We start from the raw sequence: 57,671 nt of genomic DNA on the forward strand, positions 1-57,671 counted from the left end.
CCACGGCTGCCTACTTGTGCAGCTGCAGTCAAAGGAGATTGGCATGACCAAACCCGCACCCGCCCGTGTCCACACCGCACAGGACACCACCGTGGACCTTCTGGTGATCGGCTCCGGCACCGGCATGGCCGCGGCCCTCGCCGCCGCCGAGCTGGGCTCCAGCGTCCTGATCGTTGAGAAGACCGCCTATGTGGGCGGCTCCACGGCGCGGTCCGGCGGAGCCTTCTGGATCCCCAACAACCCGGTGCTGCAGAAAGCCGGAGCACCCGACTCGCCCGCACGCGCAACCGCCTACGTGGACGCCGTCGTCGGCGGAACCTCCCCGCGGGCGCGCTGGGAAACCTTCCTGGCCCATGGCAGCGCCGCCGTGGAGATGCTGCTGCGGATGACACCCATGCGCTTCCTCTGGGACAGGGAGTACTCGGACTACCAGCCGGAACAGCCGGGCGGCTCGGCCATGGGACGCAGCTGCGAATGCGTTCCCTTCAATGCCAACCAGCTCGGCTCCGAACGCAGCCGCCTGCGGGGCGGAACCATGGAAGCCCCGTTGCCCATGCCGGTGACCGGCAAGGACTACCGGTGGCTGAACCTGATGGCGAAGGTGCCGGCGAAGGGTCTGTCGACGGCGGCCGCCCGGGCCGTCCAGGGCATCGGCGGGCTCGCGCTGCGCCGGAATTACGTGGCCGGCGGGCAGGCCCTGGCCGCCGGGCTCTACGCGGGTGTGCTCCGGGCCGGGATTCCGGTGTGGACCGAAACATCGCTGGTCCGGCTCATCACCGAGGAGGAACGGGTCACCGGAGCCGTGCTGGAGCAGGACGGCCGGAAGGTCACGGTGACGGCACGGCAGGGCGTGGTCCTGGCCGCCGGGGGTTTCGACCACGATATGGCGATGCGGCACAAGCACCAGTCGGCGTCGCTGGAGAACTGGAGCTTCGGCAGCGAGGGCAATACCGGAGACGCCATCAAGGCCGCGGCAGAGCTTGGCGCCGGCACTGCGCTGATGGACCAGTCCTGGTGGTTCCCGGCCGTCGCACCGCTGCCCGGCGGTGCACCCGCGGTAATGCTGGCCGAACGCTCCCTGCCGGGGTCCTTCATTGTCGACGACGCCGGGCGCCGGTTCACCAACGAGGCCCAGGACTACATGTCCTTCGGGCAGCGTGTGCTCGAGAGGGAACGGCAGGGCGATCCGGTCGGCACCATGTGGATGGTCTTCGACCAGGAGTACCGCAACAGCTACCTCCTCGCCGGCAGCCTGTATCCGCGCAGCCCCCTGCCCGCCGCCTGGTACGAGGCCGGCATTGCAGCCAAGGCGGGCAGCCTGCCTGAACTGGCCCGCAGCATCGGGGTGCCCGAAGAGGCCTTCACCGCCACCGCCGCCCGGTTTAACGAACTGTCCGCCGCCGGCGTGGACGAGGACTTCCACCGCGGGGCCAGCGCCTATGACCGCTACTACGGGGACCCCACGGTCCGCCCCAACCCGAACCTGCGTCCCCTCTCCGGCAAGACGTTCTACGCCGTCAAGCTGGTCCTGTCCGATCTGGGCACCTGCGGAGGCCTGACAGCCGACGAACGCGGCCGTGTGCGGTTCGAGGATGGAAGCCCGGTCGAGGGTCTCTACGCCATCGGCAACACTGCGGCCAACGTGTTCGGCAAGAGTTACCCCGGCGCCGGAGCAACCATCGGCCAGGGCCTGGTCTACGGCTACGTGGTGGCCCACGACGCCGCGGGACGGCTTACCGCAGCAGCTTAAGCGCCGCCGACAGATAGGGTGCCGTCCGGCTCGCAGCACAGCCGGCGACCTCGTCGGCGGTGCCGGCGCAGATGATCTTTCCGCCGTCCTCGCCGCCGGACGGCCCCATGTCGATCACCCAGTCGGCGGAGGCCACCACGTTCATGGAGTGCTCCACCACCACCACGGTGTTGCCGCTGTCCACCAGCCGGTTCAGCTGGCCCAGGAGCAGTTGAACATCCTGCGGGTGCAGGCCGGTGGTCGGCTCGTCCAGCAGGTAGAGGGTATGTCCGCGCCGGGCACGCTGCAGTTCCGTGGCCAGCTTAATCCGCTGCGCCTCGCCGCCGGAGAGTTCGGTGGCGGGCTGGCCCAGGCGCAGGTAGCCCAGGCCGACGTCGAGCAGGGTCTGCAGGCTGCGGGCAGCGGCAGGCACATCCGCCAGAAACTCCGCGGCGGTCTCCACGCGCATGTCCAGCACATCGGCGATCGACTTGCCCCGGTAGGTGACCTGCAGGGTCTCCTCGTTGTAGCGGGCGCCCTGGCAGACCGGGCACGGTCCGTAGGTGCCGGGCAGGAAGAGCAGTTCGACGGCAAGGAAGCCTTCGCCCTGGCAGGTCTCGCAGCGGCCGCCGGCCACATTGAAGGAGAACCGGCCAGCGGTGTACCCCCTGGCGCGTGCCTCGTCGGTGGAGGCGTAGAGCTTCCGGACGGCGTCGAACAGGCCGGTGTAGGTGGCCAGGTTCGAGCGCGGAGTCCGGCCGATGGGCCGCTGATCCACGCGGACGAGCCGGTCCAGGTGTTCCAGCCCGGCAATGGAGCGTACCTGCGCGGCCGGATCGTTGTCCTCGGCCTGCTCTTCCGTGCCGTCCGGTTCCGGGGCCGTTCCATTGACCTGGTGCCCCACGGTCTCGGCCAGGACCTGGCTGACCAAGGTGGACTTGCCGGAGCCGGAGACACCGGTGACTGCAGTGAGCACACCCAGCGGAATGTCGGCATCCAGGCCGGAGAGGTTGTGCCGGGTGATCCCCTTCAGGCGCAGCCAGCGGTCCGGCGTCCGGCGGGGCGGCCGGGCCGTTTCCGCCTCGCCGAAGAGGAACGGCCGGGTGGCGCTTTCCTCCACTTCGGCGAGTCCGTCCACGGGTCCGCTGTAGAGCACGGTGCCGCCGCCGTCGCCGGCCTGCGGACCGACGTCGACAATCCATTCCGCGCTGCGCACCACATCCATGTTGTGCTCGACGACGAACACCGAGTTTCCCGCGTCCTTCAGTTCCTGCAGCACGGTGAGCAGCGGCTCGGCGTCGGCGGGGTGCAGGCCGGCGGACGGCTCGTCCAGGACATAGATCACTCCGAAAAGGCCCGAGCGCAGCTGCGTGGCGATGCGCAGACGCTGCATCTCCCCCGGCGACAGGGTGGGGGTGGCGCGCGAGAGGCTGAGGTAGCCCAGGCCCAGGCCGATCAGCACTTCCAGCCGGCCCAGCAGGTCACGGGTGATGGTCACCGCTACTTCGGTGTCTTCATTGGAGGCCGCCGCGCGGGAGGCGGTGCCGGCGGACTTCAGCTCCGCCGTCGGACGGATGATTCCGGCCAGTTCGGCCAGCGTGGCGCCGTTCAGTTCGGCGATGTTCCGGCCGGCGAAGGTCACCGCCAGCGCCTCCGGGCGCAGGCCCGCGCCGCCGCAGACCGGGCAGGGCCCGGAGACCATGTAGGCCAGGACGCGCTCACGCATCTGGGCGCTGCCGGAATCGGCCAGGGTATGCATGACGTAGCTCTTGGCGCTCCAGAACCGTCCCTTATACGGTTTGGCAACGCGGTCCCGCTGCGGGGTAATCATCACCACCGGCTGTTCCTCGGTGAACAGGATCCAGTCGCGGTCCTTTTTCGGCAGCTTCTTCCAGGGCACGTCGACGTCGTAGCCGAGCTGGATGAGGATGTCGCGCAGGTTTTTGCCCTGCCAGGCGCCGGGCCAGGCGGCGATGGCTCCGTCACGGATACTCAGCGACGGATCCGGCACCAGCGAATCCTCCGTGACGGTGTGCGCGATGCCCAGGCCGGAGCATTCCCGGCAGGCACCGGCGGCAGTGTTGGGGGAAAAGGCATCCGAATCGAGGCTGCCCGGCTCCGCATTCTCCGGATAGGTGCCGCCGCGCGAGAAGAGCATGCGCATCGAATTTGAGAGTGTGGTCAGCGTGCCGACAGTGGACCGCGAGCTGGGGGCGCCGCGGCGCTGCTGCAGCGCGACGGCGGGCGGCAGCCCCGTGATTTCCTCCACCTTGGGATTGTGCCCCTGGGACAGCAGCCGCCGGGCATAGGGTGCCACGGACTCGAAGTACCGGCGCTGCGCCTCGGCGTAGATGGTGCCGAAGGCCAGGGATGACTTGCCGGAACCGGATACCCCGGTGAAGGCCACAATCGCATCGCGCGGGATGTCGACGTCCACGTTGCGCAGGTTGTTTTCCTGCGCGCCGCGCACGCGGACCATACCGGATGTGCTGGGCGTGGGGGCAGTGTTCGGGGAGATTTTCGCAGTACTCATCATTCCCAGATTAGCGAGGTGCCCCGCGCGAAACGAATTAGTAAGCATGCTTCCGCCCAGAGCATCAGTGATATGGTTCACAGGCGAATACTCACGAGACCTTGGGGGATCCATGAAGAAAACACTGGCAGCAACTGCCGTCCTGTTCCTGGCCGCTTCGCTGACCGGATGCGGCGGCGGGGACGAGCCGGCCGATGCCCAGGAGCCGGCCTCGGAGGAGGTCAAGACCCACACCATCGTTTACGAGGTGACCAGCGACGGCCCCACCTCCCCTTCCGTCATCGTCTCCGGCAAGGTCGGCGCGAATGAAGACGAGCAGCTCACCGACGTCGCGCTTCCGTTCACCAGGGAACTGACGGACAAGAACGAGACGGAATACGAGAGTTTCTACGATCTCTCCGCCACAAAGGACGAATCCGCCACGTCCATCACCTGCAAGATCACCATCGACGACGTCGTTGCGGACGAGCAGACGTCCACCGGTCCCGAGAGCGCCTATTGCTCCGCGACTCCGGATCTCTAAGGTAAAGGCAGTTCTGCCCGTGCCTGCGATGCAGGTACGGGCAGAACTTTTTCTTCGGCGCATCCAATAAACGCAAGCAAATGGGAATGACCGACTTCCGGCCCTAGACTCGGTTTCTCCCCAGCATTTTCCCGTACCGGCGGAGCAGGGTATCTCCGGCTGACCGCGCGGCCGGCGATACCGTATCCAGCGTCATGAATCCGTGGACCAGGCCGGGGTGCGGCAGATACTCGACCTCGGTTCCGCCGCGGGCCAGTTCGTCGGCCAGCTGTTTTCCTTCATCCCGCAGTGGATCATGTTCGGCGGTTGCCAGCAGCGTCGGCACCGGCAGGGGACGGCGGCGCGCGCTGTCCACGGGGCTGAAGCCCGACAGGTTCGCTGCTTCCGGGACCCACTGGGCTATGTAGAAGGCGAGATCCCGCACATCCAACCCCCACCCCTCCCCCTTATCCCTGACACTGGGCCCGCTGAGCGTGAGGTCGGCATTGGGGTAGGCAAGGAACAGCGCATCCGGCTGCGCGGATGTGCCGGCAAGCCGCTGAGCGGCAAGGAAGGCAATCAGCCCGCCGGCGCTGTCGCCGGCCAGTCCGACTCGTGGGTTCAGCGGCCCCAGCACCTGCGGGCGGCCCGCTGCCCAGCGCAGGACCCGGACGACGTCGTCCACCGCCGCGGGAGCCGGATGCTCCGGTGCCAGCCGGTAGTCCACTGCCAGGACGGCGGTGCCGGCCAGGAGCGCGAGTCGGCGGCACAGCCGGTCGTGGGACTCCAGGCCGCCGAACACGAAGCCCCCGCCGTGGACAAACACGGTCAGCGGCGGCGCCGGCCTTTCGGGACGGTACAGCCGGGCAGCGAGCGGTTCGGTACCCGGGATCCGAAGATCCCGCACGTCTTCCACCGCAGGCCCGGCCGGGCGGTGGCGCGGCGCCCGGAGCTGTCCGATCCGCTCCACCGAGGGTTGGGAACTGCCGCCGGAACGGACGTCATCCACCCACGCAGCCAGCTCGGGGTCAGCGACGGATTCCATCCCGACAAGGTACCAGCACGGGCCGCGTCATGGTTTCCGGGGACGGCGGTATGTCGGTAGGGTCGGTGCGGACCGGCCGTCACAACGGCAGGCATCCTTGCGGCCTATGTTACTCACGAGTAACATCGAGCCGGACGCAGTTCCGTTTCATATCTCAAAGAGGAGTAAGTACGTGAGCCCACAAAGCCGATCACGGCAGATCAGGGACGTAGTTTTCGTTGACGGAGTGCGGACCCCGTTCGGCAAAGCCGGCGAAAAGGGAATCTACGCCGGCATGCGGGCCGATGACCTGGTGGTCAAGTGCATCCGCGAGCTGATGCGCCGCAACCCTTCCCTTCCTCCGGAACGCGTCGACGAGGTAGCCATCGCTGCAACCACCCAGTCCGGCGACCAGGGCATGACCATCGGCCGCACCGCCGCCCTGCTGGCGGGCCTGCCGCAAACGGTGCCCGGCTTCGCCATTGACCGCATGTGCGCCGGTGCCATGACGGCCGTCACCACCACTGCTTCCGGCATCGGCTTCGGCGCCTACGACGTCGTCATCGCCGGCGGCGTGGAGCACATGGGCAACCACCCGATGGGCAAGGACGCCGATCCGAACCCCCGCTTCATGACCGAACGCCTGGTGGACCCGGCGGCCCTGAACATGGGCAACACGGCCGAGAACCTGCATGACCGGTTCCCGCACATCACCAAGGACCGCACCGACGCGTACGCCGCCGCCAGCCAGGAAAAGCTCGCCAAGGCCTACGCCAACAACTCCATCCAGCCCGATCTGGTGCCGGTTGCCACCAAGAAGCCGGGAACCGGCTGGACGCTGAACACGGTGGATGAGCCGCCGCGTCCGGGCACCACGGTCGAAGACCTCGGCCAGCTGCGCACCCCCTTCCGTGCGCACGGCCGCGTCACCGCCGGTAACGCCGCAGGCCTGAACGACGGCGCCACCACCGCCCTGCTCGCCTCTGCCGAGGCTGCCGAGGAACTTGGCCTGGGCGTCAAGATGCGCCTGGTCGGCTTCGCCTTCGCCGGCGTCGAACCCGAGGTCATGGGCTACGGCCCGGTGCCCTCCACTGAAAAGGTCCTGAAGCAGACCGGCCTGTCCATCGAGGACATCGGAATCTTCGAAATCAACGAGGCCTTCGCCGTCCAGGTTCTGTCCTTCCTGGATCACTTCGGCATTGCCGACGACGATCCCCGCGTCAACCGCTACGGCGGCGCCATCGCCGTCGGCCATCCGCTGGCTTCCTCCGGCGTGCGCCTGATGAACCAGCTGGCCCGCCAGTTCGAGGAAGACCCGAGCGTGCGCTACGGCATGACCACCATGTGCATCGGCCTGGGCATGGGCGCCACCGTGATCTGGGAGAACCCGAACCACCCCGACTACAACACCGATTCCACGGAGGCCACGAAGTAATGTCTGCTCCCGATTACCAGCACCTCGCAGGCCTCTTCCCCACCGAGGTTGTCACCCACTCCTACGTCTCCGACATTCAGCTGCCCGGCAACGCCGGCACCTTCGCGCTGATCACCCTGGACAACGACGTCGACCACTCCCGTCCCACCACCCTGGGCCCGAACACCCTGCTCGAGCTCGGCGGGAAGCTCGATGAGCTTAAGGTCCGCGCGGACAACGGCGAGATCGTCGGCGTCGGCGTCACCGGCAAGCCGTTCTACCTGGTGGCCGGCGCTGACCTGTCCGCCGTGAAGACGCTCGCCGAGTACGAAGACGGCTACGCCATGGCCCGCCTGGGCCACGATGTCTACGCCAAGCTGGGCACCCTGGGCGTTCCCAGCTTCGCCTTCATCAACGGCGTGGCTCTGGGCGGCGGCCTGGAGATTGCCCTGCAGTCCGATTACCGCACGGTGTCCACCGGCGCCGGTGCACTGGCCCTGCCGGAAGCCTTCATTGGCCTGGTGCCGGGCTGGGGCGGCGTCTACCTGCTGCCACGGCTCATCGGTCCCGAGAACGCCGTCAAGGTGATGATCGAGAACCCGCTGAGCAACAACCGCACCCTGAGCGGTCCCGCCGCCTACAAGCTGGGCGTCGCCGATGCGCTCTTCGAGCCGGCGGACTTCCTCGAGCAGTCCCTGGCCTGGGCCTCCCGCGTGATCACCGGTGAGGAAAAGGTGGAGCGGCCCAACGCCGTCGAACCTGCCGACGCCGGCGAGGCATGGGACGCCGCCGTCGCCAAGGGCCGTGCCTTCGTGGAGGCCAAGACCTCCAACGCGGCCCCGGCACCGGCAAAGGTGCTGGACCTGCTGGAAAAGGGCAAAACCTGGACCCGCGCGGAATCCCGTGAAGCCGAGTGCGACGCACTGGCCGAACTGATGCAGTCCCCGCAGTTCACCTCCACGGTGTACGCGTTCCTGGACCTGGTCCAGAAGCGCGGCAAGCGTCCCGCCGGTGCCCCGGATAAGAAGCTTGCCCGTCCGGTCACCAAGGTGGGTGTTGTCGGTGCAGGCCTCATGGCCAGCCAGCTCGCCCTGCTGTTCGCGCGCCAGCTGAAGGTCCCCGTCGTGATGACGGACATCGACCAGGCACGCGTGGACAAGGGCGTGGGCTACGTGCACGCCGAGGTGGATAAGCTGCTCGCCAAGAAGCGGATCTCCCCCGACGCCGCCAACCGCACCAAGGCACTGGTCACCGGCTCGGTGTCCAAGGAGGCCTTCTCCGACGCCGACTTCGTTATCGAAGCCGTCTTCGAGGAACTCTCGGTCAAGAAGCAGGTCTTCGCCGAGGTGGAGGCCGTGGTCTCCCCCGAGTGCATCCTGGCGACCAACACCTCCTCGCTCTCCGTGACCGAAATGGCCGCGGACCTTCAGCACCCCGAGCGCGTGGTGGGCTTCCATTTCTTCAACCCGGTCGCCGTGATGCCGCTGCTGGAAATCGTGCGCGCGCCCAAGACCGACGACGCCGTGCTGGCCACCGCCTTTGTGCTGGCCAAGCAGTTGAAGAAGACCGCCGTGCTGGTCAAGGATGCCGCGGCCTTCGTGGTGAACCGCATCCTGGGCCGCATGTTCGGCGAGATCACCATGGTCTTCGACGAGGGCACCGACGCCGCCACGGCGGACAACGCGCTGCGTCCCATGGGCCTGCCGATGTCTCCGTTCACCCTGCTGGCCCTGGTGGGCCTGCCGGTGGGCCAGCATGTGCAGGAATCCCTGCACAGCGCCTTCGGTGAGCGGTTCTGGCTGTCGAAGAACTCGCAGAAGATTATCGACGCCGGCATCAAGTCCCTGTGGCAGAAGGACGAGGACGGCAACTCCTACATCCCGGAGGAAACCCTGGCGATGCTGGACTTCGGCACCACCCCCTCCACCTCCGAGGAAGTCCTGCGCCGCACGCAGGACGCCCTGGCCGAGGAAATCGGACTCATGCTCGAAGAGGGCGTTGTGGCCGGCCCGGAGGACATCGACCTGTGCGTCATCCTCGGTGCCGGCTGGCCGATGCACCTGGGCGGCATTACGCCGTACCTGGACCGCGTTGGTGCCTCCGAGCGTGTGAACGGGAAGAAGTTCCATGAGGATGCTGTGGCTGCTGCCTAGGTAGTCCGTCTGCTTCGCCCGCGCCGGGCGGACCGGAACGGCGGCAATGAAACCTGCTCGCTTCAGCTCGCAGGGATTCTTCAAGCCGCCTAACCCGGTCCGTCCGGCGCTTTTGCGTGTCCGCCAGGGGTGACGAGCTGGTTGAACTCGGAGCGCATTTCGTGGAATGACTTCACTTCTTTTATTGCAGGGTAGAGCTTTCTCGGGCTGCTTTCCTGCACAGCAACAATCGGGCGTGTTCAACCCCATAGTCGCGTTCACTACCCTTACTTCGTCCACTTCACGGCCCCCGTGCATGGGTGACGAACGTGAGAGGAGCGACGAGTACTACTAGGACCTGCGCACCCCTATTTCAGCGTGGAACGAAGTGGGGCAGCCTGGTTATCCTCGTCTGGCCGCGCCAGCTTGATGTCCCGGGAGAGAGCCAGTCCGCAGACAATGGCGACACAAGTGAAGACCGATGCCACACCGAATCCCATGGTAAAGGTTTCCGGCCGCAAGGCCAGCGTTTCCGGGTCTGTGCCCCATCCTGCGACAGCCGAGTAGATAGCGGTGCCAACGGAGCTGGCGGCCAGTGCCACCGCAATGTATATGGATGCGGTGCCGGCACCTTTGCCCTCGCGTGCTTCGACAGCAATGACCGAGACGGCAGTGGTCATCAGGGTCGTGTAGGCCATGCCATAGAAGAAGATCACCACCACAACGACGGCGAGGCTGGTGTGACCGAAGGTCAGCGTCACGAAGGACGCCAACATCACGACTCCCGCACCCACAAGGACGTTCCTTGCCGTCGTACGGGCCAGCCAGCGGGTGACCAGGCGCGCTGCGAGGAAGCCGGCAGCAACCTCGGGCAGGAAGATAAAGGCTGCCTGAAGCGGGCTCAGGCCAAACCCATAGCCCAGGGGCGCCGCGGGAGTCATCGCGTAACCCATGATCATGTTGAAGAGCAGCATGCTGGGGATCCCCATGGAGATGAAAACACCGTAGGCCGGCAGCAGGCGGCGGGAGAACAGGTCGCTGATCGGCAGCAGCGGGTCTTTGGACTTGGATTCCCAGTACAGTGCGGCGGCGATGAGGAGAACACCGCCCAGGGTAAAGCCGAGCGTCAGCGACGCCGTTGGGCCCCAGGTCATGGACTGGCTGATCCCTATGCACAGGGCGGTCACACCGAGTCCCAGCAGTACGACGCCGACGACGTCGAATGATTTCTTCTGGCCGCGGTTGCGTTCAATGGCGTCCGAATCCTTACCCCAGAACCAGAATCCGAGCAGGGCCAGCAGTGTAAGTAGGCCGCCGAAGACGAACGCGTGCCGCCAGGTCAGGCCTGCCGCCACAAACGCGCCGCCCAATGCAAAGCCGATGAACACGCCCGCAGCCTGCCCTGCAGCAATATAGGCCACGGCCCGCTTGCGGTTGGGGATGGAGAGCCTGTCGTTCATGATTCCCACGCACAAGGCCTGGCCCGCCGTGATTCCGAGCAGCGCTCGGCCGGCAATAAGCGTCACCAGGTTCGGAGCGAAGGCGGCGATTCCGTACCCCACGACGATGAGCACGAGACACAGGTACATCATCCGGCGATGCCCGAGGATGTCCCCTGCTTTGGCGATGATCGCGATGGAGACAGATCCCATGAGAGTGGTCGCCATCAGGGCCCACGTGACCTGGCTCGGCGTAAGTGCCAGGTCGGCACTCATCTGCCCGTAAAGCGGAATGGACATGAGGGCGCCAACCTCATTCATCATCTGCAGGAACGAGAAGGTGATGGCCATGAGGACGCCGGCCCGCTTCCACGGAACATGACCCGTGGGAGGAGCCCCTGTCAGAGTCTTAGACCCCCCGGGGGACGCCGGTGGTCCGGGAAAGGACATAGGGGAAGAGGTTTCCTGCATGAGGGCTCCTAAGAGGAAGGGCAGGGACGCGAAGGGAACCGGCTGAAGGACGCCGCCGTATGCCTGTGATGGAGATCACCATAGTTCTTCAGGGCACGGGGGTTGTCAAGAGCAAAACGGCCTGAGTGTCGCCACTAAATCCCGCTGTCCGCGTTATTTAGCCGAGTTTGGCGTCTACATCGCCATAAAGCGGCACTCTCTTGTCGACACTGTGATGCGAAATTCGTGGACATATGACCAATCGGGTGTGATCATGAGGTGTCCAGCGGAGTAGTGATCTCCGTCACTGTTATTCGGCCGGCTCTATCGGTCTCTGAGAGGTAATCGAAATGGATATGAACGGCAGGATTGCAGTCGTGACCGGCGCAGCCTCAGGCATGGGCCTTGAATCCGTGAAGGCGTTGTCCCGTGCCGGCGCCACTGTCTACGGATTGGACCTCCGCCAGGAGGCATTGGATGCTGCGCTTGCCGGGGTTGACCGGGCCGAGGGATACGCCGCCGATGTTTCGGACTCCACTGCAGTAAATGCGTTTTTCGAGATGGTTGAGTCCAGGCACGGGAAACTGGACATCCTTGTCAATGCGGCCGGAGTTTCCACCCCGAACCAAACCAAGCAGGCCTGGGTCAACGACATCAACAACAAGATGATTGCCGCGGCCAAAACCGGTGAGTCCTACTTTCCTGAATTCATCGAAGAAATCACGGATGAGGACTTCAGGCGGGTAATGGCCATCAATCTCGATGGTACTTTCTACACGATGCGGGCCGCCGCGCCGCTGTTAAAGGCCGCCGGAGGAGGGTCAATCACGAACTTCTCCTCTGTGGCGGGACTCCTGGGCATACCTATGCCGTCGTATTATCCAGCGTCCAAGGCAGCAGTCGTGGGTCTGACCAAGGCCGCAGCTGCAGAGTTGGCACCTTTCGACATTAGGGTCAACGCGATTGCCCCGGCCGGCATCAATACTCCCATGTTCACCGCCAGCGGTGACGACCACGTGGAGTTCCTTTTGGCCTTGCAGCCATTAAAGCGTGTTGCTGATCCCGCTGAAGTCGGCCAGACCGTCCTTTTCCTGGCTTCAGACGCCGCCAAGCATTACACCGGCCAAACCTTGTCGCCTTCGGGCGGCGGATTGATGGCGTAAGCAGCTACCCCGCACCTTCCCATCCATCCGTCCACACTGAGACCGCAGCATGCCCTCACAACATCCCAGAAAACGGAGCACCATATGACATCCGTGTCCATTACTCCCACTACCGAATCCTCGTTCAGCGATGTCGAGGGGCTCGACGCCCGGTATCTGCATGTTCTAGACGAGACGATCTGTGAGGACATCGGGCAAGGCGACTACCTCGGCGCCAATGTCATCGTCGCCCGCGGCGGTGCAGTTGCTCTTCGCGGCACGTATGGCATTGCCGATCAGGACACGGGACGACCCACAGCCCGCGACGACGTCTACCGGATCCTGTCAATGTCGAAGGGCTTCACCAACGCCCTGGTCCTGCGTGCCGTCAGTGAAGGCAAACTGATGCTCAACACCCGGGTGGTGGATCTGATTCCCGAGTTTCCGGGAACCGACCCGTTCCGAGCAGCGCGCAAAGACCGAATCAACGTGGCCCACCTGCTCACTCACAGGGCAGGCCTTCCCTCCACGCCTCATCCGGGAATCGGGGTCCCTGGCTTCGCTGTGCTCGCCGACGTCATCCGGGCGTTATGCTCTGTCGATGTCGTAAACGAGCCAGGGGAAAACCTCAGCTACTCCGCGGCCATCAACCATGCACTTCTGGGCGAAATGGCGCGCCGCGCCTACGGGGCCGAGTCCTTCCGCGACCTCATGGAGGAGAAGGTCTTTGCGCCGATCGGGATGCCGGACACCAGCTTCGGTATGCCGGAGCGGCTCAGCGGGCGCGCCAACCCGCTCAAAGTCATCACGAGCAATGAGGGCTGGCTTGAGCCCAAGGACATTGAATGTTTCAACGAGGTCCTCGACCTCCCCAACGCTGAGTTGCCGTGGGTAGGAGCCGTCTCGACGATAGACGATGTCTTCCGGTTCACCGAGATGCTCCGCAACGGCGGCCGCACCGCAGCGGGTATAAGCATCATCTCTCCGGCCGTCCTCGACCAGGCCACGCACAATCAAACGGGAGACATGGTCAATGACCTCTACGGAATGATTGCCACCGAGCGAAAGTGGGACCTGCCCCCCGGGAATATGGGGCTCGGCTATGCACTCGCTGGTAACGGTATCCATGCCCGCTTCTTCGGCCCTTTCGTCTCTCCCCGGACCTTCGGTTCCTACGGGGCGGGCTCAACCCTCTTCTGGATCGATCCCGTCAGCGAAATATCATTCTCATTTCTGTCTACCGGGATTATGGACGAAGGCGACAATGTTGCCCGGTTCCAAAAGCTCTCCACCATCGTCGCCTCCGCCGCGGCCGCTAGCTGAGGAGAAGAGCATGACGACGATCCACACACCCCCCTCAGCCGGCGGGCATGCTCCTGTTTCACCATCCTTTAATGCCCTCGGCGATGATTATTTCCGCGACCCGGCAAAGCACTTTGCAGGTGTCCGAGAAGCCACACCTGTCTTTTGGTACGACTATCTGAATGCCTGGATCGTCACCTCCCGTGAAGACTGCCTCGAGGTCCTGGGTGACTGGCAGTTATTCTCCTCAGCGCAGAACTCTGCCGCCGAAGTGCCATCGCAGCACCATGCGGTTTATCCCCCCGAGCTGATCTCGATGATGATCGTGGGCCAGGACCCTCCCACGCATACCCGTTCCCGTCAGGTGGCCCAGCGAGGCTTCACCAAGGAGCGAATGGAACGGCTGCGTCCTGAGATCGAGGCGCGCGCCCATCGGATTATCGACAAATTCGAGGCGAACGGTTCCGCCAACCTTATGGAGGAGTATTCGCTCGAACTGACTACCCAGACGATCATGGCCCTGCTGGGCCTCGGGTACGAATACGATCCCATGATGCGCCAGCTCCGCGATGATGAAGCAGCGATCCTGTCCTCGGCACACGAGCCTCTGTTGGAGCCGCGGCGCAGCGAAGTCTGGGACCGCTTTGTTAACGCCAATCTGGTTCTCAGGGACATTATTGAATCTCGCCGGGAATCCGACGCCGATGACATTATCTCCGTCATGGCTTCGGCTAAGGACGCGCATGGCGCCTATATGCTGTCCACGGATTTGATTGGATTGCACCTCTCTGAGTTTGCGATGGCAGGTGCGGACACGACTGCGCAGGCTATGACCAATGCAGTCATATTCCTGTCGCAGCATCCAGACGCCTTGGCCGATGCCATCGCCGAGCCCACGCTCTGGTCGAATGTGTTCGAGGAGACCGTCCGTCGCCGCCCGTCCTCCACCTTTACGTCGCGGACTGCCATGAAGGATGTCGAACTGTCCGGGGTCAGAATCAGCAAGGGAGACATGATTTTTGTGTCCCTGGCCTCGGCAAATACCGATCCGACGTACGTCGACCGCCCCTTCGAATTCGATATCCATCGTCCCAACCCAACAGATCATCTGGCTTTTACCGCCGGTCGGCATACTTGTTTGGGCAACCCGTTGGCTCGGGCACAGGGTTCCACCGGCCTCAAAGTCCTGTTCGAACGGCTGCCGTCCATCCGGCCGTCGAATCCAGATGAACTCGACTTTCTGCGAATGGCGCTGCTGCCCGTCCGGCGGACGCTGCACGCCGCCTGGGATCTGGCCGATGTCGAACGCTCACGCGAACGGACCGTGCGCACTCTCAACCTCCAGGTGTCCAAACGCGTTACAGCCTCCGATGGCGTGATCAGTCTCGATCTAACCCACCCGGACGGAGGCGAACTTCCGCAGTGGAAGGCCGGCGCTCATGTGGATCTTCATCTGGCCGGGACGGGGGGCCAGAGGATTGTCCGCCAGTATTCGCTGTGTTCGGATCCTGAAGACCTGTCGAGTTACCGTATCGGTGTCCTGCGTGAGCCGGCAGGAAGGGGCGGATCTGCAGCAATTCACGACCTCCTGGTTGAAGGCAGCACGGTGACTGTGTCCTGGCCACGCAACAACTTCCGCCTGAATCCGACCAGGAACTACCTTTTCATTGCCGGCGGCATTGGGATTACTCCGATCCTGGCGATGGTGCGCGAAGCCGAACGTACCGGAACCAACTGGCAGCTTATTTATGGGGGTAGGACGAGGAACTCCATGGCGTTCCTTGAGGAATTGGCACCTTATGGCAGCCGGGTGACCGTGGTACCGCAGGATGAGTTTGGCCATATTGACCTGCCCGGAATTCTCAGGGACTCCCGGGAGGATACCCTCGTCTACGCCTGCGGCCCGGAACCCTTACTCCGTGCTACAGAATCCAATGCCGCGCACTGGCCGAAGGATTCACTGCGCCTTGAACGGTTCGCACCAAAGATCTTTGACGCTCCGACCGTAAATCTGCCCTTTGAAGTCGAATTTTCCATGTCGAAAAAGACTGTCGTGGTTCATGCGGACGAATCGATTCTGGAAGCCGCAGAAAGAATTGGTCTACCTGTCATCTCCTCTTGCAAGGAGGGTACGTGCGGAACGTGTGAGACCCCCGTCATCGAGGGACAGGTCGACCATCGGGACTCGATCCTCTCGCCCACTGAGCAGCAAGCCAACGAAACTATGATGATCTGTGTCTCACGCGCCACCGGCACGTGTCCGCGGCTGATTCTGGACGCCTGAGCGGCCGCAGGTCTCGTGAGCCGGTGTGTCCGCACGGAATGCAGACACACCGGCTCGCTCATGCCGGAGGCAAGGACGCGGTCACCTTTTCCGCCGCCCCTGGAGAAGTTCGGGTGGCGAACCGTCTTATGCACCACAGTCCCTGTCTGGGTTTAGCTCGTTCCGGCCGGGAAACTGCGCTGGAGACGGTCAGACAAAGGGGGTTATGCACTGCCGCTTCCTTGCCGCCGTAGTCAGTGAGTTGCTTCCATCGCCACAGTGACGACATCCAATTCCGAACCAGGATCGTACATCTCGTTAAACATTCCCACTGCATCGGGCAGCAGGAACGACCTGTAGGTTCGTCGCGTCGTGTCCTGGGTTGACACTTCAACAAGTCTGGCAACTTCGAAGTGTTCAGGTTGCGTGCCGTCCATCCCCGAATCGAATTCGAACGCCAGTACTAGATCCAGGTCGGACCATCTGACCACGGGATTCTTCAGCGACAGCCGCATCATGCCTCCGTGCGCTACGAAGACCGCCCACCCTTCGGACATCCATACAACGTTTCCGCTCCCCGCTTTGACAGGGAACTGGATGACATTCCCGGGCCCGATAGAGGCGTGGTCGGACACGGTGAGACTGAAGTCGGCCTGTCGCGAGACGTAGTCCCTGAACGAGTCCTTGATTCCCCAGCTAAGAGACCCAACGGTTTCAGTGTGCTTATGCATAGGGGTCCTTCGGATATGGCTTGTGTGTGGTCGTCATAACTGACCCTGCCGACCCTCCGGGACAGATATTGCTAGTGCCGCTTTGTACCTAGCGTCTAACTAGTGTCGACACCATAGCAGAGGGAGAGCTAAAAATGATTACCTTTGTTTGCTGGATCATACCCCAAGGCGACATTCTGCAGATTCGATTCGAAGAGAACGGGCAGCACCTTCGGGGTCGAATCAGAAGGTGTTTCTCGGCGCTGCGAGGAAACACGGGAAATCTTCACGCTCCCCGGTACGGCGCCTGACATCCGCTCTGGCCATTGCATGTGCTCGAGGCGAAATGATCGGAAGTCCACATATTAGGACAAAGGTCTTGAATATTAGGACACGCGGCGGTTAGGCTGAGCGGAACATCCCCGGGGAGGACGACTATGAGCACACGAGAAAACACGACCGAAACCGATGTCGTCATTGTCGGGGCAGGGCCAGTGGGTATGACTGCAGCAGCTTTACTGGCTGCTCGTGGTATTCGCGTCATAATCCTGGAGCAACGTCTGGGTACCAGTGACGAACCGAAGGCCATCAGCGTCGACGACGAGGCGCTGCGGACGTATCAGCAAGCCGGGATCGTCGACGAAATATGCAGCATCATTGTTCCAGGCACCGGCACCCGCTATTACGACGCTGACAATGAGCCCTTGTTCCAGGCCCGTGCCGGGGTCCCGTATCGCCTTGGCCATCCCTTCAAGAACCCGTTTGCCCAACCCGACCTGGAGCGCATCCTCGCAGCTTTCCTCGACGCCCACGACCTGGTGACAGTCCACTTCGGTACCCGTATGACCGGACTGGATGAAAAAGACGCTCAGGCCTGCGTAACTGCCGAAGCTGACGACGGAACCAAGTACTTCAGCGCCAAGTTCGTCCTCGGTGCAGACGGCGGCCGATCGATCGTTCGCGAACTGAAGTTCGGCAACGCCATGAGTGGCCGCAGCTACCCAAACGTGTGGCTGGTAGCAGACACCCTTGAGGACCCCCACACGGAACGCTATGGAATGCATCATGGGGACCCCAACCGACCCCACGTAATAGTGCCGGGACTCGACGGGCGTTGCCGCTACGAGTTCCTGCTCTTCGAGGGGGAGGGACAGCCTGGCGATATCCCGGACATCGAGCTGATTCGCACCTTGGTCGCCCCCTACCGGGCCATCGAGAAACATCACATTGAACGGTCCGTGAACTACCGCTTCAATGCCGTCAACGCCGACAGGTACAGGGCAGGCAGGTTCTTTGTCCTCGGGGACGCAGCACACATGATGCCGCCGTTCGCCGGCCAGGGACTGAACTCAGGAATTCGGGACAGCGCCAACCTCTGCTGGAAGATCGCCGAAGTCATACAGGGAAAGGCCCCGGACTCGATCTTGGGCACCTATGAGGCCGAGCGCAAACCTCACGCGGCAGCCGTCATTGCACAGTCCATTCGTCTGGGAAGCATCGTCATGACCACCAACCAAAGGGTGGCCCGATACCGCGATGACTTGGTCAGAAGGGCTTTGGGAACCGAAGACGGCAGGGCCTTCCTCGAGGAGATGCGTTACCGCCCAATCGCCCACTTTGGCGGTGAGCTCACCGCGACCGCGGACGCCGGCTACGTCATCGGACAGCCGCTGGTCTATGACACCCGCTCGCGCAGCAGCAACCGTTTGGATGAAGTCGTCGGCACCGGGTGGGTCCTCTACGGGGTAGACATTGATCCCGCTGAGTGGGCGAAAGCAGACGCCCTGGCAGCACGATTCGATGCAACGCGGTGGCACGTCCCCTTCGGTGATACCCAACCACGCACGGATGCTGTGGACGGCGTGCTGATCGATCTCGACGGCGGCCTGTATCGCGAATTTGGTTCGTTCCGAAACAAGTTCGTACTCCAGCGTCCTGACCATTTCACTTCAGCCGTCTTCGCCCCGTCCGACATCGCAGCAGTCCTCAACGCAACCGCCGTCTGGCGAACCGAGGCTCTGACTCTCAACTCCTAACAAGTCCTCAAAGAAGAGAAGGAAGCATCACTATGGACACCCCAGAACGCCTAGCACAGGAAGAAAAAGGCACCGCCGGTTTCCTCAGCGACACCGCCGTGTCCCACATCGGCTTGACTGTCCCCGACATTGATGCCACCGAGAAGTTTTACCTTCGGGTCTTGGGCCTGGTGCGTCAGACCGAATTACCAAACGGTGTTCGTCTGGGCTGGGGACCTCACGGGCACCATGTGGTGGACCTCTTCCAAGGGCCGAAGGGCCTTGCCTACTACGGCTTCGAAGTGCGGGATGAAAACGGCATCGCGGGACTCCGCGGACGCCTCTTCGAAGCCGGAGTTGAGTTCGCCGACATGAACCCCGAGGACATTACCGCTCCGGCAGGCATGCCTGAGGGTATTACCTTTACTGACCCAGACGGCACTCGTGTGCACTTCCATTCACAAGTGCAGCGCCAGGGCGAAACGACGTCGGACTCAGGACGTCGCCCCGTAAAGTTCCAGCACACTACCCTCGGTACGTCCGATGTGGCCCGGATGGTGGATTTCTACACGACGATTGTCGGCTTCCGCATCTCGGACCAGTTGCGGGACGGCAACTTCTGCTGGTTGCGCTCGGACAAGGACCACCACACCCTCGCTGTGGTGTTTACCGGCAAAGGCGGAGACCTCGATCACTACTCCTACGATTTGGCGGAATGGGAAGATTTCAAGGCATGGTGCGACCGCCTCACGGTACTGAATGTCGACGTCGCCTGGGGCCCCGGCCGCCACGGTCCTGGCAACAACCTCTTCGTCTTTTTTAATGACCCGGCCGGCAACCACATCGAGCTCTCCGCGGAAATGGAGAAGTTTTACGACGATCGCGTGAACTATCTGCCTCGCGTCTGGAATCCGATCCCGAACAGCGTCAACCTGTGGGGTGGCCAATTACCACGATGGCGCAAAGTCAGCGAAGGAAACCCCGTCTGAATCCGCTCCCGATAGAACCAGGAAACGCTAGTTATGGCATACGTAAATTACACATACCAAGACAGGGACCACGTCGGTGAGGTCACGGGCAACATCATCACACCCCTCGAGGGAATCACGTCCGTCGGACCCGACACCAGCAAAGAGGTGTTGGACAACGCCATTCGGCTAGAGGCCACCCAGCTAAGCCTCTCGGAAGTCACCCTTCGCGCAGCATCACCGTGCGCAGGCAAGGTCGTGTGCGTCGGTCTGAACTACAAATCCCACGTCGCCGAAACAAACCGGGACTTACCCACCTACCCCGTAATGTTTCCAAAGTTCGCGTCGAGCCTGATCGGCCCCACTGCCGACATTCAACTTCCGCCTGAAGCTACCCAATTTGACTATGAGGGTGAGCTTGCGGTGATCATTGGTCGTGCCGGACGCCGTATCACCGAGGCGAACGCCTTGAAGCATGTGCTGGGCTACGCAGTCTGCAACGACGTGACGGTGCGTAACTACCAGTACAAGACGCACCAATGGATGCAGGGCAAGGCATGGGACAATTCCACGCCTCTGGGGCCCTACATCGTCACCCCCAGCGAGGTGGATCTGGCCACCGCCGGCATCAGCACTGTGCTCAACGGGGAAGTCGTGCAGAAATCTGACCTGTCCTACTTGATCTTCAGTATCCCGAGTTTAATTGCCATAATCTCCGAGTTCACTGAGCTGCAGCCCGGCGATGTGATCCTCACGGGCACCCCCTCCGGCGTCGGCTACCGTCGGGACCCGCAGCTATTCCTCCAAGAAGGCGACATCGTCACGGTGAGCATCGAGGGGGTCGGATCCGTATCAAACAAAGTCGTTGCCGAGTCAGTGTAGTCCCCCTCCAAACGAACTCTCCCAGGTTGCGCCGCAGGCAACGGGCGGACTTCACCGGTCTGGCTGTTTGGTGTCCCTGGCTAGTCCGCTGCATCCTCCCGCTAGGCTGATAAACATGGATGCACCGACAACAAGCAGTGGTTACCGGGACCGCAACAGCACCGCTGACCGGGCCCTGACGATACTTGAGATGTTCAGCGATACCCAGCCGTCCATTTCAGCCCTTGACGTCGCCGACAGCCTGTCCGTTGCCCGCTCTACAGCCTACCGCTACCTCGAATCCTTAGTTTCGCGCGGATACCTGGAAGAGTCGCCTGGTGGAGGATTCCGCTTAGGGATCATGGTTCTGAAACTCGCCCGGGTTGCTCGGAGCGGTTTTGGGCTTTCCGAGGTGGCTCTGCCCAGAATGCGGGAGCTGTGCAGCGAGTTCGGCCAAACCGTTGTACTGACTCGCCGGGCAGGTGCGTCCGTTGTGTGCTTGGAACGTGAACTGCCATCTGGCCAGCTGCTGCGTATCTCCTATGAGCGCGGCAGCCAGCTCCCTCTGACTGCAGGCGCCTCGGCGCTCGTACTCCTGGCGTGGCTGCGTGAATCAGAAGTCCGCGAACTGTTGTCCTTGAATAATCGCCCCCAGTTCACCGAGCGGACCCTCACTGGTGTGGATGAGCTTGTTACGCGGTTGAAGCAAATTCGCGCACTCGGATACAGCATCTCGCACGGAGAGGTCGATCCCGATGCATTGGGTATCGCTTGCCCGCTCTTCGGTCACCGACATGAAGTGGTTGCCGGGCTGAGCATTATCGGGTTGGGGAGCCGGATCAGTGAGCAAGAGCGTGAACAAATGATCGCGGCGCTAAGGGCAGCCGCACGGGACATCGGAGAAACCCTGGCCCTCTCGGCCGGTTAGAGCAAACCCGAATTGCCGCGCCTGTATCTTCTCGTTGGGACGTCTGGGAGACGCTAGTAGTAGTTCAACAATCGGTCGCGGCAACAGGGCCCCGGCCCCGGCCCGCCCTTTCGATGCAGACCGTACCACCGAGGCTGTCCAGCCTCGGCCGACACATTTCACTTCGGCTGCCTCTGGCGAGAACGCTGCGGTTGCACTAGCCTCCCTGCATGAAGGCAGGTTGGGAGCGCGACCATGTTCGGCAAATGGTCGCGGTAATGCTGAGTACGTTCGTTGCTCTCTGGCTGCTCCTCCTGCTGCCGTTCGATGAGCCCTGGAACTGGTTGATGGTGTGCCTTTTCCTTGCGCTTACCGCAGCTTCCCTCAGGATGCTGGCACAGCTCGTCCGCAGGAGGCGCCAGGAGTATTGGCACGAACGGGAAAAGGGATAACTAGATGTCTTTCCAGGCCTACCTCGACGCCATTGAGGACAAAACGGGACTAACACCGCGCCAACTCGTGGAGATAGCCGAAACCAAGGGTTTCAGCGGCGAAGGCGCCAAAGCCGGGGACATCCTCGAATGGCTCAAGACCGACTATGCAATTGGACGCGGACACGGGATGGCCCTCGTCCATGTCATCAGGAATGGCGCCCGGATAGACCAGAAACATGTCGGCACCACGGGAACCCACCGGGACGACGCGGACACCCTCTGGCTCGACGGCAAGGCGACCAAGCCCGCCTGAGCACCGCCGAGCCTTTCGTCAAGCGGAGGCGTGGACCGTCCGGAGGGGAACGAGGCACGCAAGGGTCCGAGTCGCCGAAGGGTCCGGGTTAGGCACCGTCGGGCCGGAGGGTCCGGGTTAGGCGAGGCACCGTCGGGCCGGAGGGTCCGGGTTAGGCGGCTTTAATAATTTCTGCGAGCTCTGCGAGCAAGGGATTTTCGTTGCCGCCGTTCCGGACCCACCACGCACCCACGGTGACGAAACAGGTGAACCTAGAACAAAGCGACCTTCGGCGTCTTCGGGAAGATCCGGTCCAGTTCTTCCAGATCCTTCTCCGACGGCGTCCAGGCCACGGCCTCGGCGTTCTGCCGCACCTGCTCCACCTTCGTGGCACCGGCAATCACGGACGCCACGGACGGCTGCGCGGCCAGCCAGGAGAAGGCCACCTGCACCTCGGTCAGGCCGCGGTCAGCGGCGAACCGGCCGAACTCGGCCAGCTGCTCCAGATCAGCGTTTTCCAGCAGGTTCTTCCGGGAGTGGGTCAGCCGGCTGCCCTCGGGCGCCTTGCCGCTGCTGTACTTGCCGGTGAGCAGCCCGTTGGCCAGCGGGAAGTACGGCAGCACGCCCAGCCCGTAGGCTTCGGCGGCCGGGGTTACCTCCAGCTCGGCCCGGCGGTCCAGCAGGTTGTAGTGGTTCTGGGCGGAGATGAACGGCGTGTAGCCGCCCATCCGGGCCGTGAACTCGGCTTCGGCAATCTGCCATCCGGCACGGTTGGAGTGGCCGATGTAGCGGACCTTGCCGCTGGTCACCAGGTCGTCGAGAGCCGCGAGGGTCTCCTCGATGGGTGTGAGGGGATCCGGGGTGTGGAACTGGTACAGGTCAATCCAGTCCGTATTCAGCCGGCGAAGGGAGGCCTCCGCTGCCTTCACGATGTACCGCCGTGATCCGCGGGCACCGAAATCGGCACCATTGACGCCCTGCATGTCCATCCCGAACTTGGTGGCAAGCACAACGTCATCCCGCCGGGAGCCCAGGGCCCTGCCCAGCATTTCCTCGCTCAGCCCCGGTGTCCGACCGTACGTATCGGCAACGTCAAAAAGCGTAATACCGGCGTCAATAGCGGCGCTGACGACGGCGTCGGTTCCCTCCTGCGATTCGGTGGGAGTTCCCGGACGGCCGAGGTTGTTGCAGCCCAGACCGACGGTGGAGACGGTCAGGCCGGAGTTTCCGAGTCTGTTGTAAGAAGTCATGGAAGCTACGCTATACCCGCCCGGGACGGAGTCCGCGCCCTACTCCGGGAAGATGTCCAGGCCGCTGTTGGGGCTGGGTGCCTTGTCGGTTTCCAGAATGTACTGGATGGGGATGGCCCCGGTGGGCAGAAGGCCGGTGTACACCTGCTCGCTGCGCCGCCGTTCGGCTTCGATGCCCTCTTCCCGCACCGCCGCGGAGAAGGCCTGGACGGCCAGCGGCTCCGTCCCCTGCTGCTCGCTCCAGATGATGTACATCCCGTAGAGGTCGGCCACGGGGGTGGCTTCGTCGTCCAGGTCCCCCACCGTGCATTCAGTCAGGAATCGATGGACGTGAATTTCGGGATTCATACCTACGACCCTATCCCCTGGCACCCCTGACCAGGTACTCCGTATGCGGCTTAGTTACGGGTCCGCTGCAGGTATTCCTCGAACCCCAGCGGCGGGGTCCCGGTGAGCTGCTCGATGTCCGGGCTGACGGGCGCCAGCTGCCCCGCCGCTATCGCCTGATAACTGCTGGTCCAGGCCTCCGCCTGCCACCGGGCGGCACCCGCCTTGATGCGGGAATCCATGGCTTCGCCGTAGGTTTCCTCCAGATAATGCACCGCGGCACCGGCGACCGTGGTCAGGATGCCGGCAACCTGGTCCATGGTCAGTTCAGCCGGACCGGTCAGGGTGTAGGTCTGGTTGCGGTACTGCTCCGGGGAGAGCAATATCTTTGCAGCCGTGCGGGCAACGTCGGTTCGAGCCACCGGTGCAAAGCGGCCCTGCCCCGCGGGGCCACGGATGACGCCGTCGGGCTGAACGAAGGTTGGCAGGACGTCCTGGTAGAGACAGTCGCGCAGGAAGGTGTAGGCCACGCCAGCGGACTTGATGTGCTCCTCCGTGGCGAAATGGTCGCGGGCCAGGGTGAACACCGCATCCGGCGCCGCCCCCATGAAGGAGGTGTACACAATGTGCTCCACCCCGGCCTCCACGGCAGCATCCACGAACGTCTGCTGGTCCTGGACCCGGTGCGGGCTCTCCGCGGCGGACACCATAAACAGCGTGTGCACCCCGCGGAGAGCATTGACCGCCTGGGGACCGTCCAGATAGGACACTGCAAAAACCGGGGTGTCCGGCAGTTCGGGCAGCCGCACGGTATGCCGGGCCAGGAGCCGCTGCCGCACGCCGGCCTCGGCCAGGAGCCGGGCCACCGCACCGCCCACGGCTCCGGTGGCACCCGTAACGGCGAGGGCAGGAACGTTATCCGCCATGGCAAACCCCTTTGACAGTGGTCCGGCCTCCCGAACCGTGGCTATTGGATCTTCGGCACCTGCCCGGTCGGCAGTTCGGAGCCGGGCAGGGGCCGGGCAAAGGGAACCTTTGTGCCCAGAACCTGCGCGACGACGTCGTTCGCAATCTGCCGCGCGGTCAGCCCCACCCGCTCGAGCACCTCGCTCCGGCTGCCGTGGTCCAGGAACTCCACCGGCAGTCCGACTTCGTTGAGGGCCGTATCGACGCCGGCGGCACGCATTTCCTGCCGGATCCTGGAGCCAACGCCTCCGGCGCGGACACCGTCCTCGATAACGATGACGATCCGGTGTTCGGCGGCAATCCGGATAATGGAGCGGGGTACCGGCAGCACCCAGCGCGGATCCACCACGGTGGAGCTGATGCCCTGGTCCCCCAGCCGCCCCGCAACATCCAGGGCAATGTCCGCCATGGCGCCGACGCTGACAATCAGCACGTCATTGCAGCTGTCCCCGGAGGGACGGCGGGCGAGGATGTCCACTCCGTCATCGGTGCGCTCTTCGGCGTCGACGTCCGGGCCCACGGTGCCTTTGGAGAACCGCACCACCGACGGCGCGTCGGAAATAGCCACGGCTTCGCGCAGCTCTTCCTTCAGCCGGGTGGCGTCCCGCGGCGCGGCGAGGTGCAGGCCGGGGACTATCTGCAGCATGGACATGTCCCACATGCCGTGGTGGCTGGCTCCGTCCGGGCCGGTTACCCCTGCGCGGTCCAGGACGATGGTGACGCCGGCCTTGTGCAGGGCCACATCCATTAGCAGCTGGTCAAAGGCCCGGTTCAGGAAGGTGGCGTACAGCGCCACCACCGGATGCAGGCCGCCGAAGGCCATGCCCGCCGCGGAGGTCAGTGCGTGCTGCTCGGCAATGCCGACGTCGAACACCCGGTCGGGGTGCCGCTCAGCGAACCGGTGCAGGCCGACTGGAATGAGCATGGCACCGGTGATCCCGACGATGTCGCTGCGTTCGTCGGCAATCTCGGCGATCTCCGTGGCGAACACGGAGGTCCAGGATTCCTTGCCGCCCGGTTCCACCGGAGCGCCGGTTTCCGGATCGATGATGCCCACGGCGTGGAACTGGTCTGCTTCGTGTGCGCGGGCCGGGGCATAGCCGCGTCCCTTCTCGGTCATGGCATGCACAATGACCGGACCGGCGTAGTTCTTGGCCTTATTCAGGGCGCGTTCGACGGCGTCAATGTCGTGGCCGTCGATGGGGCCCACGTATTTCATGCCAAGGTCTTCGAAGAGGCCCTGCGGAGACCACCAGTCCTTGATGCCCTTTTTGGCCGCGTGCAGGCCGCGGTAGGCGAACCGCCCTGCGGGACCGCCCTGCTGCAGCCGGTTCCGCCACCAGCCGAGGGTGTTCTCGTAGGCGTGATGGGTGCGGACGGCGTCGATGGTCGGACGGAGGGACGCCAGATAGTCGGCCAGGCCGCCGATGGTGGGGGCGTAGGAGCGGCCGTTGTCGTTGACGACAATCACCACCCGGCGCCTCTGGTCGGCGGCAATATTGTTCAGTGCCTCCCAGGCCATACCGCCGGTCAATGCGCCGTCGCCCACCATCACTACGGTGTAGCGGTCCCCTTCGCCGCTGAGCTGGCGGGCACGGGAAATGCCGTCCGCCCAGGAAAGGGAGGACGAGGCGTGCGAGCTTTCCACAATGTCGTGGACCGACTCGGCGCGCGACGGATAGCCGGACATGCCGCCCTGCTGGCGCAGCGTGGCGAAGTCCTGGCGGCCGGTAAGCATCTTGTGCACGTAGGACTGGTGCCCGGTGTCGAAGACGATGCTGTCCCGCGGGGAATCAAAGACGCGGTGGATGCCCATGGTCAGCTCCACCACGCCCAGGTTCGGTCCCAGATGTCCGCCGGTCTGTGCAACGTTCGTGATGAGGAACGAACGGATTTCCTCAGCGAGGCGCTTCAGCTGTGTCAGCGAAAGCCTGCTGAGGTCCCGAGGATCCCGGATTGTTTCCAGAAGTCCCAACAGGGTGCCTCCCTTGAGTCGTATCGGCGGCACTGCACACCGTCGCAATGAATTAACTCTAACGCGCGGCGTGCGCTCCGCGGTTCCTGACTAACGGTTCAGGGCCCCGTTTCCCTCCTCCGCCCTCTGGACGGATCGGGGAAACGGGGCCCTGAACGTGGTGCGTTTACTGCTGCTTAGCTACTTTGCGGAGATCTGGCGCAGTACGTACTGCAGGATGCCGCCGTTGCGGTAGTAGTCGGCTTCGCCCGGAGTGTCGATGCGCAGGACCGCGTCGAACGTGATGGCTTCACCGTTTTCGGGGGTGGCCGTGACCTTGACGGTCTTAGGCGTGGTCCCGTTGTTCAGCTCGGTGACGCCCTCCACCGAGAAGGTCTCCGTACCGGTCAGGCCCAGGGACTCGGCATTGACGCCGGCCGGGTACTGCAGCGGAAGGACGCCCATGCCGATGAGGTTGGAGCGGTGGATACGCTCGTAGCTCTCGGCAACTACTGCCTTGACGCCCAGCAGCGCGGTACCCTTGGCGGCCCAGTCACGCGAGGAGCCGGAGCCGTATTCCTTGCCGGCCAGGACAACCAGCGGGGTGCCGGCAGCCTGGTAGTTCATCGCGGCATCGTAAACGGCAGCCTGCGGTGCGTCGGCCTGGCTGAAGTCACGGGTGAACCCGCCCTCAACGCCGTCGAGCAGCTGGTTCTTGATGCGGATGTTGGCGAAGGTGCCGCGGATCATGACTTCGTGGTTGCCACGGCGCGAGCCGTAGGAGTTGAAGTCCTTGCGGGCCACACCGTGTTCCAGCAGGTACTTGCCTGCCGGGGTGTCGGACTTGAAGGAACCGGCCGGGGAGATGTGGTCGGTGGTGACCGAATCGCCCAGCTTCAGCAGGACGCGTGCGCCCTCGATGTCGGAGACGGGCTCCGGCTCGGCCTTCATGCCCTCGAAGTACGGGGGCTTCCGGACGTACGTGGACTCCGTATCCCACTCGAAGGTTGCGCCTTCGGGGGTGGGCAGGGACTTCCAGCGGTCGTCGCCTTCGAAGATGGTGTCGTAGCTGTTGGTGAACATCTCCTTGTTGATGGAGGCGTCGATGATTTCCTGGACCTCGACCGGGTTCGGCCAGATGTCCTTGAGGAAGACGTCGTTCCCGGCTTCGTCCTGGCCCAGGGGGTCGTTTTCGAAGTCGAAGTCCATGGTCCCGGCCAGGGCGTAGGCCACTACCAGCGGCGGGGAAGCCAGGTAGTTCATCTTCACGTCCGGGTTGATCCGGCCTTCGAAGTTGCGGTTACCGGAGAGAACGGCGGTGACGGCCAGGTCGGCTTCCTGGATGGCCGTGGAGATTTCCTCTTCCAGGGGGCCGGAGTTGCCGATGCAGGTGGCGCAGCCGTAACCGACCACGAAGAAGCCAAGCTTCTCCAGGTACGGAATCAGGCCGGACTTTTCGTAGTAATCGGTGACTACCTTGGAACCCGGAGCGATCGAGGTCTTGACCCACGGCTGGGTGGCAAGGCCCTTGTCGACGGCGTTGCGTGCCAGCACTGCTGCTGCCATCATCACCGACGGGTTGGACGTGTTGGTGCAGGACGTGATCGAAGCGATCGACACGGCACCGTGGTCCAGCTCGAAGCTGCGGCCATCGGCCATGGTGACCGGAACCGAGTTGGTGGAGCGTTCGGCCGGAGCATCGGCCTTCTTCACCAGATCGTGCTCGTGGTCTTCCACCTGGGTGGCATTGGCGTTGAAGGACGGAGCATCCGACGCCGGGAAGGTTTCTTCCAGGGTTTCGTCGACGGTGCCGCTTTCGGCTTCGACGGTCTCGTGGACATAGTTCTTCAGGTCGTTGCGGAACTGCGTCTTGGCGTTGGTCAGCTCCACGCGGTCCTGCGGACGCTTCGGTCCGGCGATCGAGGAGACCACGGTGGACAGGTCCAGCTCGAGGTACTCGGAGTACTTGATCTCCTTGGACGGGTCGTGCCAGAGGCCCTGTTCCTTGGCGTAGGCCTCGACGAGGGCTACGTTCTCCTCGGAGCGGCCGGTCAGGCGCAGGTAGTCCAGGGTCACGTCGTCGATCGGGAAGATCGCCGCGGTGGAACCGAATTCGGGGCTCATGTTGCCGATGGTGGCGCGGTTGGCCAGCGGCACGGCGCCGACGCCTTCACCGTAGAACTCGACGAACTTGCCGACGACACCGTGCTTACGCAGCATTTCCGTGATGGTCAGCACAACGTCGGTGGCGGTGGCGCCGGCGGGGATCTCGCCGGTGAGCTTGAAGCCGACAACGCGCGGGATCAGCATGGAGACGGGCTGGCCAAGCATGGCAGCTTCGGCTTCGATGCCGCCAACGCCCCAGCCAAGCACGCCCAGGCCGTTGACCATGGTGGTGTGGGAGTCGGTGCCGACGCAGGTGTCCGGGTAGGCACGCAGGACGCCGTCGACTTCGCGGGTCATGACGGTGCGGGCCAGGTACTCAATGTTGACCTGGTGGACAATGCCCATTCCCGGGGGAACAACCTTGAAGTCGTCAAAAGCCGTCTGGCCCCAGCGCAGGAACTGGTACCGCTCGCCGTTGCGCTGGTACTCAATCTCCATGTTCCGCTCGAGGGCGCCGGAGTTGCCGAAGGCGTCAATCTGCACGGAGTGGTCAATGACCATTTCGGCAGGTGCCAGCGGGTTGACCCGCTTGGGATCGCCGCCGAGCTCGGCCACGGCCTCGCGCATGGTCGCCAGGTCCACAATGCAGGGGACGCCGGTGAAGTCCTGCATGATCACCCGGGCGGGGGTGAACTGGATTTCGGTGCTGGGCTCTGCTTCTGCATCCCACTGCGCCAGGGCACGTACGTGGTCCGCAGTGATGTTTGCACCGTCTTCGGTGCGCAGCAGGTTCTCCAGCAGGACCTTGAGGCTGAACGGAAGGCTCTGGGCGCCTTCGACGGAATTCAGCCGGAAAATTTCATACTCGGACCCTTTGACGTTCAAGACGCCTTTGGATCCGAAGCTGTCCACATTAGTCATAACAGGACTCCTCTCGCCACCTTGTTATCTTTGTCCAGCTCACTACTGCCCGCCAGTTAGGTTTCCCTAACAGCGACACAAAAGGACCGGCTAAGGAAACCGGTGGTTCATTTCCCTGCCGAACGGCCCCCTGCCTGGGCAATGACCGCGCGAAAGCGCGAAACTCCCCCGGGAATCCCCCAATAAAGGCGCAGGACTGGACAACTGTCTTCCATCCTAGCCTTTACAGGGGCGCCCGCAGGAGATATGGGCCACGACGCGTCGTGACGGAGCCCGCAGGCCGCCTTCCGGCGTCCTGCGGGGCGGTTTCCTAGCGCTTGCGCAGCACCGCGAAGGACTCCATGTGATGGGTGTGCGGGTAGAGGTCGAACACGCGCAGGCTGTCCAGGTCCCAGCCCGCACTGCGGAAATAGCCCAGATCGCGGGAGAACGACGCCGGGTCGCAGGACACGTAGCCGACCACCCGGGGCGCGGCGGCGTCGATCTGCTGCACCACCGTTTTCCCGGCACCGGCGCGCGGCGGGTCCAGCAGGACGACGTCGAGGTCCGCGGCATCCCGGAGCATTTTGTCCACGCGGCCCTGGCTGATGGTGACCTGGGGTGCGGCGAAGAGGTTCTTGCGGGCGTCGCGGCTGGCTCCGGGGGATCCTTCCACGGAGAGCACCCGCCCGGATTCCCCGGCTGCTTCGGCCAGCGGTGCGGTGAACAGCCCGGCGCCGGCGTACAGGTCCGCCACGGATTCCCCGGACTGCACGTCCAGCGCCTCCAGCACCGCGGAGGCAAGGGTCTGCGGCGCGGTCCGGTGGATCTGCCAGAACCCGGCGCCGGTGACCCGGTAGTCATGGCCCAGGACTGTTTCCTGCACCCAGGTCCTGCCCTTGAGGCGGGTGAGTTCATGGCTTTCCGGATCCCAGGCGGCCGCGGAAACGCCGTCGGGCAGGCTCTGCGCAATCCTGGCAGGGATCCGCGGGTGGGTTCCCGGTGCGGGGATCAGCAGGACCAGCGGCTGGCCGCCTGCCGCCGGGGCGGCGACCTCTACCCGGTCCATGCCGGTGTAGTCCGCTTCCCACAGCCGCAGGCCGTTGACCGCCCCGGTGGCCAGCGGCATGGCTTCGACCGGAATCAGCTCATCGGAGCGGTGGGCATGCATGGCCAGCCGCCCGCTGGGGGCCACCGAGAAACTGACCCGGGTACGCCAGGCCAGCCCGTCGGCGCTTTCTTCCCGGGCCGGCTCAACCTCGGGCATCAGCTCTGTGCCGCCCAGCCGGCGCAGCTGCTCGGCGAAGATTTCCGCCTTCAGCCGGCGCTGGACGCCGAGTTCGATGTGTCCGAACTCGGCGCCGCCCACGGGCAGCTTTCCCCGGGCTGCGGCGCGCAGGGCATCGGCTTCCTTCCAGAAATGTTCGCGGCGCCCGGGAGCAGGCTCCAGGACCTCGACGACGTCGGCCCGCCAGAACTTGGCGTCCTCGCCGGATTCGGTCAGCCGGACCCGGACCCGCTCCCCCGGCAGGGCATGCCGGACAAAGATGACGCGTCCTTCGTGCCGGGCAACAAAATGGCCGCCGTGGGCCGGGGCACCGATGGTGAGTTCAAGTGACATGGGGGAGTTCTACTTCTTTCAAAAGGCCTAAAAGTCCATCTCACCACGGGAGCCGCGTGCGGTGCTATTTGGTCCGCCGACGGGACTAAGCTGGCGTTGATTGTTTTTTCATGTGCGGACCACCGGCCTGACGGCCCGGCGCCACCGTGCAGCCGCCCCTGAAGGCGGGGCAGTCACCCAGAGAACCAAACCGAAACCGAGGTAGGGCAGTTGGCCCATTACGTGATCATGGGGTGCGGGCGCGTAGGCGTCAGCCTTGCCCATACCCTGGACAATGCCGGCCATTCCGTCGCCATCATCGACCAGGACGAGCGGGCGTTCCGGCGGCTGCGGCAGTCCTTCACCGGCCGCAGGGTGACCGGCGTCGGTTTTGACCGCGAGACCCTGAAGGCTGCGGGAATCGAAGAGGCCTACGCGTTCGCCGCCGTCTCCAGCGGCGACAACTCAAATATCCTGGCTACCCGCGTTGCCCGGGAGACCTTCCATGTGGGGCATGTGGTTGCGCGCATCTACGATCCGGGACGTGCCGAGATCTATCAGCGCCTTGGCATCCCCACGGTCGCCGCCGTCAGGTGGAGCGCGGACCAGGTGCTCCGCCGGATCCTGCCGGAGCAAAGCATCAACGGCGACTTCCGGGAATCCTCCGGAAGGCTGATCCTGGGCGAGCTCGCCCTGCACGAAGGCTGGCTGGGACGGTCGCTGGGCAGCATCGAAACGGCCGCCGGTGTCCGGATTGCCTACGTCACGCGCTTCGGGGAAGGAATCCTGCCCCGGCCGGACAGCAGCTACCAGGAGGGGGATGTCCTGCACGCGATGATGTCCGTGGAGCGGACCGCCGAAATCAGCAGGATCCTGTCCAAGGAACCAGTCAAGGAGTCGCTGTGAAAGTTGTGATTGCCGGCGCCGGCAGCGTGGGCTCGTCCATTGCCAAGGAGCTGCTGTCCCACGGCCATGAGGTGCTGCTGGTTGATGAAAAGCCCGAGTGCGTGGGACGCAGCGACCTGCGCGGGGCGCAGTGGCTGATTGGAGATGCCTGCGAGCTGACCACGCTGAAGGATGCGCGGCTGGAGGAGGCCGACGTCGTGGTTTCGGCCACAGGCGATGACAAGGTCAACCTGGTGGTGTCGCTGCTGGCCAAGAGCGAGTTCGGGGTGGCGCGGACGGTGGGCCGGGTGAATAACCCGAAGAACGACTGGATGTTCGACGATTCATGGGGCGTGGACGTCGCCGTGAACACTCCACGGCTGATGACCGCACTGGTGGAGGAGGCCGTCGAAATCGGAGACCTGGTCCGCCTGCTGAGCCTGCAGACCGGAGTGTCCTCCCTGGTGGAGTTCACCGTGCCCTCCGATTCGCACCTGACGGGCCGGACGCTTGGGTCGATCGACTGGCCGCTGGACGCCACCGTCGTCGCAATCCTGCGGGACGACGCACCCATTACGCCGAGCAACGACGACGTCATCGAGCCGGGCGATGAACTGTTCTTCATCACCACCATTGCGGCCGAAGACGAGCTGCGGGCAGTCCTGTCCCCCGCCGCGGCCAGGGCCGCCGCACAGGCGGCCCCGGAGCCGTCCGCTGCTCAGTCCCCGGCCACGGAGGTGGACGCGGACCCGCCGGCCGTTTCGGGAACGATGGCCGACGGCCGGGAAACCACCCAGGCCAGCCAGAGCCCCAGCGCGTAAAGGGGCACACCCATGGCCAGGCGCATGGTCCCCAGTGCGGCGACGTTGTCGGCCAGGAAGAGCGGGAGCTGGACTGCCAGGCGCAGCGCAAAGACGGCCACAATAATCCAGCTGGCCCAGATGTAGGCTTTCAGCCGCACGGGCCGGCTCCTCCAGTCCAGGTTCTCGCCGCGGATGGCACCGAACAGCAGACCAGCCACCGGCCATTTCACGGCGATGGAAATGAGGAACGCCAGGATGTAGGCGCCGTTCAGATAGAACCCGGGCACGAAGTACGTGGCTCCGTCGCCGCTGCGCAGCGCGACGAACGCGCAGATGGCTACGCCGGCCACGCCGGTCAGGGACTGCATCAGCGGGCGCCGCTGGATCAGGTTGGCCACCGAGAACACCGCGGCCGCAGCCACGGCCGCGCCCAGCGACACGTTCAGCTCGGCACCCACGGTATAGAGCAGGGTGAAGAGAAGCCCGGGAACAATGGCTTCGGCCAGTCCCCGGACTCCGCCAACGGACTTCAGGACGTCAATCTGCCCGTCCTCCCGGCGCTCCACGCCGGCCCGGGAGGCATATTGGCCGGCGAGTGAGTTCAGGTCCGGCCGGGCTTCGTCCGGCTGTTCGGGGGTGCTCATGACTCGTCCTCCGGGCGTCCAATGATTTCGTAGCGTGGATTGAAGATGGTGGGGCGGCCGTCCACGGCGGACACCATGCCCTCGAACGCCAGCCAGGTTCCTGCCTCGATCCCCGGGACCCGGCGCTGGCCCACCCAGACCAGGCGGACCTTGGCCCGTCCCGCCGGCGGGATTTCCCGGTATTCGGCCATCGCGTCCTCAACCACCGCCGTAAAACGCGGCGGATCGTTGGCCGGAACCACGGTGACGGCCGAAACATAACCGCGGCAGTACGCCCGGCCGCGCTCGGGCAGGGAACCGATGCTCACGCAATGTGCGGAAGCGGTAAGTGCTGACACCGATTAGCCGATCGTCGTGATTTCCGGGCCGCGCTCGGGCGCGGCAGGCTTGGCTGCATCCTTGTCGGGGCGCGGCAGCGGGGAGGCATCCCGGGGCAGGCGCAGCTGCAGCAGGTCGCGCGGCGGAAGGGGCTGCTCGCCCCGGACGACGACGACGTTGCGGAAGACTTCCTCGAGGGGCCCGGCGGCGTCGGGGTTCATGGCGGCCGGGCCGCCGAAGACGCCGCGGAGGAACCAGCGCGGACCGTCGACGCCGACGAACCGGGCCACGCGGTATCCCTTGGAGCCGTCCTGGGCCAGCGCCGGCACCTTAGCCAGCAGTTCGGTGCCGAAGGTGCCCGAAAGTTCATCCACCGTGCCGCCCTGCGAGGCCACCGATTTGCCGATCTGTTCCCGGATATCGTCCCAAAGGGTCTCGGACCGCGGGGCGGCGAAGGCCTGCAGCTGCAGGCTGGACCCGTCCAGATCCAGCGTCACGGCAACCACGCGCTGGGTCTTTTCCTCGACTTCCAGCCGGAGCTGCAGCCCCTGGGAAGCGGCGATCCGCAGTGCTCCCAGGTCAACGTAGCCTTCCTCGGAGGAACGCTCGCTGACATCGTAGGGCCCGCCGGCGGCCGCGGCCTGCCCGGAGCCGCTGCCCGTGCCTGCTGTGTCCTCCGCCTCCGCGGGTGCGTTCTCCGCAGCCGCGTCGGCTCCGGCCGTTTCTTCTGCCATGGTTTTCCTACGGCGCCCAAATGCCATAACCGACGTTCCTTCTCTCGTGTGTCTGTTTGTTCTTAGTATGGCCGCCGCATTGTCCGCTGCCGCCCGGAACCGGAAAACGAATCAGGCCGGAACGGCGGTGAAGCCTCCGGTGGACCCGAATCCGCCGGCTCCCCGAACGGAGTCCGGGAGCTCGTCCACCGGAACGAATTCGGCGGTTTCCACCCGCTGGATCACCAGCTGGGCAATCCTGTCGCCGCGCCGCAGGGTGACCGGCTGCGTCGTATCCGTGTTGATCAGCGTGACCGAAATTTCCCCGCGGTAGCCGGCGTCCACGGTACCGGGTGCGTTGACGATGCTGATGCCGTGCTTGGCAGCGAGTCCGGAGCGCGGATGGACAAAGGCAGCGTAGCCGAACGGGAGGGCCAGGCTGACACCGGTGGGAATGAGCCGCCGTTCCCCGGGGGCGAGGGTGAAGTCGATCCGCGAGCGAAGGTCGGCTCCGGCGTCGCCGGGCTGCGCATACGACGGCGGTTCCAGCCCGCCGTCGAGCATTTTCAGCTGTACCTTCAGCGTGGTTCCTGCACCTTGCACCAGTTTCTCCGGTTTCCATAGATTTCAAACGTCTGCGGGCCCCGCCGGATGCACGGGGTGGAAATGCTTCCCTGCGGGAAGCCGCCCGGGTCCGGCCCGCCGGGCCAACCCCCACACTTTAGCGCGTTTTCCTGTACACCTGCCGGGCAGCGCGCGCCGGCACGGCCCGGGATGAAATGCCCCGCCAAAGGTGAAAAGCTGGGGGTATGTCATCCCCTTCCCCCAAGAGCCCTGCCCCCAAGGGCTCCGCCAGCACAGTGCTGTACTCCGAACGCCTTACGCCGTCCTTCGGGATCTGGTTCGTTGCGGCCCTCCTGGCCGCCGCCTGCATCCTTGTGTTTGTCCCCATCAGCCTGACAGCGGGCATCACCGGCGCCGTTGTTGCCGCGGTCATCTTTGCCGTCCTGCTGATTCTGTCCACCCCGCAGATCCGGGTCACCCCCGACAGCCTGCAGGTGGGGCGCGCGCAGATTGAACGCCGCTTCATCGGCCAGGTGGAGGCCTTCCGCGGCGACGATGCCACCATGCAGCGCGGCCCCGCACTGAACGCCACCGCCTACATGTGCATCCGCGGGTGGATCTCACCGGTGGTCCGCATTGAAATCACGGATCCGGCGGACCGCACCCCCTACTGGCTGACCTCCACGCGGCACCCCGAGAAGCTTGTCGAAGCGCTGACCCAGGGACGCTGAGCTAGCCTTCGCAGTCCACGCAGTACGCCAATCCGTCCTTTTCCAGGGCTATCTGGGAGCGGTGCCGGACCAGGAAGCAGGACGCGCAGGTGAACTCATCCGCCTGCGCCGGAAGTACCCGCACCAGCAGCTCTTCGCCGGAAAGATCCGCTCCGGGCAGTTCAAAGGCATCTGCGGCCTCGGCTTCATCCTCGTCCACCACGGCAGACTGCGGATCGGTACGCCTGGTCTTGAGCTCCGCTATCGGCTCGGAGCCGGTGTCTTCCTCGGTTTTGCGGGGGGCGTCATAATCTGTCGCCATAGTGTCTTATCTCGCCGTCCGGTTGAGTGGTGTTCGCTGCTGCCTTGAGCCCCGGACCGGACCGGGTGTCCGGTCCGCGTCGGGAACTCGCAGATATCAACGCCACGGTTACCTGTTTTGTGCCCGTAACGCAGAGATTTTTGCCTACCTTCGGCCAAAAAGCGAACCGGCACCAGCCCGGCGCCCCGGCCGGGGTGCCGGAGCAGCGTACCGCGGCCCCTTCCATCTGCGCCACACCCGGGCAAAGCGTAGGTTTTCGCCGCCGGGGATGGCATTGTTTCAAGAAGGAATTGCTATCGGGTGGAGGACTTTTTGATGCAGGATCTACGGCTGGTGGGTGTCCAGGAAGGTGGCGAACATCTGCTGTTAAGCGGCAAGGGCGGGGAAACCTTCCGTCTCCGGATTGATGAGGCCCTCCGGGTGGCGGCATCACGCCCGCACCGCTCCGCACCGCAGGCCGCTCCCTCGGCAGGCACCACCATGAGCCCCCGGGACATCCAGGCACGCATCCGTTCCGGTGCCAGTGCCGAAGAGGTTGCCAAGCTGTCAGGCCTCGACCTGACCCACATCCACCGCTACGAGGGTCCGGTCCTCGCGGAACGGGAATACGTTGCGCAGCAGGCCCGCAGCGTGGAAGTCGCTGCCCCGATGTCCGCCACCCATGACGGCTACCGCAGTGCCTTCGGCGAGAATCCGGTGAATCTCGGGGACATGGTGCTTCACCGCCTGCGTTCCTTCGGGGTGGATCCTGAATCCGTCGAGTGGGATGCCTGGCGCCGCCCGGACGGCACCTGGGAAGTGGTGGCACGCTTCGAGCTCACCGAGAAGTCCTCCGGCGCCGCCATCGGCGAGGAACCGCCGGCCCGCTGGATCTTCAGCCCGCTGCGCAAGAGCGTCACCAACACCAACCGCTGGGCGCAGGTCCTCAGTGAACTCGAGCCGCTGGACACGCCCGTACCCACCCGCCGTCTGGCCGCCGTCGCGGACCGCGTCTTCGATATAGAGGCGGAAGGCAGCCCTGCCTCGGACGACACCGACAACATCCTCGAAGTCCTGAAGTCGCGCCGCGGCCAGCGTCTGGGCAGCGATGAAGAGGGCGACGACGCGCTTGCGGCCCTGCTCACCAAGGGCAGCATCCCCGCAGCGCACCCCCGCGAGGACAGCTCCGGGGACGAGGACAGCAGCAGCCGGAGCCCCCGGACCGGCAGGCTGACGCTGGCACCGTCGGTCGAGCCTGCGGACTCCGACGATCCGGTTGATCCCGTCGCCCTTCCCGGCAGTGTGTCGCAGACCCGGGAAATCAGCGTCCTCGCCCGTCCCTTCCGCCGGCGCGCAGCCCGCGCCGAAGAGGCAGCCCGCACCGAAGAGGCCGCAGCGGAGGGCGCCGGCGAAGACACAACCGCCCCCTCGGACCCGACGGACGGCACCGTCCCGGAGGAATCACCGGCAGAAGTTACCGAACCGTCCGGGCGGAAGAACGCCGGCCGGGATTTCCCGTGGGACCGTCTGCCCAGCGGCGGCAAAGGTCAATCGGAGGACCCGGAGGCTGAGAAGACCGAGGGCAAGGACGGCGCCGCCCCGGAACGGCGCGTCAAGCCGAAGCGTTCCTCGGTCCCGTCCTGGGACGAGATCGTCTTCGGAACCAAGGGAGACTAATCCCGGCCGGCCTCCGGCCGGGATTGCACTGAGCACAGCGACGCCGACTGTCCGTCTTCTTCGAGCGCGGCAGCCTGCTGCGCGGTTACGCGGCGCATGTAGTGCCGGCGGCACAGCGTTTCATAGCCGATGACCGGTCCGGCTACGGCCGGGGTCCCGGACGCCGCACCCGATGCCTCGGCAGGCAGGAGGCCGCCGGCGTCGAACAGCGGCTGATCGTCAAACAGCGGCTCATCCTCGAATAAGGGCCGCTCCTCGAACAGGGGCTCATCCTTCGCTCCGGCCCGCTCCTTCTCCGCGGCGGCGGGTGCCGGGGTGCGGGACTCGACGTCGCCCACCACCACCTGGTCCCCCTCCGTCACCATCACGCCGTCAACAGTGCGCGCGTTGTGCGTGGCGCGCCGCCCGCACCAGCACAGGGCACGGACCTGGAGCACTTCCATCCGGTCCGCGAGTTCGACGAGCCGCTGGGACCCCGGGAAGAGCCGGGTCCTGAAGTCGGAGGTGATGCCGAACGCAAAAACGTCAATATCCATCTCGTCCACAATGCAGGCGAGCTGCTCCACCTGCCGGGCACTGTAGAACTGCGCCTCGTCACAGATGACGTAGTCCACGTTGTGTCCGGCTTCCCGGCAGCGCAGCACTTCGGCCCAGAAATCGGTATCGTCGCGCACTTCGACGGCCGGAGTCTGCAGGCCGAGCCTGCTGGAGATCATGGACTCCCCCGCCCGGTCATTGCGGCTAAACAGGATGCCGCCGCGGCCGCGGGCGCTGTGGTTGTAATCCATCTGGAGCGCGAGCGTGGACTTGCCGCAGTCCATGGTGCCTGAGAAAAAGACCAGTTCCGCCATGGCTACTTTCCGCCCTGCGCCGTGGAGGACTTGGCTTTGCGTGTCTCGGGCTTTGCGAGGACCAGGAGGGGAACCTCGCATTCCGCTTTGGTGAGGGAGCCGTGCTGGCCGGTGACCTCCATTGCCGAGGCAGATGCCCGGCGTCCGTCGAACAGCGCAATCGGCTCACGCGCGGCGACCATCAGGTCCCCGATGCGGGGCAGAACGGCGGCATCCACCTCGGGGCCGAAGTACCCGGCACGCACTGCTTCTTCCCGTGTGAACACCCAGGCCCGGGTGCCGTAGGCTTCCTGCCAGGCGGCCCTGAGGCGGTCCCGGGCATCATCGCCTGCGTCCGGTTCCAGGTACAGGTGGACCATGCGCGGCTCCCCCGCCGTATGCCGGACACCGTCCACCAGTTCCGGCCGGGTGCTGAAATCAAACCGCTGCGTCACCGGAACGTCCACCATGCCGTGGTCGGCGGTCAGGAGCACCAGGGTACCGGAGGGGACCCTGGCAACCAGCCGCTTCAGGGCGCTGTCGAGCTCTTCCAGTTCGCTGCCCCATTCAGCGGAAGCCGCACCGTACCGGTGGCCGGCCTTGTCCAGCTCGTTCCAGTAGAGGTACATCAGCATGCGGTCCGCGCCGGCCAGGGCCTCGACCGCCGCGGAAACACGGGCATGGACCCCGGAGGCCGCCAGGAACGTGCCGCCCCGCAGCGCGGCACGGGTCAGCGGGGAATCGGCGAAGCGGGGCAGGCTGACCGTGGCCACGGGAAGGTGCTCAGCGGCCTTTTCCAGGACAGTGGGATAGGGCTGCCACTGCAGCGGATCAACTCCGGGATCCCAGGATCCGAGCATGTTCACCACTTTGTCCTGGCGCGGATCCAGCACGTCGTATCCCACCAGCCCGTGCCGGCCGGGAGGAAGTCCCGTGCCGAGGGACGCCAGCGAGGCCACGGTGGTGGTGGGGAAGGAAGCGCTGAGGCTGCGGGCGGCCGGGAGGAAGCCCTTCAGGAACGGTGCATGCCCGCCCCGCTTTCGAAGCAGCGACAGGCCCAGCCCGTCCACCATGACCACAACAACGCGGCGGGCAGCTGGAAGGGACAACGTGTTGTCATAGCCCGGAACGCCCAGCACAGCTGCTGCGCTGGACAGCACGTCGGCTACGGAACCGGATCCGTAGGCAGGTGCTGCGGGCAGGGGGTCAGGGGCGGCCGGAATGGATGCCACGGTGCTAGCGCTGCGGGTGGGCGCGGTTGAAGCGTCCCCCAATGCCGGGCATGCGCTGGCGCGTGTCGCCGCCGTCGAGCGGGCGGGAAACGGCAGTGGTGTCCGTGTTGACCTTGCGCAGGGCGCGCGCGAAGGCCTTGGCGTTCTGGACTGCCTGGGCGCCGTCCGCTTCGGCACTGACGCGGAGCACAATGTCCTCCTGCGCGATGGTGCCGGTGTAGCCGTGGTCGGCATCGCACTGCGGGTCTGCGCAGCCGGCCGGACCCATGTCCAGGCGCTGGCCTCCCGACCAGGCGATGGCGAGGGTCATTTCCCGCACCGGGTCCGACGGTTTGTAGTTCTGCGGCTGGGCGTACATGTAGCCCAGCACCACGGAGCGGATCTGCGTCACCGGTACGGATTCGGTGGAGACCTGCGCCATCATCTGCTCACCGGCTTCGTCCAGCTGCTGGTCATCCACGTGGGTGATCACCAGCATGTCTTCGGTCAGCACCAGAACCGTAATGTGGCGGTGCACCTCGGTGCGCTCAAAGTGCGTTTCGAGGTGGATCAGATGGGAGAGCGGTTCGCGGCCGTCCAGCGCGTCGTGAACCACATCGGCCAGGAGTGTCGGGTAAAAGCCCGCCCGCTCCATGGATGCGTCAAGGCTGCGGCGTTCAGCGGAAAGTAACGGCGACATGCTTCCAGTTTCCCCCAGACCGCCCCTTCCTGCCTAAATGGCGCGCGGGTGGTGGAAAAGTCAGTCGCGCATTGCCCGCCGGGCGCTGTCCGTCCGCCGCTGCGGGTTGCCCAGCCGAACGTCGGCGCTGAGCACGGTGACACCGTCTGCGGAGACCAGCACCGGGTTGATCTCGATGAGGGCGATCTGCGGATGCTCGTCCTTCAGCACGGCCAGCCGGGCCATCAGGTCCTCAAGCGCGTCGATGTCCGCTTCGGGCAGCCCCTGGTAGCCGAACAGTTTCGCCGCGGCGCGGGGCGCGCGCACCAGATCGGCAATGTCGCGGTCCGTCAGCGGCGGGACGCCGTGTGCCCAGTCGTCCAGCAGGCTCGTGGCGTCGCCGGCGAGCCCGAAGGAGATCACCGGTCCCAGCAGCGGATCTTCAATGGCCCGGATGCGGCAGCCCTGCCCGCTGGCGGCCATGGACTGGACTTCCATGTCGAATTCCCCGTAACGGCGCAGCGCCTGGCGCATCTGCTCAACGGTGGTCCGCAGCGCCTCCGGGGTGGAAATGTTCAGCCGCACTCCGCCCAGGTCAAGGCGGTGGCGCAGGTGCCCCTCACGGGTCTTCACGGCAACGGGCCAGCCGAGTTCTTCGGCGGCGGCGACGGCCTCATCCGCCGTGGAGAAGCCGACGGCCGGCAGCACCGAGATCCCGTAGAACTCCAGGAGTGCGGCTGTCTGCGCATGGTCCAGCCTGGTCAGCGCGTCACCCTCGACCCGGTCCATCAGCGTGCCGAGGTAAGCCGCCGCCCCCTCGGTGTCCATGCCGGCCGGTTCCACAAAGCTGCCGTGGTCCCGGCTGGCCCACTCGGTGTAGCGCACCACCGATGCCAGGGCGGTGACCGCGGCTCCGGGGCTGCTGAAGCAGGGCAGCCCTTCGCCCGGAACACCCGGGTCCGCTGCGAGCAGTCCTTCGACATGGGCCCGCGGATCCAGGATGCCGGTGAAGGCGGCAACCAGGGGCTTGCCGGTGGCCTGCACGCATTCGGCCAGGACCGCGGCTATGGCTTCCGTCTTCAGCCCCGGTGCCGGCAGGATCGCAACGACGCCGGCGTCCACGGCGTCGTCGGAAAGCACCTCGGTGACTGTCCGGCGCAGCTGCGGCAGGGCCACGCTCATCCCGGTATCCAGGGCCAGTTCCGTCTCGAGCCGGGTGATCTCCAGGTCCAGGCCCGTGCACGCATCCGCCAGGACCCGGCCCAGTGCCGCCGAATTGCTGAAGACGGCGACACGGCGTCCGCGCGGCAGCGGCTGGCTGACCGCGATCTGCGCCACGTCGATCAGCTGCTCGTTGGTATTGACGCGGATGACGCCGGACTGGCGCAGCATCGCGTCCAGGGCACCCGGAGGTGCCTGCGTGGTCCGGACGGCGTGGCCGGGCGGCAGCTGGAGCCCGGTGACATCCGACTTGGCGACGATCACGGGCTTGGTCCGTGCCAGCCGGCGGGCCAGGCGGGAGAACTTGCGCGGGTTCCCCACCGACTCCAGGTACATCGCCACCACGCGCGTATCGGCGTCGTCCTCCCAGTACTGCATGGCGTCATTGCCGGAGACATCGGCCCGGTTGCCCGCGGAGATGGTGGAGGACAGTCCCAGGGCCCGGCGCTGGGCGGTTGCGTAGAGCAGCACGCCGATCGCGGCGGACTGGCTGAACAGCCCCAGTCCCCCGCGGCGCGGCAGGGCCGGTGCCATGGATGCGTTCAGGGACACTTCCGGCCGGGTGTTGATCAGGCCCAGGGACGCCGGGCCGACCACCCGCATGCCGTGGGCACGTGCGCGGCGGACCAGCGCGCGCTGCTGTGCCAGTCCTTCCGGTCCCTTCGGACCAAAACCGGCCGTGACCACCAGCAGGGCCTTCACCCCGGCGGCGGCGCATTCATCCGCCACCGGAAGGACCTGGTCATACGGCACGGCAATAACGGCCAGCTGGACCGGTTCGGGCACATCGGCAATCCGGCTGTAGCAAATCATCCCGGCGAGTTCGAAGGCCTCCGGGTTAACGGCGTACACCGAGCCCTTGAAGCCGCCCTCGATAATGTGCTCCAGCAGCTGGTAGCCCACCGAGCCCCACTCCCGGCTGGCTCCGATGACGGCGATGGACGACGGCGCAAGCAGGTCCGCCACGCTGCGGGCCTCGGCGCGGTGCTCGCGTGCCTCCATGACCGCAAGGGATTTCTCCGTAGGGTCGATGTTGAAATCCAGGGCGATCACGCCGTCGTCGAAGTGCCGGCTGACCTCGTATCCGGCGTCGGCGAACACACCGATCATTTTGCGGTTCTCCGGCAGCACCTCGGCCGAAAAACGGCGGATCCCGTTCTCCCGGGCGGCGGCAGCCAGGTGCTCCAGCAGGATGGACCCCAGGCCGCGGCCCTGGTGCCCGTCGGAGATGTTGAAGGCAACCTCGGCCTCGGTGGGATCGTCGAGGCGGTCATACCTGCCGATGCCGATAATCTCATCACCGATGGTGATGACAAACGCCACCCGGTCCCGGTAGTCCACGTTCGTGAAGCGCTCAAGCTCCTTGTTGCTGAGCTTGGCCTTGTACGTGAAGAACCGGAGGTAGATGGAGCTCTGCGACTGGCGCATGTGGAACGCCTGCAGCGCGTCCGCGTCCGAGGGCGAAACGGGCCGTAAATGGCCGGTCCCTCCGTCCCGCAACACGACGTCGGCTTCCCAGTATTCGGGGTAATGTCCCTGCTCCACCATAGAATCAGAGTAGTGGGCAATCTTCCCCATAGTCATCAACCCGCTCCGTACAGCGTGGGGCGCCGGCAGGCGGCCACGTACGGTACGGGCTTTTATGTCCCCTAACACTGCAAGGATTCGACAACAGCATGGCCCGGCGCCAACCCGTCTCCAAATCCGTCCCCGGTGAAAAGATCGCCGAGAACATCATCGACATAGATGTCACCACCGAGATGGAAGGCTCCTTCCTGGAGTACGCCTACTCGGTGATCTATTCGCGTGCCCTCCCCGATGCACGCGACGGCCTCAAGCCTGTCCAGCGGCGCATCCTGTACATGATGTCGGAGATGGGCCTGCGCCCGGACCGCGGGCATGTGAAGTCCGCCCGCGTGGTGGGTGAGGTGATGGGCAAGCTGCATCCCCACGGAGACACCGCCATTTATGACGCCATGGTGCGCATGGCCCAGGACTGGGCGCTTCGGCTGCCGCTGATTGACGGCCACGGCAACTTCGGCTCGCTCGACGACGGTCCGGCCGCCGCCCGGTATACCGAAGCCCGGCTGGCTGCACCGGCCCTGACCCTGACGGACCACCTGGACGAAGACGTCGTGGACTTCGTTCCGAACTACGACAACCAGCTCCAGCAGCCGGAAGTGCTGCCGGCTGCCTTCCCGAACCTTCTGGTCAACGGCACCACGGGCATTGCCGTGGGAATGGCCACCAACATGGCCCCGCACAACCTGGGCGAGGTCATCGCAGCCACCCGGCACCTGATCGCCCACCCAGACGCCGGCCTGGATGAAATCATGCGTTTCATCCCCGGACCGGACCTGCCCACCGGCGGACGCATCGTGGGCCTGGACGGCATCCGGGACGCGTATGCCTCCGGCCGCGGCTCCTTCAAGACACGGGCCAAGGTGGAAGTGGAGCAGCTGACGGCCCGCCGCACCGGCCTGGTGGTCACCGAACTGCCCTACATGGTGGGCCCGGAAAAGGTCATCGAAAAAATCAAGGACGCGGTCACGTCCAAGAAGCTGCAGGGCATCTCCGACATTGTGGATCTGACCGACCGCAGCCACGGGCTGCGCCTGGTAATCGAGCTGAAGAACGGGTTCAACCCGAACGCCGTGCTGGCCCAGCTGTACAAGTTCACGCCCATGGAAGATTCCTTCGGCATCAACAATGTCACCCTCGTGGACGGCCAGCCGCGGACCCTGGGCCTGGTGGAACTGCTGCAGGTCTACGTGGCGCACCGCCTCGGCGTCGTCCGCCGGCGGACCGCCTACCGGCTGCGCCGCAAGAAGGACCGGCTGCACCTGGTCGAAGGCCTCCTCATCGCCATCGTGGACATTGATGAAGTCATCCAGATCATCCGTTCCTCGGATGAAACGGCGCAGGCCCGGGAACGGCTGATGGCCGTGTACGACCTGACCGAGATCCAGGCCAACCACATCCTCGAACTGCGCCTGCGTCAGCTGACCAAGTATTCGAGGATCGAGCTGGAGAAGGAGCAGGACGAGCTGCGGAAGGCCATCGAGGAGCTCGAAGCCATCCTGGGCTCCGAACAGCGCCTGCGGTCCCTGGTCTCGGAGGAACTGGGTGAGGTGGCGGCAAAGTACGCGACACCCCGGCGTACCGTCCTGCTCGAATCGGAGGCTGCCTCCCCCCTGAAGGGCGCCGGAGTCGCGGCTGCGGCGGGCACCACCGGCAAGGGAGCCAAGGCGGTCCTGCCGCTGGAAATCCCGGACGATCCCTGCTGGGCGATCCTGTCCACCTCCGGCCAGGTGGCCCGGACCTCGGACCAGGAACCGCTCGCCGAGGGAGGACAGCGGGTACGCCATGACGTTTTCCGCTCCGTAGTGAAAACCACCGCCCGCGGCGAGATCGGTGCCCTGACGTCCTCGGGCCGGATGATCAGGATCTCCGTGCTGGACCTGCCGGCATTGCCCCCGACCGCCGGGCTGCCCAACCTGGCCGGCGGCGTGCCGGTGAAGGAATTCATGACGCTGGGCAAGGGCGAGAAACTGGTGGGACTGGTTCCCCTGAACTCCGTCCTGGCCCTCGGCACCCGGAACGGGGTGGTGAAGCGGGTCAGCCCCGACTACCCGCTGAACCGCGACGACTGGGAAGCCATCACGCTCAAGCCCAAGGACGAGGTTGTGGGGGCGGCGGTGGCTGCGGAGGAGACCGATGAGTTGGTCTTCATCACCCGTTCCGCGCAGCTGCTGCACTTCCCGGCCTCCACCGTCCGCGCCCAGGGCCGCACCGCCGGCGGCGTGGCCGGGATCAAGCTGGCCGCCGACGACGCCGTGGTGTTCTTCGGTGTGGTCGCCGCCGAGGATCCCGACGCCGTCGTCGTCACGGTGTCCTCCACCACGGAGGCACTGCCGGGCACCCCCGGCGGGTCGGTCAAGGTCACCCCGTTTGCCGAGTATCCAGCCAAGGGACGGGCAACGGCCGGAGTCCGTGCGCACCGTTTCCTGAAGGGTGAGGATTCACTGTCCGTCGCGTGGGCCGGCCACGGTCCCGCGAAGGCCTCCGCCGGCAACGGCGTGGCCCGGGCGCTGCCGACGGAGCATGGACGCAGGGACGGATCGGGTGTGCCGCTGACCAATTCGGTGGACGCCGTCGGCCCCAGTCAGGGCTGAACCCTGCGGGTGTCCTACTTCCCGAAACTGCGCAGCCGGAGCGAATTGCCGACCACCAGCACCGAACTGGCCGCCATTGCGGCCCCGGCAATCATCGGGTTCAGCAGTCCAAAGGCGGCCACCGGAATGCCCACGGCGTTGTAGAAGAACGCCCAGAACAGGTTGGTCTTGATGGTCCGCAGGGTCCGCCGGGACAGTTCAATGGCCGTGGCCACCTGCCCCAGGTCATTGCCCATGACGGTCAGGTCCGCCGCTTCCATGGCGACGTCCGTTCCCGATCCCATGGCGATACCGAGATCGGCCTGGGCCAGGGCGGCGGCGTCATTGACGCCGTCGCCGGCCATGGCCACAGTGCGCCCCTGCTCCTGGAAGCGCCGGACCGCGTCCACCTTGCCCTGCGGCCGGACGTCGGCCAGGACATCGTCGGCGGGAATGCCCACCTGCTCCGCCACACGGGCGGCCACCACGGCGTTGTCGCCGGTGAGCAGCACCGGACGCAGGCCCAGGCTGCGGAACCTGGCGATGGCCGCAGCCGAGCCGTCCTTGACCGTGTCCTGCAGGCTGATGATCCCGGCTGCCTTTCCGTCCACGGCTACCAGGACGGCGGTTGCACCGGTTTCCTGTTCTTCACGCAGGCCGGCGTAGGCAGCATCGGCAAGGTCGACGCCGTTCTCATCCAGCCATGCGGGCCGGCCTGCAATGAGCCGGCGGCCGTCCACGGTCCCCCGGACTCCCCCGCCGGGCGCCGAGTCGAACTCCGTGACCGGCACGGAACCCGCACCGGACCGGGCCGCTGCCGCAATGGCCCGGGCAATCGGGTGCTCTCCGGCGGCTTCCACGGATCCTGCCAGACGCAGCAGTCCGTCCTCGGTCAGGTCCGCCGGAGCACTGTCCAGCAGACGCAGCCGGGCCACGGAGAGTTGCCCGGTGGTGACGGTGCCCGTTTTATCCAGCACAATGGTGTCCACGGTCCGGGTGTCCTCCAGGACCTGGGGTCCCTTGATGAGGATGCCCAGCTGCGCGCCGCGTCCCGTGCCGGTCAGCAGGCCAACGGGGGTGGCCAGACCGAGGGCGCACGGGCACGCGATGACCAGCACGGCAACCGCGGCCACGAAGGCTGCCTGCAGATCGCCGGTGAAGATCAGCCACAGCGCAAAGGTCAGGACCGCGACGGCGAGGACCACGGGGACAAAAACGGCGCTGATCCGGTCAGCGAGCCGCGCAATCGGCGCCTTGCCGGACTGGGCTTCACTGACAAGCCGGCCCATCTGTGCCAGCGTGGTTTCGCTGCCCACGCGTGTGGCCCGAACCAGCAGGCGGCCGGAGGTATTGATGGTGGCGCCGGTGACCTGGCTGTCCACGTCCACTTCCACGGGAACCGATTCCCCGGTGATCAGCGAGGCATCAACGGCGGAACGCCCCTCCACCACTACGCCGTCCGTCGGGATTTTCTCCCCCGGGCGGACCACAACCACGTCACCCACGGCGAGCCGGTCTGCCGGAATCCGGATTTCCTCACCGTTGCGCATTACGGCTGCGTCCTTGGCGCCCAGGTTCAGCAGGGCCTTCAGCGCGTCCGAAGCCTTGGTCTTGGCGTTCGCCTCCAGATAGCGCCCCAGCAGGAGGAAGGTCACGACGACGGCGGCCACCTCAAAGTACAGGTGCGGCTCGGACCCCATGCGGGGATCCGCGGTCAGACCGGGGTCAGCCACGAGCTCGCCCACCGAGAACAGGTAGGAGGCAGCAACGCCGATGGAGACGAGCGTGTCCATGGTGGAGGCAAAGTGGCGGGCATTGATTGCCGCCGCGCGGTGGAAGGGCCAGGCGGACCAGGTCACCACCGGCAGGGCCAGCAGGGCGGCCACCCATCCCCAGTGCGGAAACCCAAGGGCGGGAACCATGGAGATCAGCAGCACGGGAACGCTGAGCACCGCGGCCAGGATCAGCCGGGGCCGCAGCGACGCGGCGGTTCCGCCGTGGGCCAGGTGGTCCTCGTGGTCGGCAGGCTCGTTGCCGTCCTTAGCATCCACTGAACTTTCGCCGGAATCAGTCCGGTGCTCCGCCGGCGGATGTGCAGCGGACGATCCCGGGCTCCGGGCCGGGCGGGCTTTGAGCCGCGCCGTGTACCCGGCGGCGTTGACTGCGTCGAGGATCTGCTGGTCCGTTACGGTTTCCGGCGCCGTCACGCGGGCGCTTTCCAGCGGCAGGTTCACCGACGCCTCGACACCTTCGATTTTCCCCAGCTTGCGTTCCACCCGTGCCACGCAGGACGCGCACGTCATGCCCTGGATGTCGAGCTCCACGGCCCTGGTGCGTGAATTCAGCAGGTCCTGAGTGTCCATGATCCGTCCCTTCGTGTTGCTGATGCCTTTTTCTGCCGCCGGTGCCGGAAATGCCCCGCCGGGAAGGCTGTCAGGCTTCGGCGCCGACCACCGTGTAACCCGCTTCGGCTACTGCCTCACCCAACTCGGCCGGTGCGATGGCGCGGTCCGACGTGACGGTGGCAGTGGAGACGCCGCCGGCGTTCAGGTCCACCTGGACGTCGTTGACGCCGTTGATGGCTTTGAGCTCTTCGGTGACTGACATGACGCAGTGTCCGCAGGTCATGCCGGAAATGTTCAGGGTGGTGGTTTCCATGTCTTTGCCTCTTCCTCTGGATTTCAATGGTTGACAGCTGTGCCGGCCATGGGCGGGATGCGGCCCTAGCGCAGAAGCCGGCCGATGGCGTCGGCGGCCTCCTGGACCTTCGCCTGGACAATCTCCGGATTGCCGGTGCGTTCGGATTCCTGTGCGGCGCCGACCACGCAGTGCGACATATGGTCCTGGACCAGCCCGAGGCTGACCGCATGCAGTGCCTTGTTGATGGCGGCCACCTGGGTAAGGATGTCGATGCAGTACTTGTCCTCCTCGACCATCCGGGCAATGCCGCGCACCTGCCCCTCGATCCGGCGCAGCCTGCGCAGATAGGCCTCCTTGTCGGAGGTGTAGCCGTGTGCCCCGCCGGCGGCGGTTTCCGTCACAGCGGCTTCGGTGAGGTTGCTGGTGGTTTCGCTCATGGTCATCTCCCCTTCCGGCCTTTCTCTCAAGATATACCCCCAAGGGGTATCCACACAAGTACCCCCCTGGGGTATCGGACCAGCATGTTTGCCGGCGTCCCGTAAGGTGGTTGTCGTGGCACACGGCGAACTCTCAACAGCAACCCAGGACTATCTGAAGGTCATCTGGACCGCCCAGGAGTGGACGGATGAGCCGCTGACGGTGTCCGCCTTGTCCCTGCACATGGGATTCTCGCCGTCATCGGTATCCGAGGCGGTCAAGAAGCTGACCAAAAAGGGGCTGCTCACCCATGCCCGCTACGGATCCATTGCCCTGACCGACGCGGGCGAAAAGGCAGCTGTGGCCATGGTGCGCCGGCACCGGCTCATTGAAACGTTCCTGGTGGATTACCTTGGCTACCGCTGGGACGAGGTGCACGATGAGGCCGAGCACCTGGAACACGCCGTGTCGGACAAGATGGTGGATGCCCTCGCCGACCGCCTCGGCAATCCGGTCCGGGACCCGCACGGTGATCCGATTCCCGCCCGGGACGGCAGTTTCCCGGTTCTTGATGCACTGCGGCTCAGCCGCTGCGAGCCGGGCACGCGCGGCACCGTAGCGCGTGTCTCGGATAACGAGCCGGAACTGCTCCGCTACATCGCCGAACTCGGCCTGCACCTGGACACTGAGCTGTCGGTGCTGCGGCGCCAGCCATATGCCGGCACGCTCACCGTGGAAAGCGGCGGACGGACGCTGGATCTGGGCCTGCCGGCGGCGGAAGCCATCTGGATTCTGGCACCCGCGGCTGCGCGGGGGAGCGCGGCCGCAGCCGGACCGCGCTAGAGAACGGTTTTGTCGAAGACCACTTCACGGTGGGTCGGCTTGTAACCCAGGCTTTCGTAAAGGCCGAGCGCGCCGGACGGATTCTCGGTATCCACGCCAAGCCCGGCATGCTCCATTCCGCCCTCCCGGAAGCGACGCATGGCCTCGCGCAGCATGGCCGGAGCCAGCTTCCGGCCGCGCCAGCCGCGCCGCACGCCCAGCAGCATGGTGTAGCCCTCGGTGTACCCGTGGATCTCCTCGCCTTCCGGGTCGAAGCTCGCCAGCTGGTAGGCGGCAACCTCACCGGAAGCGGTGTCCAGCACCGCGAAGCTCCACTGCGGCCGGAACTCCGGGTGGCCCACCGTGAATCCCCAGCGCTCCTTGTTCCGCGGCTCGCTGCCCCAGTGATCCTGAAATGCCTCGTTGTGCGCCCGGCGTACGGCATCGGAAATATCCGCAGAGAAGGTCCGGAACTCCATGCCCTCAGGCAGGTCGGCGTCGGGAAGCTCCCCGGCCAGCGGCCTGCTCATCTCCGTGAAGTACCGGACCACGTGCGCACCGGCGGACTCCAGGAGGGCCACCTGTGAGGCGTTGGCTTCCTCCGCGTAGGTGCGCAGCACGCCGTGCTTCCGGTGTTCGGCCATCAGGCGCTCACGAAGGCGGGATTCCTGCCAGCGGAGCACCGCGGTCCCGATGCCCCGGCGCCGCCACTGCGGATCCACCCCGCCGAAGCCGGACCCGGTCTCGGAGCCGGGGTTCAGCGCGATCCGGCCGTAGGCCCGCGCCGTGCCGTCCTTGTCCAGTCCGAGAAGCGTGTCCCGGCCGGGATCCCCCGAGGTCGTCTCCAGTGCCTGCTCCAGGTCCCGGCGGTCCTCCACCCAGCCGGGCTTGTCCGCTTCAGCCATCCTGCGGATCAGGGCATACCAGGTGTCCACGTCTTCGGAGTCGATGGAGCGCCAGCGGAGACCTGTCTCCGGGCCGGGGAACACGGGCGGCGTGGAAATCTGCATCCATCCACCCTAGGACAGAAGCGCCTCCTCCGCACCCAGCGAGACCCTCCGGTCGCACCAGGCAGCGTCCGCGCGGTTGTGCGTGACCACCACCACGGCCTTCCCCCGCAGCCCGGATTTCAGGTCAGCCATCAGCTGGTCCGCGGCAGCCGCGTCAAGGTGCGCGGTGGGCTCATCCAGGAGAACGACGTCGGCCGAGGCAAGCAGCGCACGCGCCACGGCGAGGCGCTGGCGCTGGCCGCCGGAGAGGAAATGCCCGCCGGAGCCGATGGGGGTATCCAATCCGTCCGGCAAGGTCTCGAACAGCGGCCCCAGACCCACGGCCTCCAGCGCCTCGAGCATTTCCGCCTCGGACGGTGCCAGCGAGCGGTCCCGGGCGAGGAGCAGGTTGCCGCGCAGGGTCGAGTCGAACAGGTGTGCTTCCTGCGGGCACCAGGCCATCCGCCGCGCCGCCGGCGGGAGCGACTGTGCCGGCGTCCCGTTGATCAGGTAGGAACCGCTGCGCGGCGTCAGGAAGCCCAGCAGCACACCCAGCAGTGTGGACTTGCCGCTGCCCGACGGTCCGGTCACGGCAACCCACTCCCCCGCCGAGACGGTGAGGCTGACGCCTGCCAGGACGTCCATGTCTGAATCCGGGTAGCGGTAGCGGATGTTTTCCAGCTGCAGCGAACGCACCTTGGCGCTGCCCTGGGCCGCTCCTGCGTTCTCCGGCGCCCCGGCATCGACGTCGTCCGTGCCGAGATCCGGCAGCACCTTGTCCCCGAGCGTGCGCCAGGCGGAGAACTGCTGGATGGAGCCGTTGACGGCAATAAACGGTTCAATCAGGGCCAGCTGCACCAGGACCACGACGGCGGCAACCGTGGCCGGGTATTCGCGTGAGGCACCGATCATGTAGAGCGCACTCAGGGAACAGGCCAGGGCGGTCAGGGCATTGGCCAGGCCCTGTGCCCAGGCGCTGCGGCGGACCGCCTTGGCGGCGGCTGCTTCGAGCTGCTCCTGCCGGGCGAGGACCGGTGCGGAACTGGAATTGGCTTCCAGATCCCGTGCGGCGGAGAGCAGCCGGGCCATGGAGGACATGGAGCGGGCCTGAAGATTCACCGTGGCGGCCCGCGCCGTACGGTCTGCCAGCAGCGCCACCAACGGGGCCGCGACCAGACCGACCAGGCACAGCGCCGCCTGGACGGCCAGTCCTTCCGGCACCAGCAGCCACGTGGCCAGGCAGGCTGCCACCGCTGTCAGGAAACCGGTCAGCGGGGCAAAGACCACCCGCGGGGCAATGTCGCGAAGCTCATCAACATCGCCCACCAGCCGTTCGAGGGCACCCGAGCCGCGGGCAACGCGGCGCCAACCCTCCGGCCGCTGCAGCAGTCCGTTCCAGAGCCGCACGCGCAGGTCATTGGTGGCCCGGAATACGGCGTCGTGCAGGCGCAGCCGCTCCAGGTAGCGGAGCAGTGCGCGCCCGATTCCGAAGAACCGGACCCCCACAATCGCAGTCAGCAGATAGAGAATGGGCGGCTGTTCGCTCGCCCGGACAATCAGCCACGCGGACAGCGCGGTCAGGGCCACGGCGAACAGGGTGGCTCCGGTGCCCAGCACCAGGGCCATGACAAACTGCCTGCTCCAGGGCCGCAGCACCAGCAGGTTCTTCCACAGCGGCTGGTGGACGGGCGTCCCGTCAGCGCCGCCGCCCGTCCGGGTCTGCCTGCCGGCCGGAGCCGGCGTCACTGCGGAAACTGCCGGGGCAGGCCGCGCCGGCTCCGCATATCCCGGTTCGGGCTGCCGGGCAGCCGGGTCACCGGCGGCCGCCGAGGACACCGGGATGACAGTCTGGGCGATGGCGGCAGTCGCGGCGTCGTGCGCCACCAGCAAGACAGTCGCCCGTCCGCGGAGTCCCGACAGTGCGGTGCGGACGGCAGCGGCGCTGGCAGCGTCCAGATGGGCCGTGGGTTCATCGGCGAGCAGGACATGCACGCCGGAACGGCCGTGGATCCGGGCGAGGGCACGGGCAACCGCCACGCGGCGCTGTTCACCCGGGCTCAAATCCGCGGTGGCGGCATCCACCAGGTGTGCGGCGCCGATCATTTCCAGCGCGGAGCGGGCAGCGTCCCGGCCGGCCCAGTCCGGATCCGCCGCTGTTCCGGGGACGCCGGCATAGAGCGCTATTTCCTCGGCAACGGTATCTTCCACCAGCACGGGGTGCTGGGGTATCCAGGCCAGTGAGGCGCGGTCCACGCCCTGCACCGTTCCGGAAATACGGGTGTCTCCGCCGTCGCGGCGCAGCCCTGCCAGCACCTCAAGGACCGAGGTCTTGCCGGTTCCGCTGGGGCCGGTGAGGGCGGCGATGCTGCCCGCGGGCACCGTAAAGGAAAGATTGTCCACGGCCGGGTGCGGACGGCCGGCATAAGTAATCGACAGGCCGCTGACCTGCAGCGCGGAGGCGGGAGCCGCTTCTCCGCCGATCAGCCGGCGGGCCTCAGGCGCTTTCAGTACCGCGTTGGTGCGGTTCAGGGCTTCCAGTCCGTCTTCGCTGGAGTGGTGTGCGGTGCCCAGATCACGCAGCGGCTGGTAGCACTCGGGGGCCAGGATCAGGGCGAGCAGCCCCACCTCCAGCGGCATTCCGCCGTGCACCAGCCGGACGCCGATGAAGACGGCCACCAGCGCAACCGAGATGGTGGCAATGAGTTCCAGCGCCAGGGAGGACATAAAGGCCACCCGCAGTGTTGCCAGCGTGGTGATGCGGTAGCGGTCCGCGACGTCGCGCAGGGCGCGGGTCTGGGCCTTCGCGCGGCCCAGGCCCACCAGCACGGGCAGGCCCTTGGCGAGTTCGAGCATGTTGTCGGACAGCCGGTTCAGGGCGTCCACGGCTGCGGCCGTCTTATCCTCGGTGTGCAGGCCGATGAGGATCATAAACACCGGAATGAGGGGCACCGTGAGCACGATGATCAGGGCGCTGACCCAGTCCGCAGACAGGATGCGGACGCCCACCAGCAGGGGCACGACGGCGCAGGTCACCAACGCGGGCAGGTACTTGGAATAGTAGTTGTCCAGCCCGTCCAGACCCCGGGTGAGCAGGACGCTCAGGGCGCCGCTGCCCATCCCCGGCACGGAACCGCCGTCGGCCAGCACCCGCGCGGAAAGCTGTCCGCGCAGTTCATCCTTGACACCGGCGGCCGCACGCTGGGCCACGGTGTCCTGGCCCCACACGGCCAGGGAGCGCAGCACCGCCCCGGCTACCCCCAGGAACAGCAGGCGGTTCCAGTCGGGCCCCTCTCCGGCGAGGCCGGTAATTCCGCCTGCTACGGCGTCGGCCAGCAGCACCAGTCCCGCCGCTTTGAGGGCAGCCAGCAGCCCAAGAAGGTACAGCGCCCGCCTGCTCGTGGCACTGACCGGCAGGACCGGCTTCACTGGGCGGTAAAGGAATGGGGGGCAGGGATGGACTCAGCCGAGACCCGCTTCCGGAAGACCCAGTAGGTCCAGCCCTGGTAGAGCACCACCACGGGCAGGCCGAACAGCGCCACCCAGCTCATGACCTTCAGGGCGTAGGGAGATGCCGAGGCATTCTCCACGGTCAGGTTCCATGCGGCGTCGAGGGTGGAGGGCAGCACCACCGGGTACATGGACGCGAAGATGGTGACTGCGCCTGCCACCAGGAAAACGGCCAGGCTGACAAACGTGGCGCCGTCCTTGCTCCGGCGGGCAAAGATCCAGGCCAGGAGCGCGCCCACCACGGCAACCACCAGCAGCGGCAGCGTGGCCACCTTGGCGTTCATGAACTGGACAATGACGGCCCAGGCCGCGAGCGGGAGGATGCCCACGGGCAGCCAGCGCAGCACCGCCCTGCGGGCACGGTCGCGGATCTCGCCGTCGGTCTTCAGCATCAGGAACGCGCAGGCATGCACCAGGCAGAACGCCACCACGGCGACCCCGCCCAGGACTGCATACGGCGTCAGCCAGGCGAAGGCACCGCCCACGCGGTCACCGTTTTCATTCAGCGGCAGTCCGGTGGTGGTCAGGCCAAGCGCCGCACCGACGCCGAAGGCGGCCACGAGCGAGCCCAGGGCCAGTCCCCAGTCCCAGCGGTTGCGCCAGGAGTCGCTGTCATGCTTGCCGCGGTACTCGATGGACACGGCGCGGAAGATCAGTCCCAGCAGCACCAGGACCAGCGGAATGTACAGGGCGGAGAACAGCGACGCGTACCACATGGGGAAGGCGGCGAAGGTCATGGCGCCAACGGTAATCAGCCAGACCTCGTTGCCGTCCCATACCGGACCGATGGTGTTCAGCAGAACCCGGCGTTCCCTCTCATTGCGGGCCATCAACTTCATCAGCATGCCCACGCCAAGGTCGAATCCCTCGAGGAAGAGGTATCCGACCCACAGGAAGGCAATCACTATGAACCAGAACAACGGTAGCGACATTACTTCAGAGCTCCAGGAATGCCGGCAGCCGGCAGGGTTGGGGTGTTCTCCGGCAGCGGCCGGCCGGCCGCTGCCCGGAAGGTCAGATGAGGGCGGGTGCTAATACGCGAAGTCCAGGACATCGTCCTTCTTCCTTCCGGGGCCTCCGTCGGGGTCACCGCCGGCCGAGTCCAGGCCGCCGCTGCTGCCGTCATTGTCTCCGTGCAGCAGGTCCGGCATGGCCGCGGGAACGCCGCCGCGCACAAACTTGAAGAGCAGGCGCACTTCCACGATCAGCAGGGCCAGGTAGACCAGGGTGAAGGCGCTGACGGAGAAGATCAGCTCGGCCATGCTCACTCCCGGTGAGACCGCGGCCGCAGTGAACATAAAGACCCCGTCCACGCCGGTGGGATTGGGAGCGACCACGAAGGGCTGGCGGCCCATTTCCGTAAAGATCCAGCCCGCGGAGTTGGCGCCGAAGGGGGCCAGGATTCCGAAGACGGCCAGCCGCATCAGCCACCTCGCCTCGGGAACGGTTCCCTTGCGGACCACCCAGAGGGCGAAGGCGGCGGCCACGGCAGCGATGCCGCCGAAACCGATCATGATGCGGAAGCCCCAGTAGGTGACGGCGAAGTTCGGGGTGTAGTCGATTTCAGCCCCGGCGTTGGTGCCGTACATCTCGTTGTCCGGCAGGTTGGTTCCGTAGGCATCGCGGTACTCGTCCAGGAGGGTGTTCACACCGCGGATCTCGGTATCGAAGTCACCATTGGCCAGGAAGGAAAGCATGCCCGGGATTTCGACCAGGGTGTCAACGTCTTCGCAGTTCACCGCACCCGGGTCGCCGATGGACAGGACCGAGAAGCCGGTGCCGTCGTGGCAGGCGGCCTCGGCGGCGGCCATTTTCATGGGCTGCTGCTCAAACATCAGTTTGCCCTGCAGGTCACCGCTTACCGCCACGCCGGCGAACGCGACGACGGCGACGGCGGCGCCGATGCGCAGGGAGCGCAGCCACACGGTGTGGTCCGTCTTGTCGCGGCCGGTCTCCGGCCGCTCCCCGACCACCACGTAGCCGCGCTCATCCACCGTGTCGATGCCGTCGCGGCGCCGCTTCCAGAGGTGATACCAGGCGATGCCGATCAGGAAACCGCCGGCCACGGCGAAGGCGCCGAAGACGGTGTGCGGGAACGCCACCAGAAGGGTGTTGTTGGTCAGCACCGCCCAGATATCGTTCATCACCGGCCGGCCGTCCACCATCTCCACGCCTACCGGGTGCTGCATCCAGGAGTTGGCAGCGAGGATGAAGTAGGCGGAAAGCATGGAGGCAAGAGTGGTGATCCACAGGCAGGCCAGGTGGACCTTTTTCGGCAGCCGTTTCCAGCCGAAGATCCAGAGTCCCAGGAACACCGATTCGGTGAAGAAGGCCAGCAGGGATTCCAGTGCCAGCGGGGCGCCGAACACATCGCCGACGAAGCGGCTGTATTCACTCCATGCCATTCCGAACTGGAACTCCTGCACCAGGCCGGTGGCCAGGCCGAGGATGAAGTTGATGAGGAACAGCTTGCCCCAGAACTTGGTCATTCGCAGGTACTGCTCTTTGCCTGTCCGCACCCAGGCGGTCTGCATGGTTGCCACCACGAGTCCCAAGCCAATGGTCAGCGGAACCATGAGGAAGTGGTAGACGGTAGTGATGCCGAACTGCCACCGGGCAATATCCAGTGCTTCCACGCTTCTATTTCCTTCAATCGAGGAACGACTTCTACACGTCGTAGAAAGTCTTACTTCTACACAGCGTAGAACACCAGCGCAAAGATTTCTACGTGATGTAGAACCTGTGGATCAAAAGCGGTACATTAGTAAGTCTGGACCCGATACCGGGGTCCGCCGAGGTCTCGACCAAAAAAGGATGCAGATGGCAACGCTCGGTGAGCTGGAACGCGCAATGATGGACCTGCTTTGGGAGTCAAGCGACGCAGCGACCGCCAACGAACTACGCGAGAAGCTGGCGCAGCGCGAGGACTCCGGCGACGGCAAGGGCCTGGCGGTCACCACCGTACTGACCGTGCTCTCGCGGCTGGAAAAGAAGGCACTGGTCCAGCGCGAACGCAAGATCCGCCCCCACCGCTACCGTGCCGTGACCTCGCGCGCCGAACACACCGCCGAGCTTATGCACGAAGCCCTGGGAACGGCCAATGACCGCGAAGCCGTGCTGGCCCGGTTCGTGGGGTCCGTTTCGGACTCCGAGGCCCAAATGCTGCGCAGGCTCCTCGGCGCCTGACACCCCGGGTGTTCTGGGCCTCCTACGCTCTCGCTGCGCTGGCAATCCTGCTGGCGTGGCCCGTACCGGTGCTCCTTTCCCGGGCGCAATGGCCCGCGCGCTCCCCGTTCACCGCCATGGTCCTCTGGCAGGCCATAGCCCTTGCGGGCGGCCTGTCGATGATCGGCGCCATGCTCACCT

At 65.5% G+C, this 57,671-nt stretch carries 47 protein-coding genes (1 of these 47 only partly in view); 21 read left to right on the plus strand and 26 right to left on the minus strand.

Annotation, left to right across the window (positions count from 1 at the left end; genetic code table 11):
- Positions 1-43: 43 nt before the first annotated feature.
- A complete protein-coding gene (locus tag GD627_RS10120; protein WP_152272378.1) occupies positions 44-1,750 on the plus strand; it encodes a 3-ketosteroid-delta-1-dehydrogenase in 1,707 nt (568 codons plus the stop codon).
- On the opposite strand, the gene uvrA is transcribed toward GD627_RS10120, so the two are convergent.
- Complete coding sequence (gene uvrA / locus GD627_RS10125; protein ID WP_210250487.1) at positions 1,734-4,262, minus strand: excinuclease ABC subunit UvrA; 2,529 nt, start codon at positions 4,260-4,262, stop codon at positions 1,734-1,736. The two genes, GD627_RS10120 and uvrA, sit on opposite strands and share 17 nt — an antisense overlap.
- A 112-nt stretch (positions 4,263-4,374) precedes the next feature.
- Here uvrA and GD627_RS16575 point away from each other — a divergent pair, with 112 nt between their 5' ends.
- On the plus strand, positions 4,375-4,785 hold the full coding sequence (locus GD627_RS16575; protein WP_194266025.1) for an MmpS family transport accessory protein: 411 nt from the start codon (positions 4,375-4,377) through the stop codon (positions 4,783-4,785).
- 103 nt (positions 4,786-4,888) lie between these two features.
- On the opposite strand, the gene GD627_RS10135 is transcribed toward GD627_RS16575, so the two are convergent.
- Positions 4,889-5,809 (minus strand): alpha/beta hydrolase, encoded by a 921-nt coding sequence (locus tag GD627_RS10135; RefSeq protein ID WP_152272381.1) that lies wholly within the window; start codon positions 5,807-5,809, stop codon positions 4,889-4,891.
- Positions 5,810-6,008: 199 nt separating this feature from the next.
- Here GD627_RS10135 and GD627_RS10140 point away from each other — a divergent pair, with 199 nt between their 5' ends.
- Positions 6,009-7,223 (plus strand): thiolase family protein, encoded by a 1,215-nt coding sequence (locus GD627_RS10140; RefSeq protein WP_425481913.1) that lies wholly within the window; start codon positions 6,009-6,011, stop codon positions 7,221-7,223.
- On the plus strand, positions 7,223-9,355 hold the full coding sequence (locus tag GD627_RS10145) for a 3-hydroxyacyl-CoA dehydrogenase NAD-binding domain-containing protein (protein WP_152272382.1): 2,133 nt from the start codon (positions 7,223-7,225) through the stop codon (positions 9,353-9,355). Before GD627_RS10140 ends, GD627_RS10145 begins: the two co-directional genes overlap by 1 nt.
- 347 nt (positions 9,356-9,702) lie before the next feature.
- Here the strand turns inward: GD627_RS10145 and GD627_RS10150 are convergent, their stop codons facing one another.
- On the minus strand, positions 9,703-11,124 hold the full coding sequence (locus tag GD627_RS10150) for an MFS transporter (protein ID WP_152272383.1): 1,422 nt from the start codon (positions 11,122-11,124) through the stop codon (positions 9,703-9,705).
- Between the two features lie 449 nt (positions 11,125-11,573).
- Here GD627_RS10150 and GD627_RS10155 point away from each other — a divergent pair, with 449 nt between their 5' ends.
- From GD627_RS10155 to GD627_RS10165, 3 genes are all read left to right on the plus strand, one after another.
- Complete coding sequence (locus GD627_RS10155; RefSeq protein WP_152272384.1) at positions 11,574-12,386, plus strand: SDR family NAD(P)-dependent oxidoreductase; 813 nt, start codon at positions 11,574-11,576, stop codon at positions 12,384-12,386.
- An 84-nt stretch (positions 12,387-12,470) separates the two neighbouring features.
- Positions 12,471-13,688, plus strand: a complete 1,218-nt coding sequence (locus GD627_RS10160; protein WP_152272385.1) for a serine hydrolase domain-containing protein — start codon at positions 12,471-12,473, stop codon at positions 13,686-13,688.
- Between the two features lie 10 nt (positions 13,689-13,698).
- Positions 13,699-15,951, plus strand: coding sequence for a cytochrome P450 (locus tag GD627_RS10165; protein ID WP_152272386.1), 2,253 nt, complete (start codon positions 13,699-13,701; stop codon positions 15,949-15,951).
- 233 nt (positions 15,952-16,184) lie between these two features.
- On the opposite strand, the gene GD627_RS10170 is transcribed toward GD627_RS10165, so the two are convergent.
- The gene (locus GD627_RS10170; RefSeq protein ID WP_152272387.1) at positions 16,185-16,661 is read right to left on the minus strand and encodes an HtaA domain-containing protein; all 477 of its coding nucleotides are present in this window, start codon (positions 16,659-16,661) and stop codon (positions 16,185-16,187) included.
- Positions 16,662-17,077: 416 nt separating this feature from the next.
- On the opposite strand from GD627_RS10170, the gene GD627_RS10175 reads away from it, so the two are divergent.
- From GD627_RS10175 to GD627_RS10200, 6 genes are all read left to right on the plus strand, one after another.
- Positions 17,078-18,676 carry an FAD-dependent monooxygenase gene (locus GD627_RS10175; RefSeq protein WP_152272388.1) on the plus strand — a complete coding sequence of 533 codons (1,599 nt, stop codon included), beginning with the start codon at positions 17,078-17,080 and terminating at the stop codon, positions 18,674-18,676.
- Positions 18,677-18,708: 32 nt separating this feature from the next.
- Entirely contained in the window at positions 18,709-19,644 is a 936-nt protein-coding gene (locus GD627_RS10180; protein ID WP_152272389.1) for a VOC family protein, read from the plus strand.
- Positions 19,645-19,677: 33 nt separating this feature from the next.
- Complete coding sequence (locus tag GD627_RS10185; RefSeq protein ID WP_152272390.1) at positions 19,678-20,505, plus strand: fumarylacetoacetate hydrolase family protein; 828 nt, start codon at positions 19,678-19,680, stop codon at positions 20,503-20,505.
- 115 nt (positions 20,506-20,620) lie between these two features.
- Positions 20,621-21,412 carry an IclR family transcriptional regulator gene (locus GD627_RS10190; protein ID WP_152272391.1) on the plus strand — a complete coding sequence of 264 codons (792 nt, stop codon included), beginning with the start codon at positions 20,621-20,623 and terminating at the stop codon, positions 21,410-21,412.
- A gap of 209 nt (positions 21,413-21,621) precedes the next feature.
- Positions 21,622-21,843, plus strand: coding sequence for a hypothetical protein (locus GD627_RS10195; protein ID WP_152272392.1), 222 nt, complete (start codon positions 21,622-21,624; stop codon positions 21,841-21,843).
- A gap of 4 nt (positions 21,844-21,847) precedes the next feature.
- Positions 21,848-22,138, plus strand: a complete 291-nt coding sequence (locus GD627_RS10200) for a DUF4287 domain-containing protein (protein ID WP_152272393.1) — start codon at positions 21,848-21,850, stop codon at positions 22,136-22,138.
- Between the two features lie 251 nt (positions 22,139-22,389).
- Here GD627_RS10200 and GD627_RS10205 read toward each other — a convergent pair whose 3' ends face one another.
- From GD627_RS10205 to GD627_RS10230, 6 genes are all read right to left on the minus strand, one after another.
- Positions 22,390-23,367: an aldo/keto reductase gene (locus GD627_RS10205; RefSeq protein WP_152272394.1), complete on the minus strand. Its 978-nt coding sequence runs from the start codon at positions 23,365-23,367 to the stop codon at positions 22,390-22,392.
- Positions 23,368-23,406: 39 nt separating this feature from the next.
- Positions 23,407-23,715: a hypothetical protein gene (locus tag GD627_RS10210; RefSeq protein WP_152272395.1), complete on the minus strand. Its 309-nt coding sequence runs from the start codon at positions 23,713-23,715 to the stop codon at positions 23,407-23,409.
- 50 nt (positions 23,716-23,765) lie between these two features.
- The gene (locus GD627_RS10215) at positions 23,766-24,620 is read right to left on the minus strand and encodes an SDR family oxidoreductase (RefSeq protein WP_152272396.1); all 855 of its coding nucleotides are present in this window, start codon (positions 24,618-24,620) and stop codon (positions 23,766-23,768) included.
- A 41-nt stretch (positions 24,621-24,661) separates the two neighbouring features.
- The gene (gene dxs / locus GD627_RS10220; RefSeq protein ID WP_152272397.1) at positions 24,662-26,635 is read right to left on the minus strand and encodes a 1-deoxy-D-xylulose-5-phosphate synthase; all 1,974 of its coding nucleotides are present in this window, start codon (positions 26,633-26,635) and stop codon (positions 24,662-24,664) included.
- Positions 26,636-26,815: 180 nt separating this feature from the next.
- On the minus strand, positions 26,816-29,641 hold the full coding sequence (locus GD627_RS10225; RefSeq protein ID WP_152272398.1) for an aconitate hydratase: 2,826 nt from the start codon (positions 29,639-29,641) through the stop codon (positions 26,816-26,818).
- 310 nt (positions 29,642-29,951) lie between these two features.
- Positions 29,952-31,241, minus strand: coding sequence for a class I SAM-dependent RNA methyltransferase (locus GD627_RS10230; protein WP_152272399.1), 1,290 nt, complete (start codon positions 31,239-31,241; stop codon positions 29,952-29,954).
- A gap of 210 nt (positions 31,242-31,451) precedes the next feature.
- On the opposite strand from GD627_RS10230, the gene GD627_RS10235 reads away from it, so the two are divergent.
- Together GD627_RS10235 and GD627_RS10240 are read left to right on the plus strand one after the other, a co-directional pair.
- Positions 31,452-32,126, plus strand: a complete 675-nt coding sequence (locus GD627_RS10235) for a potassium channel family protein (protein WP_146362336.1) — start codon at positions 31,452-31,454, stop codon at positions 32,124-32,126.
- The gene (locus tag GD627_RS10240) at positions 32,123-32,926 is read left to right on the plus strand and encodes a potassium channel family protein (RefSeq protein WP_152272400.1); all 804 of its coding nucleotides are present in this window, start codon (positions 32,123-32,125) and stop codon (positions 32,924-32,926) included. The genes GD627_RS10235 and GD627_RS10240 overlap by 4 nt, the downstream gene beginning before the upstream one ends.
- Here the strand turns inward: GD627_RS10240 and GD627_RS10245 are convergent.
- The 4 genes from GD627_RS10245 to dut all read right to left on the minus strand — a co-directional run bounded on the left by GD627_RS10245 (position 32,824) and on the right by dut (position 35,189).
- Positions 32,824-33,552: a DUF3159 domain-containing protein gene (locus GD627_RS10245; RefSeq protein ID WP_152272401.1), complete on the minus strand. Its 729-nt coding sequence runs from the start codon at positions 33,550-33,552 to the stop codon at positions 32,824-32,826. The two genes, GD627_RS10240 and GD627_RS10245, sit on opposite strands and share 103 nt — an antisense overlap.
- Positions 33,549-33,860, minus strand: coding sequence for a single stranded DNA-binding domain-containing protein (locus tag GD627_RS10250; RefSeq protein ID WP_152272402.1), 312 nt, complete (start codon positions 33,858-33,860; stop codon positions 33,549-33,551). The genes GD627_RS10245 and GD627_RS10250 overlap by 4 nt, the downstream gene beginning before the upstream one ends.
- A 33-nt stretch (positions 33,861-33,893) precedes the next feature.
- Positions 33,894-34,631, minus strand: coding sequence for a DUF3710 domain-containing protein (locus GD627_RS10255; RefSeq protein ID WP_152272403.1), 738 nt, complete (start codon positions 34,629-34,631; stop codon positions 33,894-33,896).
- 84 nt (positions 34,632-34,715) lie between these two features.
- Entirely contained in the window at positions 34,716-35,189 is a 474-nt protein-coding gene (gene dut, locus GD627_RS10260) for a dUTP diphosphatase (protein ID WP_246165443.1), read from the minus strand.
- A gap of 203 nt (positions 35,190-35,392) precedes the next feature.
- Between dut and GD627_RS10265 the strand changes: the two genes are divergently transcribed.
- Complete coding sequence (locus GD627_RS10265) at positions 35,393-35,878, plus strand: DUF3093 domain-containing protein (protein WP_152272404.1); 486 nt, start codon at positions 35,393-35,395, stop codon at positions 35,876-35,878.
- A 1-nt stretch (position 35,879) separates the two neighbouring features.
- On the opposite strand, the gene GD627_RS10270 is transcribed toward GD627_RS10265, so the two are convergent.
- Positions 35,880-36,179 carry a DUF4193 domain-containing protein gene (locus tag GD627_RS10270; RefSeq protein WP_146362342.1) on the minus strand — a complete coding sequence of 100 codons (300 nt, stop codon included), beginning with the start codon at positions 36,177-36,179 and terminating at the stop codon, positions 35,880-35,882.
- A gap of 315 nt (positions 36,180-36,494) precedes the next feature.
- On the opposite strand from GD627_RS10270, the gene sepH reads away from it, so the two are divergent.
- The gene (gene sepH / locus GD627_RS10275) at positions 36,495-37,835 is read left to right on the plus strand and encodes a septation protein SepH (RefSeq protein WP_152272405.1); all 1,341 of its coding nucleotides are present in this window, start codon (positions 36,495-36,497) and stop codon (positions 37,833-37,835) included.
- Here the strand turns inward: sepH and GD627_RS10280 are convergent.
- From GD627_RS10280 to GD627_RS10295, 4 genes are read right to left on the minus strand one after another with little or no spacing between them, the layout of a single operon-like run.
- On the minus strand, positions 37,832-38,686 hold the full coding sequence (locus GD627_RS10280; RefSeq protein ID WP_152272406.1) for a thymidine kinase: 855 nt from the start codon (positions 38,684-38,686) through the stop codon (positions 37,832-37,834). The two genes, sepH and GD627_RS10280, sit on opposite strands and share 4 nt — an antisense overlap.
- Positions 38,687-38,688: 2 nt before the next feature.
- Positions 38,689-39,897 carry an alkaline phosphatase family protein gene (locus GD627_RS10285; RefSeq protein ID WP_246165424.1) on the minus strand — a complete coding sequence of 403 codons (1,209 nt, stop codon included), beginning with the start codon at positions 39,895-39,897 and terminating at the stop codon, positions 38,689-38,691.
- A 4-nt stretch (positions 39,898-39,901) separates the two neighbouring features.
- Complete coding sequence (locus tag GD627_RS10290; protein WP_146362345.1) at positions 39,902-40,576, minus strand: DUF5998 family protein; 675 nt, start codon at positions 40,574-40,576, stop codon at positions 39,902-39,904.
- A 60-nt stretch (positions 40,577-40,636) separates the two neighbouring features.
- Complete coding sequence (locus GD627_RS10295; protein WP_152272408.1) at positions 40,637-43,324, minus strand: bifunctional acetate--CoA ligase family protein/GNAT family N-acetyltransferase; 2,688 nt, start codon at positions 43,322-43,324, stop codon at positions 40,637-40,639.
- Between the two features lie 128 nt (positions 43,325-43,452).
- Here GD627_RS10295 and GD627_RS10300 point away from each other — a divergent pair, with 128 nt between their 5' ends.
- Complete coding sequence (locus GD627_RS10300; RefSeq protein ID WP_152272409.1) at positions 43,453-45,951, plus strand: DNA gyrase/topoisomerase IV subunit A; 2,499 nt, start codon at positions 43,453-43,455, stop codon at positions 45,949-45,951.
- A gap of 14 nt (positions 45,952-45,965) precedes the next feature.
- Here the strand turns inward: GD627_RS10300 and GD627_RS10305 are convergent, their stop codons facing one another.
- The 3 genes from GD627_RS10305 to GD627_RS10315 all read right to left on the minus strand — a co-directional run bounded on the left by GD627_RS10305 (position 45,966) and on the right by GD627_RS10315 (position 49,007).
- The gene (locus tag GD627_RS10305) at positions 45,966-48,293 is read right to left on the minus strand and encodes a heavy metal translocating P-type ATPase (protein WP_152272410.1); all 2,328 of its coding nucleotides are present in this window, start codon (positions 48,291-48,293) and stop codon (positions 45,966-45,968) included.
- 70 nt (positions 48,294-48,363) lie between these two features.
- The gene (locus GD627_RS10310; RefSeq protein WP_146362349.1) at positions 48,364-48,588 is read right to left on the minus strand and encodes a heavy-metal-associated domain-containing protein; all 225 of its coding nucleotides are present in this window, start codon (positions 48,586-48,588) and stop codon (positions 48,364-48,366) included.
- A gap of 65 nt (positions 48,589-48,653) precedes the next feature.
- Positions 48,654-49,007, minus strand: a complete 354-nt coding sequence (locus GD627_RS10315) for a metal-sensitive transcriptional regulator (protein ID WP_425481909.1) — start codon at positions 49,005-49,007, stop codon at positions 48,654-48,656.
- A 115-nt stretch (positions 49,008-49,122) separates the two neighbouring features.
- Here GD627_RS10315 and GD627_RS10320 point away from each other — a divergent pair, with 115 nt between their 5' ends.
- Positions 49,123-49,830, plus strand: coding sequence for a metal-dependent transcriptional regulator (locus GD627_RS10320; protein WP_246165425.1), 708 nt, complete (start codon positions 49,123-49,125; stop codon positions 49,828-49,830).
- On the opposite strand, the gene GD627_RS10325 is transcribed toward GD627_RS10320, so the two are convergent.
- From GD627_RS10325 to GD627_RS10340, 4 genes are all read right to left on the minus strand, one after another.
- Entirely contained in the window at positions 49,827-50,819 is a 993-nt protein-coding gene (locus GD627_RS10325) for a GNAT family N-acetyltransferase (RefSeq protein ID WP_246165426.1), read from the minus strand. The genes GD627_RS10320 and GD627_RS10325 overlap by 4 nt on opposite strands.
- A 9-nt stretch (positions 50,820-50,828) precedes the next feature.
- Positions 50,829-54,224, minus strand: coding sequence for a thiol reductant ABC exporter subunit CydD (gene cydD / locus GD627_RS10330; protein ID WP_246165427.1), 3,396 nt, complete (start codon positions 54,222-54,224; stop codon positions 50,829-50,831).
- A complete protein-coding gene (cydB, locus tag GD627_RS10335) occupies positions 54,221-55,237 on the minus strand; it encodes a cytochrome d ubiquinol oxidase subunit II (RefSeq protein ID WP_152272413.1) in 1,017 nt (338 codons plus the stop codon). Before cydB ends, cydD begins: the two co-directional genes overlap by 4 nt.
- A 99-nt stretch (positions 55,238-55,336) precedes the next feature.
- Positions 55,337-56,941 carry a cytochrome ubiquinol oxidase subunit I gene (locus tag GD627_RS10340; protein WP_152272414.1) on the minus strand — a complete coding sequence of 535 codons (1,605 nt, stop codon included), beginning with the start codon at positions 56,939-56,941 and terminating at the stop codon, positions 55,337-55,339.
- Between the two features lie 184 nt (positions 56,942-57,125).
- On the opposite strand from GD627_RS10340, the gene GD627_RS10345 reads away from it, so the two are divergent.
- Together GD627_RS10345 and GD627_RS10350 are read left to right on the plus strand one after the other, a co-directional pair.
- On the plus strand, positions 57,126-57,491 hold the full coding sequence (locus GD627_RS10345; RefSeq protein WP_152272415.1) for a BlaI/MecI/CopY family transcriptional regulator: 366 nt from the start codon (positions 57,126-57,128) through the stop codon (positions 57,489-57,491).
- Positions 57,492-57,499: 8 nt separating this feature from the next.
- Positions 57,500-57,671 carry the 5' portion of a M56 family metallopeptidase gene (locus tag GD627_RS10350; protein ID WP_152272416.1) on the plus strand. Its footprint extends 818 nt past the window's final position, so the window shows 172 of its 990 coding nt (coding positions 1-172); its start codon is at positions 57,500-57,502; its stop codon lies beyond the right edge, outside the window.

Source organism: Arthrobacter yangruifuii (genome assembly GCF_009192775.1).
In the GTDB taxonomy this organism is placed as follows: Bacteria; Actinomycetota; Actinomycetes; order Actinomycetales; family Micrococcaceae; genus Arthrobacter_B; species Arthrobacter_B yangruifuii.

Coding starts and splice junctions, on each gene's coding strand:
- GD627_RS10120 (WP_152272378.1), top strand. CDS start 44: ATGACCAAACCCGCACCCGCCCGTGTCCACACCGCACAGGACACCACC.
- uvrA (WP_210250487.1), bottom strand. CDS start 4,262: ATGAGTACTGCGAAAATCTCCCCGAACACTGCCCCCACGCCCAGCACA.
- GD627_RS16575 (WP_194266025.1), top strand. CDS start 4,375: ATGAAGAAAACACTGGCAGCAACTGCCGTCCTGTTCCTGGCCGCTTCG.
- GD627_RS10135 (WP_152272381.1), bottom strand. CDS start 5,809: ATGGAATCCGTCGCTGACCCCGAGCTGGCTGCGTGGGTGGATGACGTC.
- GD627_RS10145 (WP_152272382.1), top strand. CDS start 7,223: ATGTCTGCTCCCGATTACCAGCACCTCGCAGGCCTCTTCCCCACCGAG.
- GD627_RS10150 (WP_152272383.1), bottom strand. CDS start 11,124: ATGGCCATCACCTTCTCGTTCCTGCAGATGATGAATGAGGTTGGCGCC.
- GD627_RS10155 (WP_152272384.1), top strand. CDS start 11,574: ATGGATATGAACGGCAGGATTGCAGTCGTGACCGGCGCAGCCTCAGGC.
- GD627_RS10160 (WP_152272385.1), top strand. CDS start 12,471: ATGACATCCGTGTCCATTACTCCCACTACCGAATCCTCGTTCAGCGAT.
- GD627_RS10165 (WP_152272386.1), top strand. CDS start 13,699: ATGACGACGATCCACACACCCCCCTCAGCCGGCGGGCATGCTCCTGTT.
- GD627_RS10170 (WP_152272387.1), bottom strand. CDS start 16,661: ATGCATAAGCACACTGAAACCGTTGGGTCTCTTAGCTGGGGAATCAAG.
- GD627_RS10175 (WP_152272388.1), top strand. CDS start 17,078: ATGAGCACACGAGAAAACACGACCGAAACCGATGTCGTCATTGTCGGG.
- GD627_RS10180 (WP_152272389.1), top strand. CDS start 18,709: ATGGACACCCCAGAACGCCTAGCACAGGAAGAAAAAGGCACCGCCGGT.
- GD627_RS10185 (WP_152272390.1), top strand. CDS start 19,678: ATGGCATACGTAAATTACACATACCAAGACAGGGACCACGTCGGTGAG.
- GD627_RS10190 (WP_152272391.1), top strand. CDS start 20,621: ATGGATGCACCGACAACAAGCAGTGGTTACCGGGACCGCAACAGCACC.
- GD627_RS10195 (WP_152272392.1), top strand. CDS start 21,622: ATGAAGGCAGGTTGGGAGCGCGACCATGTTCGGCAAATGGTCGCGGTA.
- GD627_RS10200 (WP_152272393.1), top strand. CDS start 21,848: ATGTCTTTCCAGGCCTACCTCGACGCCATTGAGGACAAAACGGGACTA.
- GD627_RS10205 (WP_152272394.1), bottom strand. CDS start 23,367: ATGACTTCTTACAACAGACTCGGAAACTCCGGCCTGACCGTCTCCACC.
- GD627_RS10210 (WP_152272395.1), bottom strand. CDS start 23,715: ATGAATCCCGAAATTCACGTCCATCGATTCCTGACTGAATGCACGGTG.
- GD627_RS10215 (WP_152272396.1), bottom strand. CDS start 24,620: ATGGCGGATAACGTTCCTGCCCTCGCCGTTACGGGTGCCACCGGAGCC.
- GD627_RS10225 (WP_152272398.1), bottom strand. CDS start 29,641: ATGACTAATGTGGACAGCTTCGGATCCAAAGGCGTCTTGAACGTCAAA.
- GD627_RS10230 (WP_152272399.1), bottom strand. CDS start 31,241: ATGTCACTTGAACTCACCATCGGTGCCCCGGCCCACGGCGGCCATTTT.
- GD627_RS10245 (WP_152272401.1), bottom strand. CDS start 33,552: ATGAGCACCCCCGAACAGCCGGACGAAGCCCGGCCGGACCTGAACTCA.
- GD627_RS10255 (WP_152272403.1), bottom strand. CDS start 34,631: ATGGCATTTGGGCGCCGTAGGAAAACCATGGCAGAAGAAACGGCCGGA.
- GD627_RS10265 (WP_152272404.1), top strand. CDS start 35,393: ATGTCATCCCCTTCCCCCAAGAGCCCTGCCCCCAAGGGCTCCGCCAGC.
- GD627_RS10270 (WP_146362342.1), bottom strand. CDS start 36,179: ATGGCGACAGATTATGACGCCCCCCGCAAAACCGAGGAAGACACCGGC.
- sepH (WP_152272405.1), top strand. CDS start 36,495: ATGCAGGATCTACGGCTGGTGGGTGTCCAGGAAGGTGGCGAACATCTG.
- GD627_RS10280 (WP_152272406.1), bottom strand. CDS start 38,686: ATGGCGGAACTGGTCTTTTTCTCAGGCACCATGGACTGCGGCAAGTCC.
- GD627_RS10290 (WP_146362345.1), bottom strand. CDS start 40,576: ATGTCGCCGTTACTTTCCGCTGAACGCCGCAGCCTTGACGCATCCATG.
- GD627_RS10295 (WP_152272408.1), bottom strand. CDS start 43,324: ATGGTGGAGCAGGGACATTACCCCGAATACTGGGAAGCCGACGTCGTG.
- GD627_RS10300 (WP_152272409.1), top strand. CDS start 43,453: ATGGCCCGGCGCCAACCCGTCTCCAAATCCGTCCCCGGTGAAAAGATC.
- GD627_RS10305 (WP_152272410.1), bottom strand. CDS start 48,293: ATGGACACTCAGGACCTGCTGAATTCACGCACCAGGGCCGTGGAGCTC.
- GD627_RS10310 (WP_146362349.1), bottom strand. CDS start 48,588: ATGGAAACCACCACCCTGAACATTTCCGGCATGACCTGCGGACACTGC.
- GD627_RS10315 (WP_425481909.1), bottom strand. CDS start 49,007: ATGAGCGAAACCACCAGCAACCTCACCGAAGCCGCTGTGACGGAAACC.
- GD627_RS10325 (WP_246165426.1), bottom strand. CDS start 50,819: ATGCAGATTTCCACGCCGCCCGTGTTCCCCGGCCCGGAGACAGGTCTC.
- cydB (WP_152272413.1), bottom strand. CDS start 55,237: ATGTCGCTACCGTTGTTCTGGTTCATAGTGATTGCCTTCCTGTGGGTC.
- GD627_RS10345 (WP_152272415.1), top strand. CDS start 57,126: ATGGCAACGCTCGGTGAGCTGGAACGCGCAATGATGGACCTGCTTTGG.